At 63.0% G+C, this 57,026-nt stretch carries 52 protein-coding genes, 3 tRNA genes and 1 pseudogene (1 of these 56 running past the window's edge); 24 read left to right on the forward strand and 32 right to left on the reverse strand.

Annotated elements, in window-relative coordinates:
- Window positions 1–362 precede the first annotated feature (362 nt).
- Both EWV37_RS09810 and pta read right to left on the reverse strand, forming a co-directional pair.
- Window positions 363–1,595, reverse strand: coding sequence for an acetate/propionate family kinase (locus EWV37_RS09810; RefSeq protein ID WP_129701384.1), 1,233 nt, complete (start codon window positions 1,593–1,595; stop codon window positions 363–365).
- Window positions 1,596–1,691: 96 nt separating this feature from the next.
- Window positions 1,692–3,785: a phosphate acetyltransferase gene (gene pta, locus EWV37_RS09815; protein WP_016996468.1), complete on the reverse strand. Its 2,094-nt coding sequence runs from the start codon at window positions 3,783–3,785 to the stop codon at window positions 1,692–1,694.
- Between the two features lie 130 nt (window positions 3,786–3,915).
- Here pta and EWV37_RS09820 point away from each other — a divergent pair, with 130 nt between their 5' ends.
- From EWV37_RS09820 to EWV37_RS09840, 5 genes and pseudogenes are all read left to right on the forward strand, one after another.
- A complete protein-coding gene (locus EWV37_RS09820; protein WP_016996467.1) occupies window positions 3,916–4,278 on the forward strand; it encodes a thiamine-binding protein in 363 nt (120 codons plus the stop codon).
- Window positions 4,279–4,296: 18 nt separating this feature from the next.
- Complete coding sequence (locus EWV37_RS09825) at window positions 4,297–5,232, forward strand: spermidine synthase (RefSeq protein ID WP_129701386.1); 936 nt, start codon at window positions 4,297–4,299, stop codon at window positions 5,230–5,232.
- A gap of 175 nt (window positions 5,233–5,407) precedes the next feature.
- Complete coding sequence (locus EWV37_RS09830; protein WP_129701388.1) at window positions 5,408–5,770, forward strand: VOC family protein; 363 nt, start codon at window positions 5,408–5,410, stop codon at window positions 5,768–5,770.
- Between the two features lie 15 nt (window positions 5,771–5,785).
- A pseudogene (locus EWV37_RS15865) lies at window positions 5,786–5,953 on the forward strand (urea transporter); the annotation flags it as partial.
- Between the two features lie 189 nt (window positions 5,954–6,142).
- The gene (locus EWV37_RS09840) at window positions 6,143–6,898 is read left to right on the forward strand and encodes an urea transporter (protein WP_129701390.1); all 756 of its coding nucleotides are present in this window, start codon (window positions 6,143–6,145) and stop codon (window positions 6,896–6,898) included.
- An 81-nt stretch (window positions 6,899–6,979) separates the two neighbouring features.
- Here the strand turns inward: EWV37_RS09840 and EWV37_RS09845 are convergent, their stop codons facing one another.
- Entirely contained in the window at window positions 6,980–8,443 is a 1,464-nt protein-coding gene (locus EWV37_RS09845) for an NCS2 family permease (protein ID WP_193554314.1), read from the reverse strand.
- A gap of 226 nt (window positions 8,444–8,669) precedes the next feature.
- Between EWV37_RS09845 and EWV37_RS09850 the strand changes: the two genes are divergently transcribed.
- Window positions 8,670–10,091: an FAD-dependent oxidoreductase gene (locus EWV37_RS09850; RefSeq protein WP_129701394.1), complete on the forward strand. Its 1,422-nt coding sequence runs from the start codon at window positions 8,670–8,672 to the stop codon at window positions 10,089–10,091.
- 443 nt (window positions 10,092–10,534) lie between these two features.
- Window positions 10,535–11,365 (forward strand): hypothetical protein, encoded by an 831-nt coding sequence (locus EWV37_RS09855; RefSeq protein ID WP_129701396.1) that lies wholly within the window; start codon window positions 10,535–10,537, stop codon window positions 11,363–11,365.
- A gap of 363 nt (window positions 11,366–11,728) precedes the next feature.
- On the opposite strand, the gene EWV37_RS09860 is transcribed toward EWV37_RS09855, so the two are convergent.
- On the reverse strand, window positions 11,729–13,120 hold the full coding sequence (locus EWV37_RS09860) for a D-arabinono-1,4-lactone oxidase (RefSeq protein WP_238663205.1): 1,392 nt from the start codon (window positions 13,118–13,120) through the stop codon (window positions 11,729–11,731).
- Between the two features lie 224 nt (window positions 13,121–13,344).
- On the opposite strand from EWV37_RS09860, the gene EWV37_RS09865 reads away from it, so the two are divergent.
- The 4 genes from EWV37_RS09865 (at window position 13,345) to EWV37_RS09880 (ending at window position 14,755) form a co-directional block, all read left to right on the forward strand.
- A complete protein-coding gene (locus EWV37_RS09865) occupies window positions 13,345–14,292 on the forward strand; it encodes a universal stress protein (RefSeq protein ID WP_129701398.1) in 948 nt (315 codons plus the stop codon).
- A 91-nt stretch (window positions 14,293–14,383) separates the two neighbouring features.
- Window positions 14,384–14,456, forward strand: a tRNA-Glu gene (locus tag EWV37_RS09870).
- Between the two features lie 90 nt (window positions 14,457–14,546).
- Window positions 14,547–14,620 (forward strand) — tRNA-Asp (locus EWV37_RS09875).
- Between the two features lie 62 nt (window positions 14,621–14,682).
- Window positions 14,683–14,755 (forward strand) — tRNA-Phe (locus EWV37_RS09880).
- Between the two features lie 756 nt (window positions 14,756–15,511).
- Here the strand turns inward: EWV37_RS09880 and EWV37_RS09885 are convergent.
- From EWV37_RS09885 to EWV37_RS09910, 6 genes are all read right to left on the reverse strand, one after another.
- A complete protein-coding gene (locus tag EWV37_RS09885) occupies window positions 15,512–16,546 on the reverse strand; it encodes an Eco57I restriction-modification methylase domain-containing protein (RefSeq protein ID WP_129701400.1) in 1,035 nt (344 codons plus the stop codon).
- Between the two features lie 2 nt (window positions 16,547–16,548).
- Window positions 16,549–19,860, reverse strand: a complete 3,312-nt coding sequence (locus tag EWV37_RS09890) for a DEAD/DEAH box helicase (RefSeq protein WP_129701402.1) — start codon at window positions 19,858–19,860, stop codon at window positions 16,549–16,551.
- Window positions 19,853–20,662 carry a hypothetical protein gene (locus EWV37_RS09895; RefSeq protein ID WP_129701404.1) on the reverse strand — a complete coding sequence of 270 codons (810 nt, stop codon included), beginning with the start codon at window positions 20,660–20,662 and terminating at the stop codon, window positions 19,853–19,855. The genes EWV37_RS09890 and EWV37_RS09895 overlap by 8 nt, the downstream gene beginning before the upstream one ends.
- A 161-nt stretch (window positions 20,663–20,823) precedes the next feature.
- Window positions 20,824–21,729, reverse strand: coding sequence for a pPIWI-associating nuclease domain-containing protein (locus EWV37_RS09900; RefSeq protein WP_202976208.1), 906 nt, complete (start codon window positions 21,727–21,729; stop codon window positions 20,824–20,826).
- Between the two features lie 307 nt (window positions 21,730–22,036).
- On the reverse strand, window positions 22,037–22,819 hold the full coding sequence (locus EWV37_RS09905; protein ID WP_129701406.1) for a TVP38/TMEM64 family protein: 783 nt from the start codon (window positions 22,817–22,819) through the stop codon (window positions 22,037–22,039).
- A gap of 27 nt (window positions 22,820–22,846) precedes the next feature.
- Window positions 22,847–23,818: an NYN domain-containing protein gene (locus tag EWV37_RS09910; protein WP_129701408.1), complete on the reverse strand. Its 972-nt coding sequence runs from the start codon at window positions 23,816–23,818 to the stop codon at window positions 22,847–22,849.
- A 188-nt stretch (window positions 23,819–24,006) separates the two neighbouring features.
- Here EWV37_RS09910 and EWV37_RS09915 point away from each other — a divergent pair, with 188 nt between their 5' ends.
- The 5 genes from EWV37_RS09915 to EWV37_RS09935 all read left to right on the forward strand — a co-directional run bounded on the left by EWV37_RS09915 (window position 24,007) and on the right by EWV37_RS09935 (window position 28,641).
- Entirely contained in the window at window positions 24,007–24,549 is a 543-nt protein-coding gene (locus EWV37_RS09915) for a DUF4242 domain-containing protein (RefSeq protein WP_129701410.1), read from the forward strand.
- Complete coding sequence (locus tag EWV37_RS09920) at window positions 24,549–25,583, forward strand: acyl-CoA dehydrogenase family protein (protein ID WP_129701412.1); 1,035 nt, start codon at window positions 24,549–24,551, stop codon at window positions 25,581–25,583. Before EWV37_RS09915 ends, EWV37_RS09920 begins: the two co-directional genes overlap by 1 nt.
- Window positions 25,584–25,810: 227 nt before the next feature.
- Entirely contained in the window at window positions 25,811–27,277 is a 1,467-nt protein-coding gene (locus tag EWV37_RS09925; protein ID WP_129701414.1) for a sodium/glutamate symporter, read from the forward strand.
- 82 nt (window positions 27,278–27,359) lie between these two features.
- A complete protein-coding gene (locus tag EWV37_RS09930) occupies window positions 27,360–27,998 on the forward strand; it encodes a DUF1801 domain-containing protein (RefSeq protein ID WP_129701416.1) in 639 nt (212 codons plus the stop codon).
- A gap of 160 nt (window positions 27,999–28,158) precedes the next feature.
- Window positions 28,159–28,641 (forward strand): hypothetical protein, encoded by a 483-nt coding sequence (locus EWV37_RS09935; RefSeq protein ID WP_129701418.1) that lies wholly within the window; start codon window positions 28,159–28,161, stop codon window positions 28,639–28,641.
- A gap of 121 nt (window positions 28,642–28,762) precedes the next feature.
- Here the strand turns inward: EWV37_RS09935 and EWV37_RS09940 are convergent, their stop codons facing one another.
- From EWV37_RS09940 to EWV37_RS09960, 5 genes are read right to left on the reverse strand one after another with little or no spacing between them, the layout of a single operon-like run.
- Window positions 28,763–30,487 carry a glycoside hydrolase family 13 protein gene (locus EWV37_RS09940; protein ID WP_129701420.1) on the reverse strand — a complete coding sequence of 575 codons (1,725 nt, stop codon included), beginning with the start codon at window positions 30,485–30,487 and terminating at the stop codon, window positions 28,763–28,765.
- A 49-nt stretch (window positions 30,488–30,536) separates the two neighbouring features.
- Entirely contained in the window at window positions 30,537–31,448 is a 912-nt protein-coding gene (locus EWV37_RS09945; protein ID WP_129701422.1) for a DUF8083 family protein, read from the reverse strand.
- A gap of 3 nt (window positions 31,449–31,451) precedes the next feature.
- Entirely contained in the window at window positions 31,452–32,258 is an 807-nt protein-coding gene (locus EWV37_RS09950; protein ID WP_095798747.1) for an exodeoxyribonuclease III, read from the reverse strand.
- A 49-nt stretch (window positions 32,259–32,307) separates the two neighbouring features.
- A complete protein-coding gene (locus EWV37_RS09955; protein WP_095798748.1) occupies window positions 32,308–32,658 on the reverse strand; it encodes a GNAT family N-acetyltransferase in 351 nt (116 codons plus the stop codon).
- 29 nt (window positions 32,659–32,687) lie between these two features.
- On the reverse strand, window positions 32,688–33,155 hold the full coding sequence (locus EWV37_RS09960) for a carboxymuconolactone decarboxylase family protein (RefSeq protein ID WP_129701425.1): 468 nt from the start codon (window positions 33,153–33,155) through the stop codon (window positions 32,688–32,690).
- Between the two features lie 114 nt (window positions 33,156–33,269).
- Between EWV37_RS09960 and EWV37_RS09965 the strand changes: the two genes are divergently transcribed.
- Window positions 33,270–34,529, forward strand: coding sequence for a phospholipase D-like domain-containing protein (locus EWV37_RS09965; RefSeq protein WP_129701427.1), 1,260 nt, complete (start codon window positions 33,270–33,272; stop codon window positions 34,527–34,529).
- 49 nt (window positions 34,530–34,578) lie between these two features.
- Here EWV37_RS09965 and nadE read toward each other — a convergent pair whose 3' ends face one another.
- Window positions 34,579–35,400, reverse strand: a complete 822-nt coding sequence (gene nadE, locus EWV37_RS09970) for an ammonia-dependent NAD(+) synthetase (protein WP_095798751.1) — start codon at window positions 35,398–35,400, stop codon at window positions 34,579–34,581.
- 96 nt (window positions 35,401–35,496) lie between these two features.
- Between nadE and EWV37_RS09975 the strand changes: the two genes are divergently transcribed.
- The 5 genes from EWV37_RS09975 (at window position 35,497) to EWV37_RS09995 (ending at window position 40,190) form a co-directional block, all read left to right on the forward strand.
- The gene (locus EWV37_RS09975; RefSeq protein ID WP_095798752.1) at window positions 35,497–36,282 is read left to right on the forward strand and encodes an enoyl-CoA hydratase; all 786 of its coding nucleotides are present in this window, start codon (window positions 35,497–35,499) and stop codon (window positions 36,280–36,282) included.
- A gap of 535 nt (window positions 36,283–36,817) precedes the next feature.
- On the forward strand, window positions 36,818–37,258 hold the full coding sequence (locus EWV37_RS09980; protein WP_158222959.1) for a MarR family winged helix-turn-helix transcriptional regulator: 441 nt from the start codon (window positions 36,818–36,820) through the stop codon (window positions 37,256–37,258).
- Between the two features lie 66 nt (window positions 37,259–37,324).
- Window positions 37,325–37,726 carry a TOBE domain-containing protein gene (locus EWV37_RS09985; protein ID WP_095798754.1) on the forward strand — a complete coding sequence of 134 codons (402 nt, stop codon included), beginning with the start codon at window positions 37,325–37,327 and terminating at the stop codon, window positions 37,724–37,726.
- A complete protein-coding gene (gene modA / locus EWV37_RS09990; RefSeq protein WP_095798755.1) occupies window positions 37,723–38,520 on the forward strand; it encodes a molybdate ABC transporter substrate-binding protein in 798 nt (265 codons plus the stop codon). Before EWV37_RS09985 ends, modA begins: the two co-directional genes overlap by 4 nt.
- Window positions 38,517–40,190 (forward strand): ABC transporter permease, encoded by a 1,674-nt coding sequence (locus EWV37_RS09995; protein ID WP_202976209.1) that lies wholly within the window; start codon window positions 38,517–38,519, stop codon window positions 40,188–40,190. The genes modA and EWV37_RS09995 overlap by 4 nt, the downstream gene beginning before the upstream one ends.
- Here the strand turns inward: EWV37_RS09995 and EWV37_RS10000 are convergent.
- From EWV37_RS10000 to EWV37_RS10025, 6 genes are all read right to left on the reverse strand, one after another.
- Window positions 40,187–40,366 (reverse strand): hypothetical protein, encoded by a 180-nt coding sequence (locus EWV37_RS10000; protein WP_095798756.1) that lies wholly within the window; start codon window positions 40,364–40,366, stop codon window positions 40,187–40,189. The genes EWV37_RS09995 and EWV37_RS10000 overlap by 4 nt on opposite strands.
- A gap of 3 nt (window positions 40,367–40,369) precedes the next feature.
- Window positions 40,370–40,576 (reverse strand): helix-turn-helix domain-containing protein, encoded by a 207-nt coding sequence (locus tag EWV37_RS10005; protein ID WP_095798757.1) that lies wholly within the window; start codon window positions 40,574–40,576, stop codon window positions 40,370–40,372.
- Complete coding sequence (locus EWV37_RS10010; protein WP_095798758.1) at window positions 40,576–41,055, reverse strand: DUF2975 domain-containing protein; 480 nt, start codon at window positions 41,053–41,055, stop codon at window positions 40,576–40,578. The genes EWV37_RS10005 and EWV37_RS10010 overlap by 1 nt, the downstream gene beginning before the upstream one ends.
- Window positions 41,056–41,138: 83 nt before the next feature.
- Window positions 41,139–41,561, reverse strand: coding sequence for a hypothetical protein (locus EWV37_RS10015; protein ID WP_129701429.1), 423 nt, complete (start codon window positions 41,559–41,561; stop codon window positions 41,139–41,141).
- A gap of 93 nt (window positions 41,562–41,654) precedes the next feature.
- Window positions 41,655–43,259 carry an ABC transporter permease gene (locus EWV37_RS10020; protein WP_129701431.1) on the reverse strand — a complete coding sequence of 535 codons (1,605 nt, stop codon included), beginning with the start codon at window positions 43,257–43,259 and terminating at the stop codon, window positions 41,655–41,657.
- The gene (locus tag EWV37_RS10025; RefSeq protein WP_095798761.1) at window positions 43,256–44,374 is read right to left on the reverse strand and encodes an ABC transporter ATP-binding protein; all 1,119 of its coding nucleotides are present in this window, start codon (window positions 44,372–44,374) and stop codon (window positions 43,256–43,258) included. Before EWV37_RS10025 ends, EWV37_RS10020 begins: the two co-directional genes overlap by 4 nt.
- Before the next feature lie 113 nt (window positions 44,375–44,487).
- On the opposite strand from EWV37_RS10025, the gene EWV37_RS10030 reads away from it, so the two are divergent.
- Window positions 44,488–44,889, forward strand: coding sequence for a RidA family protein (locus EWV37_RS10030; RefSeq protein WP_016997151.1), 402 nt, complete (start codon window positions 44,488–44,490; stop codon window positions 44,887–44,889).
- Between the two features lie 154 nt (window positions 44,890–45,043).
- Here the strand turns inward: EWV37_RS10030 and EWV37_RS10035 are convergent, their stop codons facing one another.
- The 3 genes from EWV37_RS10035 to EWV37_RS10045 form a co-directional block, all read right to left on the reverse strand.
- On the reverse strand, window positions 45,044–46,909 hold the full coding sequence (locus EWV37_RS10035) for an AMP-binding protein (protein WP_129701433.1): 1,866 nt from the start codon (window positions 46,907–46,909) through the stop codon (window positions 45,044–45,046).
- A gap of 138 nt (window positions 46,910–47,047) precedes the next feature.
- On the reverse strand, window positions 47,048–47,818 hold the full coding sequence (locus EWV37_RS10040) for an SDR family NAD(P)-dependent oxidoreductase (protein WP_129701435.1): 771 nt from the start codon (window positions 47,816–47,818) through the stop codon (window positions 47,048–47,050).
- A 168-nt stretch (window positions 47,819–47,986) separates the two neighbouring features.
- Window positions 47,987–49,714, reverse strand: coding sequence for a CocE/NonD family hydrolase (locus EWV37_RS10045; protein WP_129701437.1), 1,728 nt, complete (start codon window positions 49,712–49,714; stop codon window positions 47,987–47,989).
- Between the two features lie 165 nt (window positions 49,715–49,879).
- Here EWV37_RS10045 and EWV37_RS10050 point away from each other — a divergent pair, with 165 nt between their 5' ends.
- A complete protein-coding gene (locus tag EWV37_RS10050; RefSeq protein ID WP_016997148.1) occupies window positions 49,880–50,800 on the forward strand; it encodes an MBL fold metallo-hydrolase in 921 nt (306 codons plus the stop codon).
- 35 nt (window positions 50,801–50,835) lie between these two features.
- On the opposite strand, the gene EWV37_RS10055 is transcribed toward EWV37_RS10050, so the two are convergent.
- The 7 genes from EWV37_RS10055 to EWV37_RS10085 all read right to left on the reverse strand — a co-directional run.
- Entirely contained in the window at window positions 50,836–51,063 is a 228-nt protein-coding gene (locus tag EWV37_RS10055) for a hypothetical protein (RefSeq protein ID WP_016997147.1), read from the reverse strand.
- Window positions 51,053–52,102, reverse strand: coding sequence for a DUF2332 domain-containing protein (locus tag EWV37_RS10060; RefSeq protein ID WP_165189370.1), 1,050 nt, complete (start codon window positions 52,100–52,102; stop codon window positions 51,053–51,055). Before EWV37_RS10060 ends, EWV37_RS10055 begins: the two co-directional genes overlap by 11 nt.
- A gap of 157 nt (window positions 52,103–52,259) precedes the next feature.
- A complete protein-coding gene (locus tag EWV37_RS10065; protein WP_129701439.1) occupies window positions 52,260–53,555 on the reverse strand; it encodes an MFS transporter in 1,296 nt (431 codons plus the stop codon).
- 146 nt (window positions 53,556–53,701) lie between these two features.
- Window positions 53,702–54,625 (reverse strand): alpha/beta hydrolase, encoded by a 924-nt coding sequence (locus tag EWV37_RS10070; protein WP_129701441.1) that lies wholly within the window; start codon window positions 54,623–54,625, stop codon window positions 53,702–53,704.
- A gap of 12 nt (window positions 54,626–54,637) precedes the next feature.
- On the reverse strand, window positions 54,638–55,801 hold the full coding sequence (locus tag EWV37_RS10075; protein WP_129701443.1) for an FAD-dependent oxidoreductase: 1,164 nt from the start codon (window positions 55,799–55,801) through the stop codon (window positions 54,638–54,640).
- A 68-nt stretch (window positions 55,802–55,869) separates the two neighbouring features.
- Window positions 55,870–56,832, reverse strand: coding sequence for a phosphotriesterase family protein (locus EWV37_RS10080; RefSeq protein ID WP_238663206.1), 963 nt, complete (start codon window positions 56,830–56,832; stop codon window positions 55,870–55,872).
- Between the two features lie 9 nt (window positions 56,833–56,841).
- Window positions 56,842–57,026: the 3' end of a phosphotriesterase family protein gene (locus EWV37_RS10085; RefSeq protein WP_129701447.1), read on the reverse strand. 829 nt of this gene lie beyond the right edge of the window; 185 of the gene's 1,014 nt are visible here — the last part of the coding sequence; its start codon lies off the right edge, out of view — the gene reads right to left on this strand; it ends in the stop codon at window positions 56,842–56,844.

The raw sequence follows: 57,026 nt of genomic DNA on the forward strand, positions 1-57,026 counted from the left end.
ACAACAACCGCCGCCTCCACGGCACCCTCGGGATGCTCACCCCGGTAGAGTTCGAAACGCTCCACTATCAGGCCCTCGCCCGAGAGCCCGAACCCACAAAGTAGCGGCCGAGAACCCGGGCCGGTTCAGCTCGTGCAGACGAGGGGTTTGATTCCCAAGTCAGGCATACGAATCGGCGGTGGCATACCCGGAGACTAAGAAGTTACGGGAAGGGTCGCAGCCACTCAGGAGGATTGTGGAGTGCGCACCCCGACAATGTCAGGACCGAAAACAATCGAGTCCGTAAAAGTGCACCTGGGACATGAGAAAGTGCACTTTTACGGACTCAAATGTTCAGGGCGGTTCAGCGCCGCAGCGCCGAACTACTTCTTCACCCGTTCCCGCACCAGCGAGGCAGTGGCATCCGCAATGGCTCGCTCCTCATCCGTTCCGATGACCAGCACCTCAATTGCTGACTCCGGCGTGCTGATGCGAGCGACCTCGCCCTCGGGGGAGGCATTCAGCTCGGGATCCAGCTTGATGCCCAGCGCGCCCAGCTCATTGCACACCTGCTCGCGGAATTCGGGGGAGTTCTCACCGATGCCCGCAGTGAAGATCAGCGCTTGAGCGCCGCCCACGGCCACGTGGTAGCCGCCGACGTACTTGGCCAGGCGGTATGCCGCCATGTCCAGCGCCAATTGGGCCTTCTCGTCACCCTTCTCGGCACGCTGCTCCACGGCGCGCATGTCCGAGTCTCCGGAAATACCCTGCAGCCCGGACTCCTTGTTGAGCGTCGTATCGAGTTCCTTGGCTGTCATGGCGGGGTTGCGGTCCAGCATGGCGGTGACCACGGAGGGGTCCAGATCACCGGAACGCGTACCCATGATCAGACCCGCCAGTGGGGTGTACCCCATGGACGTGTCGAAGGATTTGCCGTTGCGGATGGCCGTCACGGACGCACCGTTGCCCAGGTGCGCCACGATCCCGTTGAACTGTTCGCGCGGAATCCCCAGGAAATCGCACGCCTTGCCGGTCACGTAGTCGTGCGAGGTGCCGTGGAACCCGTAGCGACGCATGCCGTGCATGACATACATTTCCTCGGGGATCGCGTAACGCCAGGCCTTTTCGGGCATCGTGCGGTGGAAGGCTGTGTCGAACACGCACACCTGCGGCATGTGCGGCCAGGTCTTCTGAATGGCGCGCAATCCCAATGCGTGAGCGGGGTTGTGCAGCGGAGCCAGGGGAGCGAGCCGCTCGATGGCTCGAATGATCTCGTTGTTGACCAGCACGGGGGCGGAGAACCGCTCGCCACCGTGGACCACGCGGTGTCCGGCGGCGTCAATGGTGCGCCCGCCCAGTTCCTCTTCCAGTCGTGAGGCCAGGATTTCCAGTGCCTGAGTGTGGTCTTTGACCTCGGACGTACCGATGTTCTGGATCAGGCCCTTGGTGATGATCTCGTCGCTCTCCACACCCTTGGTGGCCCGATCCAGCGGCACGTTCTCGTTGATGGCCGGCATGGATGAGGTGTACGGATCGACCTGATCATCCGCAGTGGTCACCTCGCGCACCTGGTACTTGATGGACGACGATCCGCAATTGACAACGAGCACGAGCATGGTTGGTCCTTCCGTGCGCCCGGTCTGCGGGCGTCTCTGGTGAGCTGGTCGAAGGGGCGACGCCGCTCGCGAACCTCGCGAGCGGCGTCGTACGTACTAGAGGCTCTGGGCCTGAATGGCGGTAATGGCCACCGTGTTGACGATGTCATCCACGGTGCAACCGCGGGACAGGTCGTTGACCGGCTTGCGCAGGCCCTGCAGGACCGGTCCAACGGCCACGGCGCCGGCGGACTGCTGGACCGCCTTGTAGGTGTTGTTGCCGGTGTTGAGGTCCGGGAAGATGAACACGGTTGCCTGGCCGGCCACGTCGGACTCGGGCAGTTTGGATTTGGCGATGGAGGCGTCCACGGCGGCGTCGTACTGGATGGGGCCTTCGACCTGGAAGTCCGGGTCGGTGGAACGCACCAGCTCGGTGGCCGCGCGCACGCGCTCCACGTCCTCGCCCGAACCGGAACCACCGGTCGAATAGGAGAGCATGGCCACCTTGGGATCCACACCGAACTGCTCGGCGGTCTGCGCGGAGGCCAGCGCGATGTCCGCCAGCGCCTGCTCGTCAGGGTTGGGGTTCACGGCGCAGTCACCGTAGACCAGCACGCGATCGGCCAGCAGCATGAAGAACACGGAGGACACGATCTTCACGCCCTCGCGAGTCTTCACGAACTCCAGCGCGGGGCGAATGGTGTTGGCGGTGGTGTGCACGGCGCCGGACACCATACCGTCGACGTCGCCCAGCTGCACCATCATGGTGCCGAAGTATGAACCATCGGCCATACGTTCGAGCGCCTGCTCCTTGGTCACACCCTTGTGGGAGCGCAGCTTCACGTACTCGTCGGCGTAGCGATTCCGCAGTTCCTCATCGTGCTGGAAATCGATGAGGTTGAGGCCCTCGTCCTCGAAGTTCAGGTCGATGCCCTCGGACTGCGCCATGGTCCTGATCTGCTCCGGATCGCCCAGGATCGTGAGGTCGCAGAAGTTGCGGCGGTGGATCATTTCCGCGGCGCGCAGGATGCGGGGATCCTCGCCCTCCGGCAGCACCACGTGCTTGCGATCGGCGCGCGCGGATTCCACGAGCTCGTGCAGGAATCGCAACGGAGTGCGCTTCACGGGGCGCGGCAGGTTCATGCGCCCGGCCAGCTCGTCGCTGTCCACGTACTGCGACCACGCACCGCGAGCCGCGGCAACCTTTCGGGGATGGGCGCCACTGAGCGTGCCGCGCGTGGTGGCCACCGCACTGGCGGCGTTGAAGGTGTCACGATCAGTGGTCATGACCGGGAACGGCGCGGCCGCCAGCAGGGACGCAACGGCACCTTCCGGGCGGAAACCGCCGGTCAGCAGCATGCCCGAGGGCACGGGCAAGGACGCCGCGAACGACGACGCCAGGGTCGCCGACATCACGTCCGTCCGGTCACCCGGGGTGATCACCAGATCGCCGTCCGCGAGCTGATCCAAGAAATGGCCCACGGTCATGGCCGCGATCTTGATGCCCTTCATGTCGCGGTCCAGGGAGTTGTCATTAAGGTCGGTGCCGAAGCCCTGGGCATCCACGAGCTCGGCGATCGTGGGGTTGGAGATTGCGGTGACCTCGGGGATCACGTACACCGGCAAGTTGTGGGCACCGGGCTTGGCACGACGGGTCAGTTCTTCGACCTCATCGGGGTCGGCGCGGTTGACGATCACCGCGTAGATGTCGCAACCGGCCTGACGCAATTCGGTGCGGGTGACATCCACGGCGTTGACGGTGTCCTCGACGGACTCGGCATCGTGCGCGCTGATCACCGCGGCGACCGAACAGCCCATGTTGTTGGCTAAGCGGGCGTTGAGATCGAACTCTGCGGTAGCTGCGTTGTGCGCCACCAGGTCGGTACCGTCCACCAGGATCACGTCGCACTCGCGCGCCATTTCCGAGTAGATGGAGACCGCGGCCGAATCCAGTTCGTCATGATCGCCGGAGGCCAGGATCTCGCGCGTGCGAGCCAGGGAGACGCCGCCGCGGCAGCGGGAATCGGGCAGATCGAAGGTGCGCTTCATGAGCTGCAGCGCGGAATCCTGCTCCGGGGAGTCGCCGTCGTGCACGGGACGGAAGAACCCGAGCTTGTCCGTGCTGTTGAACAGCGTGTCCGCCAACCCCAATGCCACCAGAGTCTTGCCGGACTGCGGTGTCATGGCGGAAACGTAGATGCCCTGGGTCATGGAGATGGTCCCTTTCGATTGGCGGTCTGCCGTTCCAGTTTAGAGACGTCACATGGGTGCCGCGGCAACAACGGAGTGAATATCGCGGGTTTCACGGGTGCTTCGGCGAGAGAAGTGCCACACTGGAAACATGTTGGTCGCATTCTCAGTCTCTCCCAGCGGCGGGGACAACCCCGACGCCTCCGTACACGACGCCGTGGCCGCAGCCGTCCACGTGGTCCGCGAATCCGGGCTCCCCAACCGCACCGATTCCATGTTCACCACCATCGAGGGTGAATGGGACGAATGCATGGAAGTAGTCCGCCAGGCCACCGCCGCCGCAGCCGACTACGGTCCTCGCGTTTCCCTGGTGCTCAAGGCAGACATTCGCCCCGGTCACACCGGCGAACTGTCCGGCAAGGTCGAGCGCCTTGAGGCCGCCATTCACAGCCACGAGCTGAACCGTGCGCAGGAACGCCGCGGCATCACCTCCGGCTCCGCGGATCAGAAATAACCGGGCGTCCCGGCGTCAGTGAGCAAGAAACGCAACCGTAAGAATCGGCAAGACCAGGCAGAGTCGGCCGGAGCGGCGTCGTCGGACGCTGTGGGCCTGGTCGAAGGCACCTGGCACACGGACACCGGCACCGTGCAGCTCGAGCATGACCAGTACGTACCCGGCGCGTGGGTGCTGCGCGTGAACGGCGTGCCGTCATCGCACATCGTGCCCGACCGCCCGGATCAGCTCGAATTCGAGTACATGCGCTGGTTCACCGCGCTCGCCGAAGAGCACATCGACCGCCACTTGGACCCCACCACCCTGCGCATCCTGCACCTGGGTGGCGGTGCATGTTCGATGGCGCGTTATCTTGCGTGGCGCTATCCCGATGCGCGCCAGGTGGTCGTGGAACTCGATGCCGCTCTGACGCGCCTGGTACGCGAATGGCTCGATCTTCCCCGCGCACCCCTCCTCCGTATCCGTGCGGGTGAAGCCCGTGAGGTCACTGAATCACTGCACGAGTCCTCGCGCGAGGTGATCCTGCGGGATGTGTTTGCCGGCGAGCAAACGCCCGGCCATTTGCGGACTGTGGAGTTCGTACGGCACGTGGATCGGGTGTTGACCTCTGACGGGATCTACCTGATGAACGTGGGGGACACCCGCAATCTCAAGGGCACCCGTGCGGAGCTGGCGGCGCTGCTCGAGGTGTTCGAGCACGTGGGTGCGGTCGCGGATGCCGCGATGCTCAAGGGCCGCCGCTACGGCAACGTGGTGCTTGCGGCGTCGCATGCCCCGCTACCCGAACCAGGTTCCGCAGCGGGCGCCGCCCTGGCCAAGGAATTGCTGGGTGGGCCTCTACCCGCGCAGTACAAGGACACCGCGTGGTGCCGCCAGCTCGTGGCCGAAACACAGCCCTGGAACGACAAAGAGGCGGACCAGATGCCGGCCGTCGGGACCATTACGGGGGCCTAGGCTGCCCCGGAGCAACCGTCCGGATCGCCCCCTGGCAGCGGTCGGCCCGGGCCGTGGCGGCGCGGGCCATTTCATGCCGCCTTACTGCACAGTAAGCCCGGCTACCGTGCCGTAAACCGACACCCAATGGTCCTCAGCTCTCCCACTCCTCATCGTGCGGTCGTAGCGTGGAGCCATGACTAGCTACATGCATTCACTGGCCATCGACGCCCACGACCCGAAAGCACTGGCCCGGTTCTGGTGCGAGGTTCTGGACTACCAGATCGACCACGAAGACGAGGACTTCGTCAGCACCACGCCCAATGAGGGGCGGAGCCTGCGACTGGAATTCATCCGGGTCCCCGAGGGCAAAACCGTGAAGAACCGGCTCCACCTGGACATTCGCGCCCAGGATTCGAGCCAGGAGGCGGAAGTTTCTCGAGTCGAGTCACTCGGCGCCTACCGCGTGGATGTCGGCCAGACCAGCGAGGACAGCTGGGTTGTTCTGGCCGACCCGGAAGGCAATGAGTTCTGCATCCTGGCGGGCTTGGAAGAGTAATCCATACTGGCCAGTGTGTGGATAGTCCAAGCGCTGATCAGATCTCAGGGGCAGATCTTCTTTCAGCGTGCCACGCTGAGTGGTCTGCTGGTTCTGCTGGCTCTTGTCATCGCATCGCCCTGGCTGGCGGGATTCGCGCTGCTCGGTGCTGCGGTCCAGACCGGAGTGTCCGTGCTGTTGCGCCGTCCGAGGCGCACATCAGCGCGACTGTCCTCGAGCGGTGGTGACCGGAGTTCCCGCGGTCGCAGCGGACCCGGGTCCGGATCAGCGCGTGATGGAGCGGACAGAGCCCCGCGCGGCTCTGATCATTTCGCTGAGCTGACCCCAGGTTCTGTCCCGAGTAGCGGCTCACACCGCGCCTCCGCCTTGGCCATGTCCAGCCTGTCCACGGACGCCACCGCTCGGCGCGACGCCGCGGACGGCATCCACGGGTTCTGCGGCGCCCTCACCGGCTGCGCGGCGTTCCTCGCGTGCGGGACGTCAACGGCCGGCCTCATCTGGACCGTTCTGGGCGGTGCGCTGTGCGCGCTGCTCGTTCGAGCGCTCGAACGAGTGCGGATCTTCAACTGGCTGCCCATGCTCACCGGCCCGTTCTGCGCGGTCAACGCGGCCCTGAACCCGGTCTTCGCGCGGTGGCATCGAGATGCTGAGTCCCCGGGAGCACCGCCGTTCGAGCTTGTTGGACCGATCGCGGACCTCATCAGCGGCACTTTGAGAGCCTCCGCCCAAGTGCTCCTCACCGATCATCTGCTGACAGGTCTATTGGTCATCGCCATCATGTTCCTCGCCGGCGCACGCGAAGGCCTGTGGTCCCTCATCGGCGCGGTCGCCGCCACGGTCTTCGGTTTCTGGATCCTCGGTTGGCAGCCCACCATGGCTGGCCTGGCGGGTTACTGCGGCTTCCTGACGGCCCTCGCCCTGGGTGCGGTCTTCCCTCGTCACGACGCCGCTCGCGCAGTCCGCCTGCTCGTCCCCTTGGCGGCGGCGTGCGTCACCGTCCCACTGTTGTGGGTGTTGCAGCAAACCGGGATGGCCGTCTACACCTGGCCGTTCGTGCTGACCACGTGGGCGGTGCTGTTCGCGCAGCGACAGTGGGCGCGGCGAGAACTGAACGGAGCGGCGTCGTAGTCGAAACCAGGCAACACGCGACGCAACCCTTAACCGGGAGACGCGGGACGATTAAACGCCCCGCGCCCGATAACCGGTGAGTTACGCCGTCCAACCCTCGATCACGGCGATGCCGAAGAAGATCACGAACGCGCCGGCCACCACGTACATGAGCGGGTGGACGTCGCGCCAGCGGCCCTGCACCAGGCGGATGAACACGAAGGACACGAAGCCCGCGCCAATGCCGTGGGCGATGGAGTAGGTGAACGGCATGACGGCGAAGGTCAGGAACGCGGGCACGGAGACGCCCCAGTCCTCCCAGTCGATGTGCACCACGTTCTTGGCCATCAGGAACCCCACCACGACCATGGCGGGTGCCACGGCCTCGAAGGGCACCACGTTGACCAGCGGGGTCAGGAACATGGCCAGGAGGAACATGATGCCGGTGACCACGTTGGCCAGGCCGGTGCGAGCGCCGTCGGCGATACCGGTGGAGGATTCCACGAAGATCTGGTTGGACGAGACCGAACCGGCACCACCGGCCACGGCACCGAACGCGTCGACCAGCAGCACGCGATCCACGCGCTCGATCTGACCGTTCTTATCGACCAGGCCGGCCTGCTGTGAGAGGCCCACCATGGTGCCCATGGCGTCGAAGAAGATAGACAGCAAAATGGTGAAGATCAGCAGCATGCACGCGATCACGCCCAGCTCCCGGAACGCGGCGATCGGGGCGGCGGAGCCGATCAGGGAGAGGTCGGGCAGTGCGAAGAAGCCCTCGGGGTTGGCGGGAACCACCAGGGACCAGCCGTCCGGGTTCTCCACGGAGGAGCCGGACGGGGAGACTGCTTCAAGGATGTGAGCGAAGATCGTGGTGGCGACCACAGCGATCAGGATGCCGCCGCGCACGTTGCGGACCAGGAGCGCCACGGTCAGCAGCAGGCCCACCACGAACGTGAGCGTGGGCCAGCCGAAGAGCTCGCCGCCGTTGCCCATCTGCACGGGAACGGTGGTCCCGGCGGCGTCCGGGATGCGGCGCACAAAGCCCGCGTTCACGAAACCGATGAGCGCGATGAACAGGCCGATACCCACCACGATCGCGGTCTTCAGCGAGGGCGGCACGGCGTTGAACACCGCGGTGCGGAAACCGGTGAGCACCAGCACCACCATGATCAGGCCGGCCCAGATGACCAGACCCATGACCTCGGGCCAGGTGAGACCCGGATTCGTGGCAATCGTGACGGCCAGGAACGCATTCACGCCCAGACCGGTGGCCAGTGCGAACGGGGACTTGGCCCACACGCCCATGAGGATGGTCAGCACGCCGGCGACCAGGGCGGTCACGGCAGCAACGCGCTCGCCGCCCAGCATGTTGCCCGCGCCGTCGGCCCCGTAGCCGAGCACCAACGGGTTCAGCACCACGATGTAGCTCATGGCGATGAAGGTGGCCAGGCCACCGCGGATTTCACGACCCACGGTGGAACCGCGCTCGGTGATGTAGAAGAAGCGGTCCAACGCGCCGCGTGGTTCGCGGGTCTGCGGAGTGGGCTTGGTCGGTGACGACATGAAGATCCTCACGGTCAAAGGCACAGCGGTAGCGCACGGTTGGTCTACCGATATGGGGGCGTTTGTGTAGAAATACTACGCCGACGGCGCTCGGTTGCCTTACGAAATAAGCGTTCGCGACCGGCGTCCACCTTTGGTTAGGTGAGTCTGCCCAAATTTCACTACCGTAGAACCCAGTCCCCGCAAGCACGCGAGTGTGCGTGCGCGTTGAAAGGAAATACCAGCTGTGACAGCACCTACTTCAGCACGTCCGTTGCGCGTTGCCGTGATCGGAGCGGGTCCGGCGGGCATTTACGCCGCTGACATGCTCACCAAGTCCGAGGCCGTGCGGGAAGGCGAGCTGGAAGTCAGCGTTGATCTGTGCGACCGCTACCCCACCCCGTTCGGTCTGATTCGCTACGGTGTGGCTCCGGACCACCCGCGCATCAAGGGCATCATCACCGCGTTGCGCTCGATTCTGGGTCGCGGTGACATCCGCTTCTTCGGCAATGTGGAGTACGGCAAGGACCTCACGCTGGGTGAATTCATGGCCCATTATGACGCCGTGATTTTCGCCACCGGTGCCGTCAATGACGCTCCGCTCGAGATCCCCGGCGCGGATCTGGATGGCTCCTACGGCGCCGCCAAGTTCGTCGCCTGGTACGACGGCCACCCCGACTACCCACGCACCTGGCCGCTCAACGCCAAGGAAGTTGCCGTGATCGGTAACGGCAACGTGGCGCTGGACGTGGCGCGTGTGCTCTCCAAGCACGCTGACGACATGCTGGTCACCGAGATCCCGGGCAACGTCTACCAGGGGCTGCGCGATTCGCCGGTCACGGACGTGCACGTGTTCGGTCGCCGCGGTCCGGCGCAGATCAAGTTCACCCCGCTCGAGCTGCGTGAGCTGGCCAAGTCCCGCGACGTGGACATCGTGGTGTACGACGAGGACTTCCAGTTCGACGAAGCTTCGGAAAAGGCCATGGTCGAGAACAACCAGACCAAGGTCATGATGAAGACCCTCAACAAGTGGCGCGAGGATGATTCACCCAAGACCGCGTCCCGCCGCTTGCACCTGCACTTCCTGCAGACCCCCACCGAGATCCAGGGCGACGAGGACGGCAAGGTCAACGGCATCCGCATGGAGCGCACTCGCCTCAATGGCGACGCTTCTGTGACGGGCACCGGCGAGTACATCGACTACCCCGTGCAGGCCGTCTACCACGCCATCGGCTACCTGGGCTCTCCGCTTCCGGAGGTTCCGTTCAACCCCGAGCGCGGCGTGATCCTCAACGAGGAAGGCCGCGTGATCGACGCCGAGGGCACCGTGGTTCCGGGCGTGTACGCCACCGGCTGGATCAAGCGCGGTCCCGTGGGCCTGATCGGCGCCACCAAGTCCGACGCCCTCGAGACCATCAACCATCTGCTCGAGGACCGCACCGCCCTGGCCGATCCGGACTTCCCGGAGCCCTCCGCCATCGAGTCGCTGCTCGAGGAGAAGGGTGTCGAGTACACCACCTGGGACGGCTGGCTCGATCTGGACGAGTACGAGCAGAGCCTGGGCCAGTCCTCCCACGACGCCGAGGGCAACCCCCGCGAACGCGTCAAGGTGGTCGATCGCGACGAGATGCTCTCCGTCTCGCGCCGCGGGGTCCACGCCCGCAGCTAGTTCTCACGGCTTTTTACCCGCCGACGACGCCGCCCCCTTCAGTTCCCGCGTTCACTCCGGGCTGGGTGGGGCGGTGTTTTTGGTGGCGGTCACTGCAAGCTGATCGACAGTACGACCCGGGAATCGAGTTTTCCCGGTTGTGCCGTCGATCAGGATGCATGGTGGTCCGGGGTAGTGGCTCTCATGCCAACCAGAGTGCACGGTGGCTCGAACTCCACATCGGGCAAGTGTCATTTGTATCGGTCGGATGGATTTCTAGTCTCCGAGATATGAAGAAACTCGGTGAGCCTTTAGAACTTGGACCGCGCCCGCTCGTCAGGTCCACGGCACAGCTGGGTAGTCGAGCTCGAGATCTTGAGAGACGCCCGGGGACTCACACATTGGTTCGGGGAATGTGGGTTTGCTCGGAAGCTTCGCCGGAGCCGGTCCAAAGGTCCCTGCTGTTGCACGACCACTATTCGAAGAATGGCGTGGGCCTGAGTATCACCGGCATTCACGCGCTGGAGTTGTTCACGCTGCCGGTCGGATACACCAGACGCTGGGTCAACGACTTCTTGAGCGACCCATCTCCCCCGCGTGCACGCGAACTGAGGCAGGCGTTCGAAATCCCTCACCTTGCGTGGTCTGAATCCCGCCCCACGGTTCGTGAGCAGGGAATGCGATTGAGCAAGTCCCATGGGCTGAAAACTTATGCGGGTCCCTGGGGCACGCGACTGGCCCATCCAGTCGAAGCTTTGGTGGCAGCAGCACCCTATCTGTCTCAATGGCGGCTGACTGCCTGTCTGGATGCGCTGATGTCTGGAGCATTACAGATTCCAGAGTTCACCCCTCAGCCCGCAATGACAAAAGAGGAAATTTCGGCAGCCGTTTCACACCTGCCAGCGCGGAACCCAGCCGTCATCGCGGTGAAGCGGGCACTGAGTAACGCAGCAGAACCGGTGTGGTCACCCATGGAGACGTTGGTGCGCCGGATGGTTGTCACCCAAGGATTTCCGGAGCCGATATTGAACCACCCCGTGATGATCGAAGGTGAACTCGCCTACCCGGATCTTTCTTGGCCCGAACTGCGAGTGGGTCTCGAATACAACGGTGAGATCCATCTGCTGGATCGCCGCACGTACGGCACGGAGATGAATCGCATCCGCACTTTTCAAGATCACGGCTGGGATCTCAACATCTTGGTGCTGGACGACCTCGAAGATCCGGCTCTTCGCTGGAAGTGGATGCAGTGGTTAGCTGAAAAGCTCAATCGACGCTCCCAACGCGCAAGCTGATCAACGTTAGAACCACGGCAGTCGGCGGCTCGTAATCTGATCAACGTTAGAGCCAGGAACTCGGATTTCTAGGGTCCTAACGTCGACCAATTTTCAAACCCCAGGAACCAACGGTTGTACCGTCAATTAGATTGCACGAGCGACATGCTGCGCAGCGGAAACAGGGTCGAAACGTCAACCAGGATGCACCGACGGCCAGTGGGCACTCGAGTCGTGGTCGCAGTGTCGACCAGAATGCACGATCGAGATACTGCGCAGCGGAAACAGGGTCGAAACGTCAACCAGGAAGCACCGCGAGTCAGTAAGCGCTCCCGGCATGGTCGTAGTGTCGATCAGGACGCAGCCGACCGCCGAACCGCCCAACTACACCCCCAGCAGCGACCGCGTGTGGTCGTTGAGCAGCAGGCCGTTGGGGTCCAGATTGGAGCGGACCTTCAAGAAGTCATCCCAGTGCGGGTACATGGGCTTGAGGGTCTCGGCAGTCTGGGTGTGAATCGACCCCCAGTGGGGGCGCCCGCCGTGTTCCAGGAAGATCTGCTCGGCATCGCGGAAGAACTCTTCGTAGGGGCGTTTGCCGTACTGGCGCAGGCTGATCCAGCCGGTGTAACGGTCGGCGGAGGGGGAGAGGTAACCCTGTTCCGGGGGTGAGCACCGCACCAGAACCGGGAAGGACAACGTGTAACCCTTGCGGTCCACGAGCGCCTCCAGATCGCGGAATGCCGCGGCGGTGTTCTCCAGTGGCATCGCGTATTCGGTGGACACGAACCGCACGGCACGCGGGGCAGTGAACACCCGGTAGGACACGTCCGTGTAGCGCCGGGAACTCTTGGACATGGATTCCAACTTGTTCAATCCGGGCACGGTTTTGGGTGCCACGGATGCCAAGCGGCCCAGGCCGGAGGTCAGGGAGGTGCGCAGAACGGCGTCGTCGGCTCGGCGCAGGACACGCGAGAACGGCGAGGCGGGGCGGGTGTAGGTGTCCGGGAGGCGATGGAGGCGGCTGAGGATGCGCGTGTGGGCGGTGTGGCGACCGGGCATCCAGAAGAACTCGAAGTGATCCGCGCCGGACATGCGCTCGGGCAGCGAGTCGACCAGGCGGGCGAGGGGTTCGCGGAACTCGGCGCAATGCAGCCGGAACGCACTCACGCACTGGATGGTCACGGACACGATCACGCCCAGAACGCCCAGGTGCACGCGGGCAGCGCGCAGGATCTCGGGATGCGAGGTTTCGGAGCACGTGATGAGCTCCCCGGAAGGTGTGGCGATCGTGATGTCGATGATCTGCTCGGCCAAGGACGGCTGGCCCAGGCCGGTGCCGTGGGTGCCCGTGGCGATGGCGCCAGCGATGGTCTGACCCGTGAAATCCGGCATGTTTCCCAGGGCTAGGCCGTGGTCCTCGAGGATCTGAGAGATCTGCTGAATGGTGGTGCCGCCGAAGAACGTGGCCTGCTGTTTCTCGACGTCGATCGAGCTGAGGCCGGTGAGCGCGGTGGCGTCCAGAACTACGTCCGAGGTGGGGACCAGCGGCGAAAAACTCTGTCCGGAACCGGCGGGGCGCACGCGCAACCCCTGGGCGGCAGCGTCTCGAAGCACCTGTTCGACCTGGTCGGTGTTCTCCGGGCGCACGATGGCCGCGGGCGTCACGGTGAGATTCCTGCCCCACGAACGCCATGTGTCTTTGGCGACCTTGGCGACCTTGGCGGTCAGGGGTGACGACTCTGCGGGATCGTCTGGTGTTGCCGATTGCTCGTTCACGGTTCGTTTCCTTCCTCAGGACCCTTCCCTCGGACAGCGGCTCGGGTTCCTCCCCGTGACCCCGATCCAGGTGCTTTCCTTAGGACCATCCTCCGGACCCACTCCATCATCTCACCGTGGGCTGTGAGGTGGCATGTGTTCTCCACACGCACCAGCATCGCGCACCATACGTGAGGACTGAGGACTACGCTTGAAGTGACGGATCGGCGAAAGGAAGGCACGCCATGACCCTCAACGGCCGAGAAATTGTCGTTGGCGTGGACGGCACGGATCAGAGCCTGGGGGCCCTGCGCTGGGCGGCCCGCGAAGCCAAACGTCGAGGCGCTCCGCTGCACCTGGTGAGCGCCTATTCGGTGCCGGTCTACGCCGGTTCCACTTTCGACGTCGGGTACGCTGCGTTCGACCAGGGTGCCCTGGACGACGCCGTCAAGGAACTCGTGCGCGAGGCCGCTCTGCACGTGCAGAACCTCAACGTGGAGGTGCGTTCCACGGTCGAAACCGGCGATCCTTCGGGTGTGCTGCTGGAACTGAGTAAGTCCGCGCAGTTACTGGTCCTCGGATCCCGTGGCCGCGGTGGTCTGCTCGGCCGACTGTTGGGCTCAGTCTCCACCGCAGTCCCGGCACACTCGCACTGCCCCGTGGGCATCATCCCGCTTCCCTGGGCACGCGAACACCAGCTCGAGCGGGACATCAACGAGACCAAGGCATTCATCGACGGCGTCTCCGTGGGCTCGGACGGTTCCGAACATTCCAGCGTGGCCATGCTGCGCGCCGCCGACGAGGCAACGTTGCTCGGAGTTCCACTGACCGTGGTGTGCGCCGTGCCGCCCATGGCCGGTGCGGCGTCCTGGATGCCCACCCCCGTGGACTTCGAGAACATTTATCAGGAGATCGCGGACGCCCTCAATGCGTCGGTCCGATGGTTGCGCGGGCACTTCCCGGATCTGGAGATCAACGCAGAGCTGCTGGACGGCTCGCCGATCGACGTTCTCGTGGAGCAGTCCAACCGCAATCGCCTAGTCGTCATGGGCACCCGCGGCCGCGGCGGATTCGCCGGAATGCTCCTGGGTTCCACCTCTCAGGGCGTGATCCACAACAGCGCCGGACCGCTCATGATCATCCAGGGTTTCAAGGACGAACGGCTGGCCGATCGACCCGAGGTCACCCTGTGATACTCGGGTTTGTGCAACCGGGGTGTTTACCTCTAAGCTACTGAAGGTCCATCGTCCACTGATGCGCAAGCGGCAGTCGGGCGACGTTCTGGCCCCCATCGTCTAGCGGCCTAGGACACCGCCCTTTCACGGCGGCGGCACGGGTTCGAATCCCGTTGGGGGTACGTTTTCTCGCGAGAGAATCTGATGCGGTGAACGATTTGCTAAGGCAGTCAGTTCTACTGGTAAGATATCCACTCGTTGGAAACAACTAAGGCCCTGTAGCGCAGTTGGTTAGCGCGCCGCCCTGTCACGGCGGAGGTCGCGGGTTCAAGTCCCGTCAGGGTCGCTCAGGCGGCGATGAAAAGGCAACTTTTCGCGCCGTCGCGGCATATCCCAGGTGATGTGCCTGGCTCTGTAGCTCAGTTGGTAGAGCGTACGACTGAAAATCGTAAGGTCACCGGATCGACGCCGGTCGGAGCCACTGAACCCTCGCGTGGCTTCTACACGCGGGGGTTCTTCCCATTTCCGGGCCCAGTTCGTACGGTCCAGGATCCCGCGGCCGTTTTTACAGACGACGACGCAGCTCGCTCCGCTTCGGACGAGACATGACCTTACTTCTGCGCCGGGGCATGCCTAGAACTGTGCGAGTATCCCTCGGGCGCGAGAACGTATGGGTAAATTGTTTGCCAATACTGACTCAGAATGCTGTGCAGTCGGCATATGTGAGGATTCTCACCTTTTGCCGGGTACCAACGTGCGAGTTCTTCACAATTTCGATCCGCCCAGCTCTCTCAAGGCGACGAAACACTGTGCGCGTACTTGGGCGCTAATGTTCGGAGTTTGATCGTTTCTTGGAAGGGGCTGGGCCTTTTGGCTCGGTCAGCGCCATTGCGGCGGTCTTAACACCGTGTTGGATTCTCATCGTGTCTCCCCTACTGGATCTTCGGCTCAAGCTTTAAGCCGCGTGCCTACGCAACTGTCGTGATGGCCACCGTGTGATGGCGTTGTTAGCCTCAACGCGGGCGATGGCCGAACGGGATAGGCCCGATCGAAGGCCGCGGCCACTGCGGAAAACCGTGCCGAAGCTGGTTGCTCTACCTAGCCCATGAACACGTAACTTATGGCTCGGAGCCGACATGAGGTAGACAATGTACGACCGAATCTCGATCAAATTGCTATGACGTTCCTTGGGGCCGTGGTGGGGACTTGTCTACTCAGAACTTCAGGCCAGAGGGAATCAGCTCATCGGTTTCACACGAGTCTCGATGAACTCGATCTCGGTATCATTGAGGCCATACTTGACGTACAGCTGATGATCTATCTCTGGAATCGACACAGACCAGTCGATGTCGGAGTCCGGGGTAAAGTCCTGGAGCGGAACATGCTTCCAGACCTTTGCGGGGTTGTGTTGCGTGATCTTCAGGATGCCGAGCATTGCGCGTGCAAACTTCGTCCTCACGTACTTGAGGCACGACTGAGCATGAGCTTCGTATTCGAACGTGCCGATTGTGATGAACGTCTGGGTGACCGCAACCTCCGGTCCGAGGACATCCGGTGAAGACAGCGGTTCTCCAAAAGCACCAGAGCCGTTTGCGGCTGGCAATGCAACTTTGAACCTCTCAAAGCTTGCGGGACCTCGCAGATAGTCGCGGCGAATCCAGCGAGTGAACCGCCTGTTCTTGATCAGCCCCAGCATCCGGCCGTACTCATGATCGTCCTCGGGCATGCTCTCGAAGTAAAGGAATGGCAGCTGCTCGAAGGCATTGGTGCTGACGCGAAACTGAGCATCCTTCGACATGAGGGTTGAAGCCTGGGGGTTCTCGCTGTGCATGGTCTCGGTATAGGCGTACGCGCGGCCGCTCGACACCGCGGGCGCAATGGATGCATCGTGCGTGGCATTGACCTTGTGGAGAATGCCATTGAGTTCGGGATAGCTCGTGAATGTGTCGATGGGTTCGTCGTGACGTGCCTCGTCCCAGTAAGTCACAGCGATTCCCCCCTTGATGTCGGTGCCAGGAAAAAGTTCGCTGCTGTTGGGTACGTAGAGGGGGACACTTAGGTGTCGATCCGCGAGCATCTTCTCATTCCATGCTTTCGGCGTGAACCCTGCGTTGAACAGGAAGCGCGCTGGGGTGATGAGCACAGCTTTGCTCGCTACTTGGTATGCCGCGTCCATGAATAGGTGGTACACGGGAGTGTCGCGCGTACCTCCGCCTTGTGCCTCCTCCTGGTACGGAGGGTTGCCGATCACGACGTCGAACTTCTTTCCCATGGTCAGTTACCTTCCGACAGCATGTCGTCGATCATTTTCTGCCGCTTCTCCGAGGTCATTTGAGACAGGTCCTCGACTTGGAAGTGTCCCGAATCTTCGATCCATTTCCTGCGTTCGGGGACTCCACCTGAGACGGCTTCGAGAGTGATGTCGTGGAGGATCTTGTTGTGGCTCATTTCGAACAGCTGTGAGGTGAGGATGTGTTTGAGCCGATCTTCCTGGTCCGGGATCTGGTCGGCGAGCCCCGTGTCGAGGCGGCGCACCAGGTCCATGAGGAATAGGCCTGCTGTGGAGAACAGGTCGGCGAAAGTCTTCTCTGGATCGGAAAAGATACCCGGGTTCTCTTTTTCGAGGATGTCGATCATCTGCTGCACCACCGGCTTCGGTGTGAAAACAAGCGAGGTCTTCTGTCTAGGGATGTAGTCAAATATGTTCTCCGTCTGCGCCTCGTCGAAGTAGTCGGACAGTGCCTCCTTCTTGTCAAGGAATTCCTGAACTGACTGGTTGAACACCGCCTCGTCGAAGAGGCCCGGAATCGTCGTGACTGTGCCGTCAGCCTCAGTAATTTCTTGACCGTCGCGCAGGATGCGAAACTCCGCCTCGCTGATGCCGGTCACTTCCTCGAACACATCGTCGGGCGTGTAGTCATCGAAGTTAGACAGGCGGATGCCCCGATTGCCGTAAGCCATCAGGAACATAGGGATCGTGCGGGCGAAACCGCGTAGGTGCGAGCGAGCGTCGTCCATGGTTTGGTCAGCGCGTCTCTGCTCCTTTTTCTTCTCCTCGCGCTCGACGACGGTCCTAGTGATCGATTCGGTCGTCTCCATCAAGATGCCGACGACGCTTTCCTGAAAGGCCTTGTCCTGCTCGGCCTTCTTCACCGCGATCGCTTCGGCGTCTGCTTCGGTGGGGGCCTCGGTCAGCTCATCCTGGAGGTGCTTCGATGAGATTTCATGCTCGACACGGATGCGTTCGTACTTGCGCAGGACCTCAGCTTCGGTGGTCTTCACATCGTGCTCGACCTGCTTTTTATTGAGCTCGTACTCAACCTGCAGTTTCTTGCGTGTGTCATGAGCCCTGTCGGTCACAAGCTTGGCCAGCTTCTTACCCTCCTCCGCTGCGGGAGCCTCAACATTCGTTGTCGGAATGTCTTCGAGCCGCCACACTGGAGCGCCGAGCTCGGCGACCTTCGGGTTAATGACGGTTTCCGTGTCGACTTGAACATTTCCGTCCCGATCCACGTTTGGCATCGGCTCAGGAAAATCGAGGTCCTTGCTCTTGAGCTTGCCCTGATCGGCGGTCGGGAGCTTGTCGAGGATGTTCTTGACGTGCTCGGAGTACCTGAAGATCCCTGCCACGTTTGCGAACAGGAGGTTAGAGAGGAAGCCACGGCGCACAACCTCGCGGGCTTTGAACACCTTCGGGAAGGTGAGGACCTGCGATGCATCGAGCTCGACCATCTTGCCTTCAGTATCTTCTCCAATGACGGGAAAGAAGTTGAGGAGTCTCCTGATGTTCTTGCGGCGCACACTTTCGTCACCCGAAGGGTTCGGACGGAGGTTGTTCGCGAACTCATCAAAGATCGTGAGAGTACGCTCTGGTGCGAAATCGAAGATGTAGGCGTTCTTCTTCTGAAATACTTGCCCATCACGCTCGAAAGTGCACGGATTCTGCGCACGGAACGCCGCCTGCATGTACAGTGCTGGCGAGGTCACGTTCGAGAGCATAACGACGGCAGTCCACTCAGGGATCGTTATTCCGGTAGTAAGTTGGCCGACTGAAAGCGTGATGGTCTTGCCGCCGATCTTCTCGGCCTCCGCGATGGCATGGCGGACCTTGTCCAGGGAAGCCTTTGACTGGACAAGGTCGCTGTCTTCGTCAGGGCTGCGGCCGTCGCCGGCGGCCAACACGACCGTGTAGTCCTTGAATACGTCGTGCTTGTTCAGCATCCGCTGTAGCGCCTTCGCGGAAGCGACTCGGTCGAGCAACCAGAAGGAGTGTCGAGTCTCGTCACGCAACTCCGGCGTCGAGAACGGATACTTCTCGTTCACCGAGAGGCGATCTAGGAAAGCCAGAACATCGTTTTCGTGCTCGAAGTATCCGTTGTCCTTCGTCCGGAAGAACTCCCCGAGGTCAAATGCATAGTCGATGTTTGCCTCGTCCTCGGCGATGGCGACGCCCTCGGCGAGACGGTCACTGATCATCCGCGAAACTTGGTAAGTGAGCAGGTTTAGTGTGGGCAACGCCTCGTATGGGTTTTCGCTTTCGGGATCGTCCCACTCGAAGCGGGAATTCTGCTCGTCTTCGTAGGTCCAATTGAAGATCTGGTCCTGGTCGAATCTGCCTGAGGCGAGCGCTTTGAAAGGTGTGCCCGACAGGTGCAGCATCCACGAGCGCGAGATCTGGTCGAAGGCAACGTCGGTCTTTGTGGTGTCGACGCCCTCATGAGCTTCATCCACGACCAGCAGATCCCACTCAAGCTGCGCAATGTGCTTTAGCTTCTCGTGCGCCCCACCGAAGTACACGGAGCCCTTGAGGTCCTGCAGGGAGAGGAACTCCACAATCCGAGGGTCATAATCAGTCGTGTGCGCGGCATACGTCGACCACTGGTCTCGTGTCATCGTCGGCCGTCCGTTCAGGGATGCCGAGTCCGACACGAATCGATAGGTCGTCTGGTGCCCGATGAAACGCTGGAAGTCATCGAACCACGAGTTTGCGATTGCGGGGCGATTAGTCACGATGAGCACTCTGCGAGCGTCGAGCTGCCGCATGAGGTCGTATGTCGTAAGCGTCTTGCCAAAGCGCGGCTTGGCGTTCCAGAGCACTTCGGTCTTGCCGGTTCCAAACGCCTTGAGCGCCTGTTCAACGGCCGCCCTCTGCTCTGGACGAAGTTCGTAATCTCGCTCCAAGATCCCGGAAACATCGATCGCAACATCGGCTGATGCGAAGTCCAGGAAATGTTGTCGCGAAGATTTTGGCGATTCTCCGAACCGGTGCCACTCCGTGCGCTTCGGCCGCTCCGGGGTCGCAGGGACACCGTCGCGCTCAATGCCCTGCTGCTTGAGATAAGCGTGGAAGTCGTGGTCTGTGAACCGCCCGCCGTCGGGCGTCATGTACGTCGCCTTGAACACCCACTCGATCTTCTTGTTTATAGACAGCTGCGACGCCTGCTGGGCGATGCGTGCCTGCGCACCGCCCTCCTGCTCGGTGTACCCGATCTTCTCCCAACCCGCGTACTTGGGTAGATCGGTTGTAGACCACGAGTAGATTTGGGGCTTGATCTCGCGGAATGTATTGATCTTCGGGTTAGACATCTGCGTTCGCTTTCTTGTGAACGTGGTGGATCGGGCACGGCTCGTAGGAGACGTACACAGTGAAGTCGAAAGCACCCGGATCACGCAGTGAGTTGAGAGTGAACGGCTCTCGCTTGGTCATTTCCGGGTCACCTGGCTGTCGTATCCACCAGGAGAACTCGATTTCCTGACCCCCCGGTGTCCGTCCGGTGAGCGTGTTGCCACGGACTACGTTCGTCCGGACGATGAAAGCAGCAGCGCGGAATAGATCCGTGCGAGGGCCGCAGCGCGTGCCATGCGACTCGTGGAACTTTACGAATTCGCCCAGAAGCGCGTCATGTGCATCTCGGTGGTTATCCTCTAGCAACTCGATCGCGTAGACCGAAGCGATCGCGAACAGGGACTCGCGTGACCAGATCGACGGATCGAAGCGCTCTTCGATGGCGGCAAGTTTGCGCTGCAGGATTGCAACGAGGAAGTTGCCGTCTCCAGCTGCGGGCTCCAAGAACGTCTTGTCGACGAACTCTTCTCCCATCTCAAGATCGTCACTGACAAGGTCGAGCATCTGATCGACCATTGGACGCGGTGTAAAGACCTCGCCGTATGACTTGACGCGTTGCCGCGACTTCAAGAAAAGACGCTCTGCGTCAGACGCGGTCATATTGGTGATCCGTCGGTAAGAAGTCAGCGGAACACAGGCGTCGTCGTACGGTGGGAGAGCGTCTTTGTCGGATGTCACGAAAGATTCTGCGCTGCGGCAGGACTCGCGCACACCGGTCGTCGTTGGCGGAGCCGTCGTGAGTGCGGTTGGCGACTCGGTCATGTTCACCAGTTTCTGCCCGATCCGTTTCCTGTCTCAACGACTTTACATCTTCTCGTATATCGGGAACTTGCCAATTCACGTCGTGTTTAGGGCCAGCCATTCCTGCTACCAGAATCCTCCGCATAATCAGGACGGACCCCTGCTCAAATCGGAGCTGAGCCTCAGACAACGCAGAGTGCATGAATGAACCCGATCGCTGACTCTACGCGGATGCGAAGGGCGTTGAGCTGGGTGATCGTGAATCGGCCAGCGTGTCCATGCGTGCCGTTGTTGAATTCGCGGAACAGCCCCAGCACGTTGTTCAAGTCCTCCTCGACCAGCGTTTCAAGAGAGTGGTCCTCGATGCCCTTGCGTCGCAGCAGGAACCTGACCTTGGCACGTCGGGTCGGCGCTCCCTTATCCGTCCGGTCGTAGTCCGGGTCGGCCCCGGCGACGTTGGCGTCCGGCGCTGCGCTGTCAATCATTGCGATGAGCACCTCGCGGGCACTGGTACAGAAGTGTCGGGCCGCGTCAGGGTTTCGTGGGCTCAGGGAGAAAAGGGCCCCCGCCCATCGGTCGACCAGGTCCGTCCCGAAGGTCGCGAGTTCGTCCTGCATGCTGGGAACACGCAGTTCATCCTCGGTCGGATCGAGTTCGGGTGCACCGTCGTCGTCCATCGCGTTGAGCAGATATGCGCTGTTTGCGGCCTCCTCACTGCCGCGGTCGACAAGTTCGCGACTCGCGGAGGTGATCGTCTGGCCGACCAGGCTCTCCTCGGTCGCCGTGTAAGTCCGCGCTAGTGTATCGACCGAGGCCCGATAGGTGACGAAGGTCGTCGTCGCGGGACGCGACTCCAGACGGCGGATCTCCTGTTCGAGTCGGCGTCGCTGATTCTTGACCCGGGCATTGTGCGCTCGTGTTCTGGAGTTGAATGCCCGTGCCTCGCGATTGTAGTCGCTCACAGCCTTCTTGACCGCGGCGTTGTGCCGACGAGCTTCGCGGTTGTACTTGTCGATCGCCTGCTTTTGCTGGCGCTGTGCTTTGTTCACTGCGGCCTTTAACTGCGCGGGCGACATCTTCTTGACCATGAACTCAGTATGGTGTGTCGCGCAGACACGCTTCAGTGCCGCCGCAGAGGTCGGGTGAAATCCGAGAGCGTTGGCCCGGAACTCCGCATACGATCCGGAGATCTGGTTGCAAAGCCGGGCAGGGCACGAATGCAGAATGAAATCTTGACTAGGCACAACCTAAGCTCTAGACGGTCCGCAGAAAACACCGGAAATGCCGAACGCCAAATCTTTAGTTCATCGGATGGACACCGGTCAGAGCTATTGGACCCTTGTGTGGCCTCTAGAAGCGGAATTTTTTCCGTTCTAGCCCGAATCCGGGTGGTCTCTACTGCCGCGCAGCCTTCCAGCGTTTGTACGCCCACACGGTCATGACCAGCACCACGATCCACGAGAGCACCACCACGGTGCCGTGGAAGAACGTGGGGTCCGCGACGAACGCTCCCAGTGCCACCAGGGACACCTGGCCTGGAATCACCGAGATCACACTGGCCGCCAGGAAATCACGCTGCGTAATGCCAAAGGCCCCGCTGCCGTAGTTGACCGGCCAATACGGGATGCCGGGAACAAGGCGGAGAGTGCAGACGGCCTCAAAGCCCGCGCCGTCCAGGCGGCCTTCAATCTTCTCGCTGTACTTGCCGAGCACCTTACGTACGGCCTCGGTGCCCAGCGCACGGGCCAGCCAGTAGGCGCCCCACGAGCCGATCAGCACTCCGATCACGGAAAACAGGCTGCCCAGCACCACCCCGAAAATCAGCCCGCCGGCCACCGCCATGATGGTCACGGGGATCGGGGTCAGCGCGACCACTGCGTACAGGCCGATGAACACCAGCCAGCTGACCCACCCGAAGCCTTCAATGCGTTCCTGCAGCTGATCAGCAGGTGGCAGTTCCACGTTGAAAGCCAGCCACAGCATGATCACCAGCACCACGATCAGAGTGGCGTTGCGGGCGAACGAGCCCCACGAAATCCCGGAGTCGTCACCGGCGGGAGCTGCCCTGCTCGATGACCGTGAATACGGGGTCGCTGAAGCATCATCCGACTCGTTGCCGGAGGATCCCCGGAACGATGCGTCCTCGGAAGAATCTGATGCTGCTGGCTCGTGACTCACACGCTTCAGACTAGAGCACCGTGCACACTAGGCCAGATTGTCGACGGTGTCCCAAAAGCACTTGCGCAGGTGCTTCCGCACGGACTGCAGATCGGTGTCCGACTCACCGATCCGGGCGGCGCAATCCCGCAGCAGCGTCGAATCGATTTCGGCCGGGAGGATGGGACGATCTTCCAACACCGCCTGCACCTCGGACAGGGGAGTGGTCTGGTACCAGTTGCGTGCCAGACTCTCCGCGACTTCCTCGGCAACGTCGAACAAATGCGGAAGGTCGACATCCGGTTCGTTCACCGTGATGAACGTGGCCTTCTTACTGGCCAGGGTCGCCGGTGTCACCGTCGCCGGCGTCGGCCCAGGTCCCGGAACGGGGCCCGGTGACGGGGTGGAGGCAGGCTGAGAATCAGAGAGCTCGGACAAACTCTCGGAACCCGGCACCACTGCCCGCGTGGCCGGCGTGAAGGTCGAGTGAATGAGCTCCTGAGGCAGCACGATGATGCGGTCCACCTTGTAGGCCAGGTGCTCCGCCACGGACTTGATGCCCAGATAGCGGTTCTTGTCCTCCAGGGCCAGCAGCACCACCTTCATGCCGAGGTCCTGGGCGGCCTCGACGGCTTCGGCCAGATCGTCGTCGCCGCTGAGGAGGTAGGCAACCTTGGCGGAACCGTTGCGGGCCACCTCGACCAGGTCCAGGCCGAGTCGCAGGTCCACTCCCTTTTGCTGCCCGTTCACGCCGATACGCCCCAGGCGGACCTTGACGTCGTCGAGCAGGGAGATTTTCTTGTGCCAGTCGCTGAGCACGCCGTCCCGGGACGCGTCGTACCAATAGATGCGCAACGGGTCCAGGTTGCAGTTGTCGCGGGTGATGCCCACGATGCCCGAGATGAGTTGTTCGGCATCCACCCTGGTGGCAGCGCGCAGGGATGTTCCGGTCACGGTGGAACTGCCGGCGGACAGCAAAAAGCCCGCGTCGATGAAAATGACGCTCTGGTCATGAAACATGCTCAGACCCGGTCCTTTCGGGGATCAGTCGAAAGTGGTGCAGGGTGCTCCGATCATAGATCCCCGCGGTGAGCAACGTCTGAACGAGGTGTCCGCCCAATGTTGCGCAGTGTGACTTTTCCCTTGGGTCGCGGACGGGGCCACGCGTAGCGTTTAAAGGAATCCGACAACCACTAGGAGGAATCTCCATGTCACTGCAGCTTTTCGAAGTCGTTCCCAGCAACGCCACCCGCGAGGGCGCTCAGTCCGTGATCGAGGCCATCGCCGCTGCCGCTGAGCAGAACGGCGCCCAGGTCCTGGAATCCCAGGTCACCGAGGGTCAGGGTCGCGTGTTCACCGTGGTCGAGCTCGACGGCGATGACACCACCGCCCTGGATCAGGCCATCCGCAACGGCGTGGCCGACCAGTCCACCGAGGTCACCGGCCCGGACCAGGTACGCCTGGTCGGCGCGGACATCGAGGACATCCGCAAGGCCAAGCCCTCCGCCGAGTACCTGGTCGAGTGGGACATCCCCGCCGAGATCGACATGGAGACCTACCTGGGCCGCAAGAAGGCCAACGCACCCAAGTACGCCGAGGTCCCCGAGGTGAGCTTCCTGCGCACCTACGTTCGCGAGGACACCGTCAAGTGCCTGTGCTTCTACAACGCTCCCGATGAGGACGCCGTGGTGCGCGCCCGCGAGGCCGTGACCACCCCCATCGATCGTCTGCACCACCTGGCCGGCAAGTAATGTCCGTTCCTTCAACCGTTCAGCAACCGGTCGCGGATTCCGTGCTGGCCAACGTTGCCGAACGCGCCGCGAGTATCGACCGGGGTGACGTCCAGACCGACGTCGCTCTGGCCGAGCTCGGGCAGAACGGCGCCTTCGACGCCGCGGCCCAGGGCGACGTCGCCGGGGTCACCGCGCTGCTCGAAGCGCTGGCTCGCGAGTGCTTCTCGACCGCGTTCAGCAGCTGGGGCCACACCATGACCATCCTGTTCCACCGCGCGGGTGGGATGGACGTTCCGGAGGAACTGCTCGACGGTTCCGTGGCCGGTGTCTCCGCGATGGCGCCCGCGTTCAAGTGGGCGTCCGAGCTGGGCGACATCCCCGTGGAGGCCGTGACCGACGGTGATTCCGTGGTGCTCAACGGCAAGATCGTGTGGGCGTCCAACCTGTTCCCGAACGCGATCGTCATGATGCCGGTGCGTTTCGAGGACGGAACGTTGACCATCGCCCGCGTGCGCATCGGGGCCGAAGGGCTCACGGTGAAGCCGTCGGCTCCGCTCATGGCCCTCAACGGCACCGCGAGCGGTTCCCTGAGCCTGACCGACGTGCGGATTCCGGCGAGAGACGTGACCGGTGTGCCGCTCAAGGAGTTCCTGGCCGCGGTCCGCCCCGGCTTCTTGCTCGCCCAGAGTGCCTTCTGTATCGGCCTGGGCGCGCGCAGTCTGGACGAGGCGGCGTCGGCGGTGGAAAAGCCCGGACCCAACGCCCTGTTCCGTGATCGACTGAACGGCCTGCGCGAGACCGAGCAGAGCCTGCGCAACGAACACGCCTCGCTGCTCGAGAAGGTCACCTCACCGGTGCGCCTGCTCACGCTCCGGCTCGACGCCGCTCATTTCGTGAGTGACGCGACCAAGCTCGAGGCCACGCTCGCCGGCGGTCGCGGCTACCTGGCGGACACGGACACCACGCGTCGCGTGCGCGAGGCGGCGTTCCTGCCGGTGCAGTCGCCCACCGAGGGACACCTGCTGTGGGAGATCCAGCGCCAGAGCGCCTGACGACCATTGACCGAAAGCCCCGGACACGAAGGTGCCCGGGGTTTTTGGCTGCCCTGACACAGTTGACGCGGTCCGGTCGGGAGCGGTGTTGATCGGGGCGAAGGGAACAGTTGTCTCATAAACTGAGATACCTGAACATCAGCTGGGGGACACTCCACGGAGCGCTCTTGACCCTCGCTATGTGACCTGTGACCGTTTTCGATCCCCGATCACTAGAGGTGGTTCCCGTGTCCCCAGAGGCCGTTGGTTTTGCGTTTCTGATCCTGGGGGTGGCGCTGCTCCTGGGTAAATTCGTGCGCGTGAAGGTGGGGTGGGTCCAGAGCCTGTTCCTGCCGAGTTCCATCATTGGCGGCGCGATTCTCTTGATCCTGGGCCCTCAGGTCCTCGGTCGTTTCGACGGCCCGTGGGGTGAGAGCGGACTCTTCACCGAGGGCATGGTCGAGACCTGGGGAGTGCTGCCCGGCCTGCTCATCAGCGTCATTTTCGCGACCATGTTCCTGGGCCAGGACCTCCCCTCCCCCAAGCGCGCGGCCAAACTCGTGGGCCCGCAGCTGTCGCTGGGTGTGGCCTTCGGTTCGGGTCAATATGTGATCGGGCTTCTGCTCGCCGCTTTGATCCTGGTGCCCATTTTCGCAGCGGCTCCCATGACCGGGGCGCTGATCGAGATCGGCTTCGAGGGTGGGCACGGAACCGCCGCAGGCATGCGCCCCGTCATGGAAGAACTTGGTTTCGGTGAGGGCGCGGACCTCGCTGTTGGCCTGGCGACCGTGGGCATCGTGGGCGGCATCATCATCGGCATCGGCCTGATCAACTGGGGCGTGCGCACCGGTAAGACCGAAGTCCTCAAGGGCGACGTCAAGATGTCGGTTGCCGAGCAGAAGGGTCTGTTCCGCAGCGACGAGTACTACTCCGCTGGCACCATGACCAGCCGACCGTCCTCCGTGGAGCCGTTCTCCCTGCACATGGCCATCGTGGCCGTGGCGATCCTGATCGGTTGGTGCATCCTGGAAGGGCTGCGCTGGATCGAGCAGCAGACCTACGCCAGCGTGATGCTGGATGACACCACCCCGCTGGAGATCTTCGCCTACGTGCCGTTGTTCCCCATGGCGCTGTTGGGCGGTGTGATCTTCCAGCTGGCGGCCAAGAAATTTGGGTTCGACCGCTACATCGACGCCCAGGTGATGCTCCGTATCCAGGGCCTGGCTCTTGACTTCCTGATCGTCTCCGCCATCGCCACGCTGTCCCTGCAAGCGGTGGGCGACAACTTGGCGGCCTTCGCGATCCTGGCGGTGGCCGGCATCGTGTTCAACGTGGGTATCTTCATGTGGTTGGCGCCCCGCATCATCGGGCGTTACTGGTTCGAGCGCGGCATTGGTGACTTCGGCCAGTCCATGGGCGTGACCGCCACCGGTCTGATCCTCATGCGCGTGGTGGACCCGGAGGCCGAGACTCCGGCGTTCGAGGCCTTCGGCTATAAGCAGTTGGTGTTCGAACCGTTCTTCGGCGGTGGCCTGGTCACCGCACTTGCGGTGCCCATCATCTTCTTGACGGGCGTGTGGCCTCTGTTCTTCGTGATGCTCGGCGTGTTCGTGATCGCCGTGCTCACGGGTCTGTTCTACTTCCGCCCCAGGGAGATGAAGGACCGCGAGGAACACACCCAGCAGATAGAGCAGCAGAAGCAGGCGGAAGCCTGATCGCTACCGTGGCCTGATGCAGTCACCGGCGGCCCTGAACACGATCGTGTTCAGGGCCGCCGCCTGCATCTAGTCTGATCCCATGACCGCACTCACGGAGATCAAGGGCACGGGCGCCCCGCTGCACCGCGCGCTCGCTGCACAGGGAATCACCGAACTCGAGCAACTTGCCGGAGCCGACTTCCAGGAACTCCTCGCGCTGCACGGCGTGGGGCTGAAGGGCCTGAACCGTCTCAACGACGCTCTGGGTGAGAAGGGGCTGGAAACGATGAGCGGCGTCGTCGAACCCAAGCCCGCCACGCGAACCATCCAGGCGGACGTCAAGACCAAGCCCTCCGAGCAGTCCGCCGAGGAATGGATCGAATCCCTGCCGTGGCCGCGGCGCGTGGAGCAGGGCAAGGAATTGCTCAAGATCTTTCGCGAGGTCACCGGCGCCGAGCCCGTGATGTGGGGCGAATCCATCGTGGGGTTCGGCCACTATCACTACCGGTACGAAACCGGCCGCGAGGGCGATACTGCGCAGGTGGCCTTCTCGCCGCGCAAGGCCGCGATCTCGCTGTACGGGCTGCAAAGTGGCGACGGCGCCCAGGAACTTCTCGACCGCCTCGGCCCGCACAAGCGCAGCGTGAGTTGCGTGTACGTGACCAAGTTGGACCAGGTGGATCACGACGTGCTGCGCGAACTGATCGCACGAGGATGGGTCGCCGACTCGGCCTGCTGAACATCCCGATCTCCCGCGCGATTTCACCGGGTGGAGACGCGGAAAACCCACAGCCGTTACAGAGGTTGGCCGCCTAAATTGTAGGCGTATCGATCACCGTGCACGCCCCCAGTTTTCGGCCGGTTGGGCTGCACCTCACGTGCGGACGGCGGGTGAACCCATGACCTTGAAACGAGTTGCCGCGGCAGTGGCTGCATCGGGTCTTCTGATCGCCCTGACCGGCTGTTCCTCGAGCGCCGAGGAGCCGTTCACGTTCGAGGTCCCCAGCGAGATCCCCCAACCCGGCGGCGCGTCTCAAGCACCCGCGGGCACGGGACAGACCGCGAGCACCGGAACCTGCCTGGACGTGGTCGAGGTCTACACCGGATTGGTCGTGTTGCCCATGACCACCGACCGGTCCACGGACGCCACCCCTGAAGCCGGGCAGGATCCGTCCGTGATCACCGAGGCCACCGACTCACTCGAATCCCACCGCGATCGGTTGCCCGAGCCCGTGCTTCCCGCGTTCGACGACGCCGTCAGCCTCCTGCACAACGCCGGCGAGACTTTGCAGCCCCAAGAGGCCGCCCAGATTCAGCGCGCGCTTCAGCCGGTGCAGGAGTGGATTTCCACCCAGTGTTCGGCGGCGTTGCCGGAGAAGTAGCATCCGAGGCCTACGCCGGACTCTCCTTTTCAGAGACCCGTCGCGGCCTTGAGTTTCTCGCGGATCTGCAGCGCTGTTGTTCGGGGCCGCGCCATTTTGCCCGGCCCCGAACAACAGCGTCCTAGAGCTTGATCCACACCGTGTGATCCACCGCGAGCTTCCCAGCCATCACCGCGCTCTGGCCGCTGGCCAGCAAGAGTTCACCGCTGGTCAGCTCAGGGATCTCCACGGGTGCGTCACCGGCATTTGCGGCCACGAGCACCGTGTCGCCTGACTCCGTGGTGAGGCGGTAGGCCAGGATCTGCGATCCCTGCTCGCTCATGGGGTCCCACTCGAACTCAGCGCGACCCAGAGCCAGTTCGTGCCGGATACGCAAGGCGTTCTTGTACAGATTCAGCACGGACTGCGGGTTGCCCAGCTGGTGGTCCACCGTGATGTTCTCGAAGGTCTCCGGCTGCGGCAACCACGGATTGGGGCCGAAGCCCAGCCCATTGCCCACGGGGGACCAAGGGAGGGGGACACGAGCGCCGTCGCGCCCCAATTCCTGACCCTCGGTGCGGAAGAAGGTGGGGTCCTCGCGGCTCTCGGCGTCCAGAGTGGTGTGCTCAGGCAGGCCCAGTTCGTCGCCCTGGTAGACGTAGGCCGAACCCGGCAGGGACAGCTCCACGAGTGCGGCGGCGCGGGCGCGACGGAGGCCCAGAGCGGCGTCGGGCTGCTCGTCGTCCGCGCCGATCCCGTTGGGGTAGGCGGTGCGGGAGCTCAAGCCGTAGCGGGAGGCGTGGCGGACGGTGTCGTGGTTGGAGAGCACCCACGTGGACGGCGCGCCCACCGCCTGGTTCACGCGCAGGGACTCCGAGATCGCGTTGCGCATCCGGTCGCGGTGCCAACCGGCGATCAGGAAGTCGAAGTTGAACGCCTGCTGCGCCTCGTCCGGGCGAACGTACAGTGCCAGCCGCTCCGCGGGGCCGATCCATGCCTCCACCACGAGCATGCGCTCGCCGGGATACTCGGCCAAGACCTGGTTCCAGTCGCGGTAGATCTCGTGCACGCCGTCCTGGTCGAAGTACGGGCCGGTGTCCATGGTTTTCTCGGCGTGGCCCTTCTCATCCACGTCCGTGCCCTCGACCATGTGGACCTGTTCGTCCCAGTCGGGGAGCCCGTCCGCCTTGACCATGCCGTGAGCGACGTCCACGCGGAAGCCGTCCACGCCGCGGTCCAGCCAGAAGCGGAGGACGCTGCGGAACTCTTCCCAGATCTCCGGGTTCTCCCAGTTCAAGTCCGGCTGCGACGAGTCGAAGAGGTGCAGGTACCACTGACCGTCATTGATGCGGGACCACGCGGGGCCGCCGAACAGCGACTTCCAGTTGTTCGGGGGCAGCTCGCCGTTCTCGCCCTTGCCGTCACGGAACATGTAGCGGGCGCGCTCGGCGGAGCTCTTCGGGGAGGCGAGCGCCGCCTGGAACCACTCGTGGTCCTCGGAGGTGTGATTGGGCACCAGATCCACGATGAGCTTGAGTCCCAGCTCGTGGGCGTCAGTGCACATGCGGTCGAAGTCCTCGAGGGTACCGAAGCGCGGGTCGATGGTGCGGTAATCCGCCACGTCGTACCCGGCATCGTGCTGCGGGGACAGGTAGAACGGCGACAGCCACACCGCGTCCACGCCGAGCTGCTTGAGGTAGGGCAGTTTCTCGGTCACACCGCCCAGATCACCCATTCCGTCTCCGTTGGAGTCCTTGAAGGAGCGCGGATAGACCTGGTAGATCACGGCGTCCCGCCACCACTCGGTACCGGACTGCTGACGTGGGGTCACTGTTTCTTCAGACACCCTTCCAACGCTAGTCAGCATGCGGGGTGTGGGGGAAATCGTGGAGTGGGGTCGACCGGCCTAACCGCTTCTAATTCGCCGACTGCAAGTGCGCCAGCGGTGACCACCGTTGGAAGATTCGGCGGAGGGCCGCGGTAGCGGCACCTTGGTCGTCGGCGCGGAGGAGTTCCAGAGCGTCGGCCATGTCGCGGGGGCTCTCATCGGGCTGGATGCGATCCGCCAGCGAGCCGTAGTCCAGGCACACGAGGGAGGCCGGGCTGAAGGTGCCGAGCCAACGTCCCAGTCGAGTCAGATCGTCCGCGAAGGCCTTGGCCTGTTGGGCCTCCTCGGACAGCTCATCAGCGTTGGGATCGGCAGAGGCCAGGGCGGTGTCCTCGACGATCTGCGCACCCTGGATCACACGCCGGGCGGCGGTGTCGGCGGGTGCGATGAGCCGGTGCACCTCGTGACCGGCATGCGATGAGACCACACGGTCCTCCATGGCGAACGCCGCGAACCACGCCAAGGGGACCACATAGGCCGACTCGCGGGTGTACAGCGGTTCGAAGAGCTCCCCGGAAATCTCCCGCGCGGCGTCCCGGACCTTCTTTTCCGGAACCAATAGCGGAAGGAGCTGAGCGCCGTCGTTCATCGTGGCGTCGGAGAACAACCGAAGGGAACGGCGCAGCCGCTGGGGCGCGTGGAAGACCGGGAAGTCGCCCATGCCACCCACGAACCGTGATTCAGCAGCGGGGGCGGCGGAGAACGGGATGGTCCATAGTGGTTCGCGCGCGGGAGGCAGCGGGGTGTCGGAAGGATCGGCCAGGCGGGACAGCTGTTCCGTGAGTTCGTGAACCCCGCCCTCGAAGGGGTCCAGGGCACGCGGGATGGCGGGAGCGTACTCCGCGTCGAGCTCCTCCTGCGGGACGTAAATGCGCAGCGCGAAACGAATGGGAGGACCAATGATCCCCCTAAACGCCGTACCCACGTTCACCAAGGTCATGACTCAGTCGATCTCAATAACCACGGGAGCGTGGTCCGAGGCACCCTTGCCCTTGCGCTCCTCACGGTCGATCCACGCGTCCGTGACCCGTGCAGCGAGGGCGGGGGAGCAGAGCTGGAAGTCGATGCGCATGCCTTCCTTCTTGGGGAAGCGCAACTGCGTGTAGTCCCAGTACGTGTAGACGCCGGGGCCCGGATGGCGGGGGCGGACCACGTCCATGAAACCGGCGTCGCTGATGAACGCGTTGAACGCCGCGCGCTCGCCCTCGGAGACGTGGGTGAAACCGTTCTCCTTGAAAAATTCGATGTCCCAGACGTCCTCATCCTGGGGGGCCACGTTCCAGTCACCCACCAGCGCGATCTGCGCCTCTGGATCATCCTTGACCCACTGCTTGGCATGATCCTTGAGGATGCGCAGCCACTCGAGTTTGTAAGGCATGTGCGGGTCGTCCAGGCCGCGGCCGTTAGGTACATACAGAGACCACACACGCACTCCGCCGCAGGTCGCAGCCATGGCGCGGGCTTCCTGGATCGGCTCCTGTTTGCCCTTGCCGAACACGGGCTGGTCGGGGAAGGTGCGTTCCACGTCCTTGAGACCCACGCGTGAGGCAATGGCCACACCGTTCCACTGGCTCAGCCCGAAATGCGCCACCTCGTAACCGGCAAACTCGAACAACTCCCACGGGAAGTTCTCGTCCTTGGCCTTGGTCTCCTGGATGGCCAACACGTCCACGTCCGAGCGGTCCAACCACGCTTCGATGCGATCGGCGCGGGCTCGGATGGAGTTGACGTTCCACGTGGCGATTCTCATGACACCACCGTAGCGAGCCGCGGGCCCTTGCAGGAAACTTGGCGCGCGTTCACTTTCCGCCCAGCGCGGCGAGCGCTTGTAAGTGCTCGGGCTTCACGGTGACGACGTCGCTCGCGTAGTCATCGTTCTTCCGCACCCACAGCTTCACGTACGGGCACACCGGCACGATGGCCAACCCCTCGGCCACGGTTTCACCCAGTGCCTGCTTGGTCAGAACCGCTGCAAGGCCCTGGCCACCGTACGAGTCGTCCACCACGGTGTGGTAGAAAATCCGCTCCGCACGGTCAGCGTCCTGATGCGCCGTGTAGTGGGATTCACCGATCACGGTGTCCCCGTCCAGGAGTTCGAAGCGGTGGCGGTCCGGATTGTTGCGGACCGTGATGTTGTTCGGTTCGGTCATGGCTGTCTTCTATAACCGTGTGCTGACTACTACTCGCTGCGCTTGGCGCGCACCGGGTGGCCGGACAGGATGGAAATTCGATTGAAGGCGTTGATCGCGATCGCTGACCACTGCAGCGCGGAGAACTGCTTGTCCGTCAGGGTTTCCCGGGCGGTGGTCAGATCTTGGTGCAGCGTGGAATGGTCCAGTTCGGTGGTCGCTTCCGCAATGGTCAGGGCGGAGCGTTCCAGCGGGCTGAACACCTGGGTGTCTCGCCAGGCCGGCAGCACCGCCAACTGCTGATCGGTCACGCCCGCCTCACGTGCTTGGCGCACGTGCATGTTCAGGCAGTAGGCGCAGCCGTTGATCTGCGAGACCCGCACGTTGAGAAGCTCCGTGATGGAACGCGGGATGTCGGCTTCCTCGTTTGCTGCGGCCACCTTGCGGGAGAACGCGTTGATGGCTCGCCAGCTACCGGGGTCGGACTTGTCCAGGAAAAAGTGCTCGTGTGTGCTCACACCGGTACTAACGCATTCCGTGGTAAGTAAATTTCAGCGCCATTGGATACCGACCTGGCACGCGGTGGGTCCCACCCTGGGCGCTCGCGGAGCCAGGCCAAGTAGGCTGGACGCATGAAGACCAGAGCCGCCGTAGCCCACCGCAAGGGACGTTCACTCCTGTTCAAGACGGGGGTGGTTGCAGCCGGTTCCTTGGCTGCCGCACAGGCCACGGTGATCGCTTCGCTGGCCGGATTGGACTGGTGGAAGCGCCGCAATCGTAAGGTCCGCGAGGCCCCTCGCCCGGGTACGTTCACGGCGCAGGTCGAGGATTCCGAACTGAACATCTACACCTCGGGTGACAGCGTGTACGACGACATGCTCGAATCCATCAACGGAGCCCAGGAATCCATCCACATGGAGACCTTCATCTGGAAGAACGATGAAGTGGGTCAGCGGTTCCTGGATGCCCTCAACGCGGCGGCCGATCGCGGTGTCGAAGTCTTCGTCATCTATGACGGCTTTGCCAACCTGGTGATTCCCAATTCTTTCTATACGTTCTCGGACAAAGTCCATGTGTTCCGGATGCCGGCCGTGCGCCGCAAATGGTGGCGAGGGCTGCTGCGATACAGCGGGTTCAACCATTCCAAGATCCTGGTGGTGGATGACAACATCGGCTTCGTGGGTGGCTACAACATTGGTTCGATGTACGCCAACCAGTGGCGGGACACCCACGTGCGCGAAGTGGGCCCGGCCGTATGGGGGCTGCGCAATTCGATTGCCCGCGTGTGGAACGAGGGTCGTCACCCGGAGGACCAGATTGAATGGGTGCCTCCGCAGAACTGGGACCCGGAGGTCCGGGTTGCCGCCAATCTGCCGGTGCAACTGGTGTATCCAATTCGGCACCTATACCTGAGCGCCATTGAGCGCGCCAATGATCACATCTGGATCACCACGCCGTACTTCATTCCCGATCAGCAGATTCTTGAGGCCCTGATTGGGGCATCAAAACGCGGCGTGGACGTGCGCGTCATGGTTCCTAAGGATTCAAACCATATTCTCGCCGACTGGGTGTCCCGCGGGTTCTACGGTCAGCTCCTGGATGTCGGCGTGACCATCCTGTTGTACGCCGCATCCATGATCCACGCCAAGACGGCGACAATCGACGGCGAATGGTCCACCGTGGGCACCGCCAACATCGACCGTTTGTCGCTCTCGTTCAACTACGAGACGAACGTGGAAATCGTGGACCCGGACTTCGCGGCGGAGATGGAAAAGGTCTTCGAAGCCGACTCCGAGCACTGTGAGATCCTCAGCTCACCGCGCTGGCGTGACCGTCACCCGATGGCGCGGTTCGCCGAAACTGTCTTGATTCCGCTACGCCCGATCCTCTGATCTCAACACTGTCGTGCGGTCGGTGCCACCGATCATTCAGCAGTGGCAGTCAGCGCCACCAGTCATCCGCCGGGGTCACCGGCACGGTGCGCTTGTGGCGTGAGCGCAAGTAAATCGTCTCCAACCGCTCGGAGACGTCGGCGGCGATCTCCTTGCCCTCCAAGAAGTCATCGATGTCGTTGTACGTCAGCCCCAGTTCGTCCTCGTCCGTGCGGCCGGGGTTGTCGTCGAGCAAATCTGCGGTGGGCGCCTTGGAAATCAACGGTTCCGGCGCGCCCAGGTACTCGAGCAATTGCCGGTTCTGCCGTTTGTTCAGGCCACCCAGCGGCAGCAGATCCGCGCCGCCGTCGCCGAACTTGGTGAAGAACCCGGTCACCGACTCCGCGGCATGGTCCGTTCCGATCACCAACAGATTGTTGTCCCCGCCGACGGCGTACTGGGCCGTCATACGCACTCTCGCCTTGGTATTACCTCGCGTGAAATCGGTCAGTTCCGTCCCGGTGGCCGACTCGTAGGCCTCTTCGAAACCGCGCACTGCCGGAGCGATGTCGTAGGTGATGGTGCGGTCGGGCTCGATGAAAGCCAGCGCGGCCTGGGCGTCGGCTTCGTCGTGTTGCACTCCGTGCGGCAGGCGCATCGCCATGAATTGGGCGTCTCCGCCGTCGGCCCGGAGCTTCTCAACGGCCATCTGAGCCAGCTTGCCAGCCAGTGTGGAATCCACGCCCCCGCTGATTCCCAGGACGAAACCTTTGGTGTGTGTGGCCGTGACGTAGTCACACAAGAAGTCCACTCGGCGATCGACCTCGGATGCCGGATCGATCTGTGGTTTCACGCCGAGTTCGGAAATGATTTGAGCCTGCAATTCGCGCATGCCGACATGGTAGTACCGGCATGTTTCCGGGGCGTGACATGTCTTCACACTTTGCTTCACAAGGTTGGGTCAAGGACCACATGAGATGCTGGTCACATGAGCGAAAACACCGAGTACGAGACCATTTTGGTGAGCCGTGACGGGCGCGTCGGCGTGATCACCCTGAACCGGCCCAAGGCGCTCAACGCCTTGAACGAGCAAACTATGAACGATGTGGTTGCCGCCGCCACCGAGCTCGACCGCGACCCGGATATCGGCGCGATCATCCTGACCGGTTCCGAGAAGGCCTTCGCCGCGGGTGCCGACATCAAGGAAATGGCCACCAAGTCCGCCGCCGAGATGTACCGCGTGGACTTCTTCTCCCCGTGGGATGCTTTTGCCCGTCTGCGCACCCCCAAGATCGCCGCCGTTTCCGGTTATGCCTTGGGTGGCGGTTGTGAGCTCGCCATGATGTGCGACCTGATCATCGCCGCGGACACCGCGAAGTTCGGTCAGCCAGAGATCAACCTGGGCGTCATCCCGGGCATGGGTGGCACTCAGCGACTGATCCGCGCCATCGGCAAGTCCAAGGCCATGGATATGATTCTCACCGCCCGTCAGATGGACGCCGAGGAAGCCGAGCGTTCCGGCCTGGTTGCTCGCGTGGTCCCCGCCGACCGGCTATTGGACACCGCCAACGACGTCGCTCGCACCATTGCCGGGCTCTCCAAGCCTGTTGCTCAGCACGCCGTCGAGGCCGTGAATGCAGCTTACGAAACCACTCTCCAGCAGGGTGTGCAGTACGAGCGTCGAGTGTTCCACGGCTTGTTCTCCACCGCCGATCAGAAGGAAGGCATGACCGCCTTCAGTGAGAAGCGCAAGGCCAACTTCACGCACGAGTAAAACCCGAGCGGAGCGAGCGGAAGTCCTAGCCACAGCGATTGAACCGCCTTGCCGGGCCGTGAATGTTGGTGAGGATGAGTGATCCGGCTGAAGCTCCAATGATCGGCTTCACGACAACTCGGTCACCGAAACCCGTTCACTGAGAGACGTTCTTCGGGGAGGACATACTCCCGTAGAACCGTTGACCAGTGGACGGGTTTTGCGCTGTCTCGGCCCGCTTTCCCTCGAAGCAGTGCACCAGTACACGGTTTTCGGAGAGTATGTGCCCCTCGGAGACCGTGCACTGATGAACGCGAGTAAAACGAATAAAAAGCGCGTAAGCGGAGGCCGAAATCGACCAGCACACTCGGTCTCGTTGGTCTCTGTCGTCGAGTTTTAGCTGGGGCACACCTTCCCATGAGTGGCCTTTTATTACCAGCAAGGTGACGGGCACCGGGTATCGCCTTACCCGTGCTGCGTGGACTCCACAAGCCATCGCGAACGTGCCAAGGATCCGCCGAAATGCACAATGCCGTGCGCTGGAGGCGCGCGACAGGTGGCCACTTGGTTCTCTGGACTCATGCGAGTGGTGGATGTGTATCGGTTGTCGCGGCGGCTCAAAGAGTTAGCGGATGCGGCGGTGCCCGCTGAGGGAGATGGCCGACTCAAACCTGGGGAAATGGAGGTCATGAACTACCTCGCGGAGAATCCAGGTGAATCGGTCAGTGGGATCGCGCGGGGGACGCGATTGTCCAAGAGCCTGGTGTCGCGATACGTGCGAGAGCTCCACGGTGTGGGACTCGTGCAGTACCGAGTTGACTGCTTTGACGCGCGGTTCAGAATGATCGAACTCTCGGAGTCGGCGCGGAAAGAGATCCAACTTAGAGCGGAAGTCTCCGTGCAGTTTGCTCTCTATGAACACGAACCGTGGCTGTCCTATAAACAACAACGTGATGCTCTTGACCTTATGAAGTCATTGGCGGACATTCTCCGGTGACAGCATTGATCCGAATTTACGGAATCTACTCATGATTGGGGCCGCAGATGCGGATAGTCTCATGACATGACTTTGTTGCGGGTGGCGGATGCGGCGCTCTTTCTCGGTGTCAGCGATGACACGGTGCGGCGGTGGATCGATCAGGGCACGCTCACTCGTCGGCAAGACTCATCCGGTCACGCGGTTGTGGACGGGGTCGAGCTGGCGGAGCTGGCCAAACGCAATGCGGTGAACCCCAGGGATCCCAACAGCGGCAAAGGATCCGCCCGGAACCGGCTGGTCGGACTGGTGACGACCGTGACCTCGGACAAGGTGATGTCCCAGGTGGAAATGCAGTGCGGTCCCCACCGGATTGTCTCGCTGATGAGTACCGAAGCAGTGCGAGAACTCAAGCTCGAACCGGGATCGGTCGCGACGGCGGTGGTCAAGGCAACCACGGTCATTGTCGAGTCCGGAGATTTCTCGTGAGGGCTCGGGCGATACTTGCCGTGCTGAGTGCGGCGGCAGCACTATTTCTGACGGCGTGCGGAACCGGCGGTGGTATTGACGAGAGGTCGAGCGAGAGTGGGGGAGCGGCGTCGTCGGCGGAGGGAACGCTGACGGTGTATGCGGCGGCGTCGCTGACCACGAGCTTCGACCGGCTGGCCGAGGAATTCGAGGCTGAGTACCCGGGCGTAGATGTGACGGTGGATTACGGCGGCTCGACCGGCTTGGCGCAGCGGTTGCAGGAGGGGGCGCGGGCGGACGTGTTTGCGTCTGCGGACGAGCGGACCATGCAGCGCCTGACCGATTCGGACCTGCCGTCCGGTGAATCAGAGATTTTCGCGAGCAATACGCTCACACTCGTCGTGCCAGAGGGCAACCCTGCCGATATCTCCGGGCTGGACGACCTTCGGAAAGACGGTGTGAATTTTGTCCGGTGCGCGCCAGAAGTGCCGTGCGGAGCGGCCGCGGATGAACTCGAAAAGGCGAATGGCGTAGCGCTGAGTCCCGTGAGTTCGGAACTGTCTGTGACCGACGTGCTGGGCAAGGTGACGTCGGGTCAGGCGGATGCGGGACTCGTGTACGTCACGGATGCCAAGGCCGCGGGGGGTCGTGTGGAAACGATCGAGGTTCCGCATTCGCAGGACGTCGTCAATTACTACCCCGTGGTGACGTTCCCGGACTCGCCGAACGCGACGGCCGCACGGGAATTCGTCGACGCGCTCACGAGTGAGCGTGGCCAGACCATCCTGCGGGACGAGGGGTTCGGGGCGCCGTGACGCGCGCTCGCTTCCGGACGGTGCCCGGGTGGGTGCTGGTACCGGCGTTGATCGGGGCGCTGTTCGTGCTTCTGCCGTTGCTCGGGATGCTGCTGCGCGTGGATTGGCCGAACCTGTGGAGTTTGCTGACGTCAGAATCCTCACTCACCGCACTCGGTCTGAGCTTGCGCACGGCGTTGATGTCGACGGTGCTGTGCGTGGTGTTGGGCTGTCCGCTGGCGTTGGTGCTGGCCAGGGTCCAAGTGCCTGGACTACGGATACTGCGATCACTGGTGCTCCTGCCCCTGGTGCTGCCACCGGTGGTGGGCGGTATTGCGCTGCTGTACACCTTTGGTCGACTTGGACTCGTGGGCCAGCAGCTGGAGGCGCTCGGGATCTCGATCGCGTTCTCCACGACCGCGGTGGTGCTCGCGCAAACGTTCGTTGCGCTCCCGTTCCTGGTGGTCTCCCTCGAGGGTGCGCTGCGAACCATGGGGACCCGTTATGAAGAAGTTGCCGCCGGGCTGGGAGCATCGCCAACCGTTGCGATGCGGCGGATCACTATTCCCCTGGTGACCCCGGCCCTTGCATCGGGTGCGGCGCTGTCGTTCGCGCGCTGCTTGGGAGAGTTCGGTGCGACCCTAACTTTTGCCGGAAGTATGCAGGGTGTCACTCGCACGCTGCCGCTCGAGATCTACCTGCAGCGTGAAACTGACCCGGATGCCGCGATCGCGTTGTCACTTCTCTTGGTTCTGGTTGCCGTGGCGGTGGTCGGATTTTCGGCACCCGCTCGACGACGCCGCGGCGTCGGCTTTCGTGCGGGACTTTCCGGTTGGCTGCGGGGCGCGGGGCGTTCCGAGCAGGGTTCGGCTGATGCCGATGGGGTCAATGCTTCACCGGTGACCGGTCCAGGCGATGCCGTCGATCGGGGTCGTGGTGAACCCTTCAGTGCGGGATTGCAGCCGGGACCTGGCGACCTCCGGGGGCTTGAGGTCAATCCAGTAGCCGAGCAGAACTCAGTGGCCGATCAACGCAAGGAGACTTGGCTGGATGTGCACGTGGTCGTCGCTGAACGGGCAGTCATTGCTGAGTTTCGAGCTGATCGGGGACAGACCGTCGCGTTGGTCGGACCCAATGGGGTGGGTAAGTCGACGGTGTTCGCGGTGATTGCGGGTCTCCTGGCACCCGACCGGGGACGAGTGCGAGTGGCGGGGAGCGACGTCGTCGACCTGGATACGAAGGGTCACGGCACCTGGAGGCCGGCGCACCGGCGGGGCGTGGCGTTGATGGCGCAGGAACCGTTGTTGTTCCCGCATCTGAGCGTGTTGGAGAACGTGGCCTTCGGGCCGCGGTGCAAGGGCCTGGGCCGGGAGGCCTCGAGACGGGCGGCTCGTCGTTGGCTGGATGAGACGGGTGCGGGGCGGTTCGCTGACCGTTATCCGGAGCAACTTTCGGGGGGTCAGGCGCAGCGGGTCGCAATCGCGCGAGTATTGGCGGCGGAACCGGAACTGGTGCTGCTGGATGAGCCCCTGAGCGCTCTGGATGTATCGGCCCGCCCGGAAATTCGGAGTGTCCTGAAACGAGTGCTGGCGGACCGGACCGCGGTGATCATCACGCATGACCCGGATGACGTGGCCGAGTTGGCGGATCGCTCGGTGCGTTTGGTGCCGGTACGGGGCCGGGCAGGCTAAGGAGCTTGGCGGGAGCGGCGTCGAAGTGCTCTCGCTGTGAGCGTCACTGAGCCAAGGGCCAGCAGAACGCCGATCCCTTGCAGTCCCGGGGAATCATCACCTTCCCCCAGGATCATTCCGGCAACGCCCACGGCGAGGCCCAGTATGCCGAAAAGGATGATGACAAGAAGCCTCATGGTTCAGTCCTCGACCCACTCGAGGAGATCCCCGGGTTGGCACTCAAGCACGCGACACATGGCGTCCAGCGTGGTGAAACGGACAGCTTTGGCGCGGCCGTTCTTGAGCACGGCCACGTTGGCGGGAGTGAGCCCCACGCGTTCCGCGAATTCGCCAACACTCATTTTCCGTTTTGCGAGCTCAACATCGATGCGCACGACGATGGGCATCAGATCACCGCTTCCATGTCGGTGCGCAGCGTGGTGGCCTGGCGGAGGAGCGCTCGCATCACCACCATGAGCAGCCCCAGCACGGTGACGCTGGTCAAGACGAGGAACATCAAGAGGGGTAGTCCGGGATCGTCGGCGTTGAAGCCTACGGCCAAGAACACGCCCAGCAGGACGGCCCAGGCTGCGGCAATGGCCCACACAATGGCGTCCACCCATTTCAAGGAAGACTGCGTGAAGATGCGGTCACGGTTTACCAGCGTCAAGAGCTTCCACGTGCAGACGACCACGACCTGAGCGCACACCACCCAGAACACGGTGATGGCAGTCAGCGGCCACCGCAGGTGAGCCATGTCCGGTGACTCCTGGGCCATATGTGCAAATTGGCCGGGCAGGGACATCACCTGAAGCAGGACGAGGACTCCGAAGAGAACCGCCAAGAAAATTCTGAGGGGCACAACGGCCCAGCGTTCCGACAGCATGCATTGAGTATCGTTTGAAATCTATCGAAAGTCAATAGCTTCTCGCTGAAGCAAGAGCATCACGCGTGCTCAGTGCTCAGTGCTCAGTGCTCGACCGAGTACCGGGCGTTCAGCGCTTTCGCGAGTTCCTTCATGTCGACTTCTCGATCGGGGAACGACCTCTGCTGAACCTCGGACAGGTCCGCGACAAACCAGTTGGCCCCTTCCACGATGTACACAGCACCGGAGGGGTCGGCGGCACTCGCGGCTGCCGATCGGGCTTCCTGGTGTGTCTCCGAAGCTTGGAACCAGAGGATCTCTACGGATTTGGTGCACATGCGAGATTCACCGGTCGGTTGAATGGAAGTCGAAATCGAGATCGGTTGTCCTTGAGCATGGTCCGCGCATCCGACGTGACCGTCCACCGCTCGATAGACGTCATCCATGGAGTCGTAGGCGGGTAAGGCTTCGGTGGGAGTGCATGAGGCCGCCATGAACAGCATGCCTGTTGCTGAAGCGAGAAGCATTCGCTTCTTGACCAAGGGGTACATGGTCGCCCCAATTCATGGTGAGGTGTATCGCCCGTCTAGGTCACTTAATCATCTCATAAGCATGCTTACTTAATCTCTCGGAATGTCCCTGCGACGGAACGCGGCCACGGCCAAGGCGGCCGTGAGAACGGCGACGGTCGAGATCCAGGTGAGGGCGGCGGCGTCGGCGGCGGAATCACTGGCCAGGCGTGCGACGTGATGGAACGGCGAGAGGTCCGTGACCCACGAGGGCACGCTCAGGAGCGGTCCCAGGATGGCGACGATCACCACGAACAACACCGGCACCCACGCGAGCACCGTGAGGCGGGGGGAAAGGGCGTAAACCAGCACGGCAAGGGAGGCGAACAGGGTCAGCGCGGGCAGATACGTGGCCCAGATCAGCAGAAGGCCCGAGTACACGCCATCTACCGTGATCACCGCGTCCGTGGTGGCGGCCAGGACCAGAGTGCTCAAGAGCAGGACCACCGCGGACACCACGAAGGCGAGCGCCCACCAGCTCAGCAACCACCGGATCCGGGCCACGGGTAGTGACAGGACAAGTTCGGTGCGACTATCCGTTTCCTCACCGTGCAGCCGCGATGCAAGCGCCACGGCCAGGGCCGCCGCGCCGCACGCCAGGGTGGTCATCGCGAGGTCCAGGAAGCCTTGCACGGCACGGTCCGAACCGCCCATGATCGCTTGATACGAGGCCGGAAGGTCCGCGAATGAGTCCCGCATGGACGGCGCCAACGACCCGTAGGTCACGGCCAGGAGCACCAGGGCGATCAACCAGGTGAGGTTGGAAGTGCGGGTCAGCCGGACACCCAGGGAGAGTGGGCCGCGTAGGTAACTCGCGGCGTGTGACCACCCGGAGCGTTGCGGAAGCAGGCCAGCGTCCAGGTCGCGGCGGGACTGCAGGGACATTGCGGCCAGCGTCGCGAGCAGGGTGAGCCCCACGGCCAGCAGAAGCGGCCACCAGCGCAGCTCCACGAACGCGCGCGTCTGCATGGACCAGGCAATGGGCGAGAACCACGAGAGCCAACTGCCGTGCAGTTCCATGATGTCGCCCACTCCACGCACCACAACGGCCACGCCAAGCACCGCGAGCCCGAGGCCCATGGCACCGCGGGGAGTCGAAGAAAGTTGCGCGCACAGCAATCCCACCGCCCCGAACACCAGCACCTGCACCCCGATCCCCGCGCCGAAGACCCAGCTGTCTTGGGCCGGAAGGTCGAGCATGAGCATCGACCCGGCGCACACCAGCGTGATCAAGGTGGCGGTGATGAGCAGCATGACCGTGGCCGCAGCGGGTGCCGCGTGCCGCCCGACTCGTGTGGAGCGCAGCAGCTCGATCCGCCCGGCGGACTCCTCACCGCGTGTGTGGCGCACGGCCGTTTGCAGGGCCATGATCGCGACTGCCACCACGATGAACAGCGTGTATTCATTGGCCATCATGGCCCCTACGGTGTAGTCGTCCAGGCCGTAGCCGGGGCCTCCCATGAAGATGCCGCTGGGCTGTCCCATGATGGTGGCGCGCACCTGGCGTTCCTCGGCGCTCGAGAAGACCTGCGCGAGTTCCTGACCGCCCCCGGCCAGCAGCAGTCCCACGGCCACGACCCAGATGGGCAACCGGATGCGGTCGCGTTTCAGCGCCAACTTCAGCAAGGTGGCCGTGCCTTGCAGCTCGCGTGTCATGACGGGTCCGGTTTCGCAGGCTTCCCAGGCGCGCGAGTCTCCACGCCGACGACGCCGCCCGGGCCAGCTGCCTGCCCCGCCTCACCGTGCGGTTCCGCGCGGTAATGACGCATGAACAACTCTTCAAGCGAGGCCGGAGCAACGTGCAGTTGTCGTACGTGCAAGCTGTGGAGGCCGGGAAGCATGTCCTGGAGTGCGGCCGGTTCCACCTGCCCGGTGATGTGGAACCCCTCGGCCATCTCATGGATTTGCAGCTCGCCCAGATCCATCGAGTCATCGAGCAGCGCGGGGTCATGTGCGGTGATCACGTCGATCGTGACCCGGGTCAGGTGGCGCATGTCCTCCAAGCGGCCTTGCTCCACCACGGAGCCCTCGCGGATGATGGCCACGGTGTCACACAGCTGTTCCACTTCGGAAAGGATGTGGCTGGATAACAGCACGGAAACGCCCTCGGCCCGGCGCTGCCGCACGACCTCTTGGAACTCGCGCTCCATGAGCGGGTCGAGTCCGGATGTCGGTTCATCCAGGACCAGAAGCTCGGCATCCGAGGCGAGCGCGGCGATCAGCGCGACCTTCTGCCGGTTGCCCTTGGAGTACGCGCGCGACTTCTTGCGGGGGTCCAGCTGGAACCGTTCGGTCAGCTCTGCCACGGCGCCTTCTCGGGTGCCACCGCGCATCCGGCACAGCAGGTCGATGCATTCGCCACCGGTCAGCCCGGGCCACAGATTCACGTCCCCGGGCACATAGGCCAGGTGTCGGTGAGCATCGACGGCGTCCCGCCAGGCATCTCGTCCGAGCACGGTCGCGGTGCCCGAATCCGCCCGCAACAACCCCAGCAGAACTCGAATGGTCGTCGATTTACCCGACCCATTGGGCCCCAGGAAGCCCGCGATCACTCCGCGGGGAATCTGCAGGTCCACGCCGTTGAGCACATGGGCTTTTCCGAACGACTTGTGGATTCCTTGCAGGTCAACAGCCAGATCGGCGGGATCGGGTGGCTCTACAGCGCGGACCGCTGTGCCGACGTCGCGCTCACCGTGACCCTCGCGCTCACCCGGCGGGGCGGCGTCGTCAATGGAAGGTGTAGCTGCTCGGTGACGTGGATGGGACGGCATGATGCACGGCCTCTGAAGGACGAGTCACGAAAAGTGATACCTCTATGTTGCACCCGTCACGGGGGTTTGGGAAGGTTGAGCGGATTCATCTTTCGCCTTCTTGAGGAGTGCTCATGCCCCGCCGCCAGAGAATCGTTCCGTCCTGCCTGCCCGCTCACGTCGCGGACAACAACGCCTATTCCTACGGCGTGCTGGACGGTGACACGCTGCACGTGTCCGGCATGGTCGCCTTCGCCCCGGACGGTTCCTACGTGGGCGAGGGCAACATCACCGCCCAAGCCACCCAGGTTTTCGACAACCTGCAGGCCGTGGTCGTCGAGGCCGGCGGCACCCTGGAGGACGTCGTCTCCACGACCACCTACCTCGCCTCCGCGGACTACGCGGGCGCGGTGGGCGAGGTGCGCAAGAAGTACTTCACCGGCGACGTCCCGCCCACCTCTACCGTGGTGGTCGCCCCCATGGCGCGGGAGCAGTTCATGGTCGAGGTTTCCGCGATCGCGCGGACCGCAGAATAGAGCCGACGACGCCGCTCGGGCGCCGTTCCGCGCGGTTGGTTACGCGCCGCGTATTTCGGCTATCCCTTCGGATTTTGCTGCCGCGCCGTTGGGTGCGGTCCGGTGCATGCAGCGCCCAGGTACGTCACCCCGGGACTGCCCTGAGCCACTTCGGCTACTTCCCACGCAGCGACGGGAAGTCGGTGTCCGCGTACTCCACGTGTTCACCCGCCGGTTCCGCACCGGCTGCTGGGTGCAGTCGGATTTCGCGGTCACGCAGTTCCACGCGGCGGATCTTGCCGGAAATGGTCTTGGGTAGTTCGAAGAACTCCAGTCGCCGCACGCGCTTGTACGCCGCCAGGTTCACACGGCAGTGGTGGAGGATGCTCTCGGCGGTTGCCGCATCGGGTTCGTGGCCATTGCCGAGGACCACGTAGGCCTTGGGAACGGCCAATCGGATGGGGTCCGGTGAAGGAACCACGGCCACCTCGACCACGGCGGGATGTTCGATGACCACGGACTCCAGCTCGAACGGGGAGAGCCGGTAATCGGAGGCTTTGAACACGTCATCGGCGCGGCCCACGTATGTGAAGACGCCGTCCTCGTCCTGAGAGACCACGTCACCGGTGTGGTAGACGCCGTCGCAGAACGCCTCGGCGGTCTTCTCCGGATCCCCGTGATACCCCGGGGTCAGACTGATGGGGCGGGGATCCAGACGCAGGCACAGCTCGCCTTCGTCGGTGCGTTCTTCGCCGGTCGCGGTGTCGATGAGCACGGTTTCGTAACCAGGCAGGGCCCGGCCCATGGCTCCGGGCTTGACCGGCATGCCCGGGGTGTTGGCGATCTGCAGCGAGGATTCGGTCTGACCGTAACCGTCGCGGATGTCCGTGCCCCAGGCGTTCTTAACGCGGGAGATGATCTCGGGGTTCAGCGGTTCGCCGGCGGACACCGTCTTCTGTGGCGGGTTCTTGAGGTGACTCAAATCGGACTGGATGAGCATGCGCCACACGGTGGGTGGTGCGCAGAAGGACGTCACACCCTCGCGCTCCATCTGGTCCATCAGAGCTCGGGCATCGAAGCGTGAGTAGTTGTAGAGGAACACCGTGGCCCCGGCGATGAACGGTGCGAAGAAGTTCGACCACGCGTGCTTGCCCCAGCCCGGGGAGGCCACGTTCAGGTGCACGTCACCGGGTTCCAAGCCAATCCAGTACATGGTCGACAGGTGCCCCACGGGATAGGTGATGTTCGTGTGCTCCACCAACTTGGGCAGCGACGTGGTGCCGGAGGTGAAGTACAACAGCAGCGGATCATCGGCCGGTGAGGACTCGAGCACCTCGAAGGTTTCCGGGCCGGAGCAGGAGTCCGCGAAATGGATCACCGGGTGCTCACCCACGGTGGAGGAGCGCTCGGGTGGCGGAGCGGCGGCGTCGTCGGCCTGGGAAGTGGAAGGTGCGGCCGGATTGCTCGGCAGCACGGAAGGTGGAACGGGCTTGCGGAAGTCGGGCTGGTCGTCGACCTCGATGATCGTGAAGTCGCCAGCGACATCGGCGAATTTCTGCGCGTTGGTGTGGGAGGTGACCACCCACTTGGCCTTGCCGCGTTCCAAGCGATCGCGCAGGTCAGCGGGGCCGAGCATCACGGTGGTGGGGATCATGGGCGCGCCGAGCTTGGTGCACGCGAGCATGGTTTCCCAGAGCTCCACCTGGTTGCCGAGCATGAGGATCACACGGTGACCGCGCTGCACACCCTGCTCGCGCAACCACGTGGCCAACTGCGAGGACCGGACGGAGAGATCGCGGTAGGTGCGGCGGGTTTCGGTGCCGTTCTCCTCGACAATAACGAGGGCCTCCCGGTCGGCTTCCTGGCCGTGGCCGAGCGCGTCGAACCAGTCGAGGGCGAAGTTGAAGTGCGTGAACCGGGGCCACTCGAACTCGCGGTGAGCGGCGTCGAGATCCGTGCGCAACCGCAACAACTGATCCCTGGCGGCGCGAAACTGCTCCGTGACGGACCGGGTGGAATCGGATGAGGTGGGAAGAGTCATGACGTCCTCGCTTGGCTGTCCGGCGCGGACCGCAGGCCGGTTCACCGGACCCTCGCGGTCATCAGTGACCTAAACGTACTGCACAGGCAGCTCAAGTTGGGCCCATCATGTCCGTTGGTTACGAGGGCTCCGTGTGCATTATTGTTCGCGAGAATCTTTCGAGAACCGCCGGGCCTTGCGCTGCTCACCCAGGAACTTGTTGAGAACCGCGGACCGCCTGGTCTTCCGATCCCCACCGACCACGTGGTCACGGCCGGCGAAGAGGCCGTTCAGAGCGAGGCGTGCGACCAACTCGGGGTCGTTCTTGGTGGAATTGTCGCCGAAAGCGGTGTTCTGCATTCCGGCACGATCGTGGAATTCGGTGGCAGTCGCCCCCGGCAGGAGCGCGGTCACGTTGACGTCGTACTCGCGCATTTCCTCCCGCAGCCCCTGCGCGAAGCTGTACATGAACGCTCGCGTGGGGCCGTAGATCGACTCGTACGGGGTGGGCGTGGTGGCGGAGAGCGAGCTGGTGATCAGAATGTTGCCCTGCCTGCGCTCGGCCATGTGTCGGACTACGGGCTTGGCCAGCAGGATCTGCGAGGTGACGTTGAGCGAGAGCATCTGCAGTTCGTCGTCGATGTCGGTGTCGATGAAGGCGCCACCCAAGCTCTTGCCCGCGTTGAACACCGCAACGTCCAACGGGCGGTTCAAGGATTCGACCCTTGCCCAGACCTCTTTCGGCCCGTCGGGGCTAGAGAGGTCTGCACGCACCGGGTGCACGGTCACGTTCGAAAGTTTTTCGGGCAACTCATCAACGCGCGAGCTCGCGCCCACCCCCACAATGTCGTAGCCGCGGGCCGCAAGCCCCTGGGCCAGATAAAACCCAATGCCCGATGAAGCTCCCGTCACGAGTGCAAGTCCGGCCATGTCAGTTCTCCTCGTCCCAAAGGTGTCGGGTGACTTCCGCGGTCCATGGTGAACTTCTTAGTGACAAGCCGCTTCGCCCCCGTGCGTCGTGAGGGCCAACGATAACAGTGGACCTCTGGTGGGTCACGGGGTTTGCGCCTACCCGCCCCAGCCAGGTGTCGTTAGCGTCTACGCCTCAAGACCTTGCACTGTGAAGGGCAGCACCAAACGCGACTGATGCTTCGCGTCCCGATAGATCTTGTGCGTGACCGGGCGGCCCACCGGCAGGTGGAAAGCATCCGGGGGCAGCAAGGAGTTGTGCTCATCGGCCAGCGGCTCCGCATTGGATAGCTCCACCGTCAGCCGATGTCCCTGCTTGAAGGTGTTCGCGAACGGGTAGAGCCGCAGCAAGTACTCCTGGATACTCCCCGGCTCCACCGGTTCGGTGCGAGTGTGCGGGTGATACGGGTTGCCCTCGGTCGTACGCTCGTCCAGCTCGCGGTGTGAAGCCTTGAGGTATCCCGTGGTAATCAGCTGACGCTTCCCGTTGGGAGCGGTGTCCCACATGCGCAGGATGAAGTTCGTATCGTCCTGGTCGATCTCCGCGAAGATGTGCGCGGCACCGGTGCCAATCATTTCCGTAGGTTTTTCGAACGGCTCGGTGTCCCAGCGGAGGATCTCCACCTTGTCCGTGACGGTGAGCGGCGCCTGATAGAAGCCGTCCGGGGCCGCGTACTCAGCGCCCATCAGCTCAGGCTCGAACGACAGCTTTCGCCGGGGGCGCAAGTACAACGGCTGGTACTCGACCGGCAGCGGTGGCCATTGCTCACCAGACGCGATCTCTCGCGAACCTTCCACGAACACGTTGACGGCGGGACCATCCATGGCCCCGTTCTCGATGCCCTTGAGCCAGTAGTCGTACCAGCGGAACATCTTGTCGTGTTCCTCGATGAACGGGCGCGACTGCATCGGAGGGTAGGACCCGATATCCAGTTTCTTCGGTCCTTGAAGAGCATCGAACAGTTCGATGGTCCCGTCCATGGTCCAGCCGCGGCCCTGATCGATCTGCAGGTACACGGGGATGTCGATATTCGGGGCCAATGTGATGGGATTGCGTTCCTCGTACCACTCACCGTCCAGCTCATTGGTGATGATGTCGAACCAGGCCTCATGGTTCTTGGGGTAGTTCAGGACATGGACGAGATTTGGCCACGCGGCGACGTCGGGATCAGCCAAACGCTCGGCGACCCGCTCCTGGATCTCGCCCGGCGAGAACGTCTCGAGCATGCGGGACTTGACGTTGTCCGTGAAGGCCCAGCCGGAATCGCCGCCGCGCCCCTCGCGTGCGGCGCGCGGCATGAACCACATGATGCCGCCGTGGTACGTGGTCTCGTAGAAGTCGTAGTGGCCACCGGAGACGAAGATGGCTTTCAAGTGCGGCGGGCGTTCGGCCGCAGCCAGCACCTGCATGGAGCCGAAGTAGGAAATGCCAATCATGCCCACGTTGCCGTCGCACCAGGGCTGCTCGGCGACCCATTCGATGAAGTCGTAGGCGTCCTGTCCCAAGGAGACGCCACCGGCGTTGTAATTGCCAATGTGCTCACCCTCGGCATGACCGGTGCCGCGGAGGTCGCCGATGACGTGGGCGTAGTCCTCCTGGACCACGCGGGCGATATCGCCAGCTTCGATGCACCCGTCCCACATGGGGCTGGGTCGCCGCTGCGCGGGCATGGTCAGTGCCATGGCCTGCAATTCCTTGCCGTACGGGCTCAGGGCGACGAGCGCGGGACGAGGCTTATCCTCGGTGCCGTGATAGACGTCCGCAATCAGATTGACGCCGTCTCGCATCGGAACTTTGAGGTTTTTGCGAACTGCTATGGATTCCCCGCCAGCATCCAGCGTTTCGAACTCGGCCATGAGTGGGTAGCTCCTTCACTAGCGCCGGAGTGCACGCCGTCCTGGTGACGGGCATGATCCCTGGGCACTTTCTGGAAATATTATTATACTAAAGTTAGTGTGTGCAAGACCACACCGCACAATGGACTCAGCAGTCCTCGGCCGTTCGTCCCGTAGGAGATCACCATGACGCACAGCGTTCCCGTCCATCCGTTGGTTTCACCGTGGGGTCGCTTCGGTCTCTACAGCTTCTTCATCGATGCGCCGGAACCCGCCATCGTGGACACGGGCATCGCGTCCTCTCCCGCGGAGGGCATGGCCCCCGAACTCGAAAAGCTCGGCCGCAACATCGAGGACGTTCGCTGGATCCTGCTCACCCACGGCCACATCGACCACCTGGGTGGTGCGCATGCGCTCTGGGAAATGACCGGCCGCAAGGCCACGGTGGTCATCCATCACGACGACGCCGCCCTCCTCCGCTCGCGGCGAGCCCACGTCGACCAGTACATGGACACGCGAGCCCGGTACCTGAACGACCCCGAGGGTGAAGAACAACAGATGGGCATGGCCAATCAGGTCATCTCGGGTGAGATGGAACCACAGGTCCTGGTTCGAGGTGGCGAGACATTGTCCCTGGGTGGCGACGTCACCGTGTCCGTTCATCACATCCCCGGTCACACCGCTGGTTCGGTCGCCTACTGCATCGACGGTCAGAAAGACGTGTTCGTGGGCGACGCTGTTCAGATCCACGGCGCGGCCAACGGCTTCCCAGGCTATGAGGATCCGGTCGCTTACCGTTCAAGCCTTGAGTACTTGCGGGACGCCGTGCAGCCCACCCGTCTCTTCCTGGGCCACCCCTACCGCAATGCCGCGGGCGAGGCCTACGAGATCGGCGTTTCAGGAGACCAGGCACGGCACGTGATCCAGGAAAGCATCGACATCGAGTCCCGCGTGGCCGACGCCGCTCAGCGTTACCTATCCGACGGTCTCCGCGACTCTGATTCGCCGTACTCTCCGTATGCTGCGGTCGCGGAAGAATTGGGTTACACCGGGGACCCCACGTTGGAGCCCTCGCCCTTCTTCACCACGATGCACGGGTATGCATAGCAGGCGGGTGTGGTGCAGTAGCCGCGTCGCTCGCGTTACTCCCGTCCATGGACATGGTTCAGGAGCACATAGATCACCAATCCCGCAGCGATCAGGACTGCGAACACAATCGATGATGTTGTGTCGCTGATGATCCCGTTGGCCCTCATGGCGAGTGTTCCGATACCTATCAGCACTAGCAAAAAGGATGGGATGAAAGATTTGATGGTCTGGGAAATCCCGCGTTTGGAATCTGAACCGGTCGCTTGTTTATCAGTTTCCATACCCCATGGCATCAGTCCTGGGGCCATCTCGCAATAGCCCTTCGGCCAGTTTTTTGCTCGCTCCCTCAGCGATCCCGATTCGTTCGTAGCTCTGCCCGTGAGGACCAACGACTGCGCACGGCCGGCCGTTTAGTGCGAGCACGGTTCGTCCGTTGACAGGTACGGAGATCCGCGAAGCGACCGTGGGCAATACGTCTTCACCCTCATTGCTGATCCACGTCACGTCAGGCATGGATTCCATCAGCTCGACGAACTGATCACGGCGTTCAGGCGTCAGATAGACGAGGACCGCACTGTGAAACACCACCACGCCTGCGTTCTTGGGGGCCTCGGTGATTAATGCGGAAATGTTGTCGAGGAGATCACCCTTCACGAGCATCGGAGGGTCCGCAGCAACTAACTCCGCCGCTGCCCGAAAGCGATGACGGCGGTCATCGTGCTCCGGCCAGATCAGAGTCTCAAGCCACTTCACTTGATCAGAATCTCGTAGATCAACCGGATTTAGGTCGATCCCCGCACGGAATACGACAGTAGGAAGTTGGTTGGGGACACTGTCCGCTTCAATGCGGCAGGACAGCTCAACCGAACTGGGTCCAGTAGTTGGATCAAGCGGAACAACACCTTGATCGGTATCGTACCGATAGCTGTACTGATCCGGATAAAGACACAAACCCGCGGACGCCCCCACCTCGATGAGAGCGAGCGGCCCCCGCAGTCGGCTCAGGACCGGGAGGAGCACGGCGCACCGCCCGGCTTCATTGGTTTGAGTTGCCCGCTCCCGAATCACCGATTCGACCTCGAGCCAACGCGATAGTAACGAAGGACGCAGTTCCGAATACGATCCGACTGGTGCACCACAGAAACGGGCGGCCGCGAAAACCAGATTGGGTTGGCGCTTCGAGGTAGGGAGATCATCAATCAGCCCCAGCACCTCGGAATCGTCCGCAATGGAAGTGGCCCAGTCGTAGAAAATCGGGGACAGTTCTTTGACCTCGATCTCGGCCCACCGCTGGTACAGCTCCGCCACCGTTTGTTCCATAGTCGTCAACCTACGGCATGAGGATCCAGACAACGCTCATGACCCACGACTGATCGAAGCGCGCTCGAGACTGGTCCAAATAAGCGGAGTGAACCCCGCGGACCGACCAACTCGATCAGCGGGGCTCACACGGTTCGGTGGACGGCGCGGTCGCCGGTTACACCTCCACCAGCTTCCGGTCTGCTTCCCGTCGGCCCACCACGCGGGGCGCGGTTTCCTTGAGGAACAATGCAAAGATCGTGGCGACAATGGCACCGCCGCAGCTCACGAGCAGCGCCACGGGAAGACCGAACTGATCGGCCGCGATGCCGGTCAGTAGGGGATTCAAGAACCCGCCGATGAGTTCGCCGATTCCTGTGGGTAGTCCCACGGCCAGGCCAGCGTAGATCGCGGGAACGGACTCGGCGGGAATCACCGACATGGCCATGCCGCCCACGCCCATACCGGCGGCGAAGATGAACACCGCCAGGGCCATTAACAACGGGCTGGAGAAAAACAACAGGCTCAATGGGGCCATCACGGACAACAGTCCGAAGATCACCGAAGTGGGCTTGCGGCCAATGCGATCCGAGATCAGCGGAACCACGAAACCCCACACCGCGGTGCCCAGGCCGAATGCAGCCATGACCATACTCATGGTGCCCGGCGAGAAGCCCTTCATGCTGGTCAGGTATACGGGACCGAACACCATCAGTGCCATCAGGTAGACCATGAAACCACTGAAAATCAGGATCGACAGGATGATGTTCCGGTTCTTGAGCACCTCTTTGAGCTGACCCTTGGGGCGCACGCGGGCTGCGGAAGCCGCCGCGTCGGCACCGTGAGAATCCGAGGCGGAAGGTGCGAGAGCGGCGTCGTCGACCTTGGGCTCACGCATGACCTTCCAAATGATCGCGGCCATCACGAGGCCGGGTACCAAGGTGAGGAAGAAGGCAGTGCGCCAATCGAAAATGGTTGCGAGGGCCACGATCACCAGCGGCGCCAGGATGGATCCGAACAAGCCGTTTGCGGTGTTCATGGTGAAGCCAAGGTTGAAGCCGCGTCGGCGTGGCGAGGATTCCATGGCGAGCACGGACTGGGTGACTGGGATGATCGGGCCCTCGAGCAGCCCCATGAGCAAACGCAGGATCACCAGGTGCGCGAAGGTGACCACGAAGCCCTGGAAGAACGAGGTCAACGAGAACGCGACCATCAGGATGACCAGGTAGAGACGCTTGCTCTTGACCTTGTCGGAAATGCGCCCGCCGATGATTGAGGCGAGCGCCCAGGTCACGGACAACGCGGCCGCGAGCAGGCCGATGGATTTGTTGTCCAGATGGATGTCTTCCTGAATGAACGGGATCAGAAAGTTGAGGATCAGTCGGTCGAAGAACACGAAGCCGACGGTGAAGAAGAAGATCGCGACGATCTTGTTCTCATAGGTCCAGAATTTCGTACGAGTTGAAGTGGACATGGTGGCCTCTCGGGTCACTCAGTGCTGTCGCATAGTGAAACTGATGGATCACAGGCTTTCTATGCTGGGCAGGTTGAAAGCGGCGGCGAGGACACGTGGGTCCGCGCCGCCGTCGTTATTTAGGGGTGGTGGCTGAGTCCGGTGTCTTAGCTCCGGCGCAGGAACTCAGCCGTCTCCGTGAACACCCGTTGGAATTCGGGGATCCAGGAGAAGTGCTGGACAAAGCCGTGGTTGGCTCCGTCGTAGCGGGACACGGTGGCGTTCACGCCGGCTTCCTGCAGGCGCTTGCCGTAGAGCTCGCCCTCATCGCGCAGTGGATCGTGCTCCGCGGTGACGATGAGGGCTGTGGGCAACCCGGAGAGATCCTCGCGCTTGATCGGAGAGACCAGTGGGTCGGATCGATCCGCGCCACTCTCGAAATAAAACGCGTTGAACGGTTCCAGGATGCCGGTTTCCAGGCCGTAACCCTCTGCGTTCTCGCGCAGGGAGGGGTAGCGGTCCACATCGAAATCCAAGTCCAGGGACGGGTAGTACAGGATCTGGTGTGTGATGCGGTCGAAGCCGTCGTCGCGGGCTTTTGCGACGACCGCGGCGACGAAGTTGCCGCCGGAGCTGTCACCGGCGATCGCCAGCGTGCGCCCGTCCCACTTCAGCTCCCCACTGTTCTCCGCAACCCAGCGGACCACGCGGTAGCAGTCCTCCAGGCCGGCCGGGAACTCGTGCTCGGGGGCGAGTCGGAAGTCAACGGCCACGACCTCGAGGCCCGTCTCCTTGGCCAACGAACGCGCAATGTGGTCGTGAGTCTCGAGGCTCCCGGAGAAGAACGCTCCGCCGTGGAAGTACACGAGCACGCCGTAGCTTTCGGCCTCGGCGGGCGTGTAGATCCGCACGGGTACGTCTCCGGACGACGTCGCTGAGGTCGCCTCCCGCACGTCATGGATCGGCAGGCGATCCGCCACCGGTGGCACCTGTGCGTTCTCCCCGGCACGCATGGCCACGGGGTCCAGGGGTGAACCGTCCGGCTCGGGAAGGGACTTGAGGAACTCGGCAATCTTCGGGTGAATGGTCATGGAGTGCGCCTCCTACTTGGTGCTGGAGTCGAGGTCGGCGGTGTCGTGATCCGCGGCCTGCTGCTCGGCGGGGTTCTGGTTCTCGGGCTTCTGGCCGGGGAACACGGAGTTGACCTCGTCCTCGGTCCAGCCGGAACGGGAGATCCGCTGCAGCTCGTCGGTCACGGGTTTGCGGTCGGCCTGGTACTGGGCCAACGCCTCTGCCACGGTATCCGCCGCCTTGAGGGCGTCGGCAAGTCCACCGGCGTCCAGGATCGCGGAGTTCGCACCCTGGCCCTGGTGGTGGAGCATGGAGTGGGCGGCATCGCCCAGCAACGCCACACAGTCCGAGTGCCAGTTGTCCACGGGGTCGATGTCGTACACGGCCCGCAGGTTCACGGTGTCCATGTTCAGGCCGCGGGAGATGTCCACGATGCGCTCGTCAAAGCCCTCAACGGTCTTGAGGATGTCTTCCTTGGTGACGTCCGGTGACCAGGTGCTGTCCGGAATCAGTGCGGTGATGTCGAAGGACACCTGGTTCCGGTGGCGCAGCGGCAACAAGTACACCTTGGTGCCGTGGCCGATGTACATGCGCAGGTTGTCGTCGTTGATCATCCCGTGAGCGTCGTCGATGGAGATCACGGAGCGGTAAGCATGCTCACCGGAGAACACCGGCTGGTTGTCGCTGAACAGCTGCTTGCGCACCACGGACTTGATGCCGTCCGCGCCCACCACGAGGTCGGCGGTGACGACCTCGTGGTTGGTGAACGTGAGAGTGGCGTTGCTGCCGTTGTCCTCGATCTTCTCCAGCTTGTGGCCGAGCTTGACCATGCCCTGCGGCAGGGCACCCACCAGGGCCTCGATGAAGTCACCGCGGTGGATCAGGTAGGTGTGCTTTTCGTCGCCGTCCTCGGGCCAGTCGTCCTTCATGATGGGATCGCCGGTGGCCGTGAGGATCTCGAAGTAGTCACTGGGAGAACTCACCGCGGCGATGTTGTCGAAGATGCCCCACTCGCGGAAACGGTTCATGGACGAGGGGCGCAAACCGATGCCCGCGCCCACCTCGTGCATTCCGGAGGCCTGTTCGTACACGGTCACGTTCGCGCCCAGGGCACTCAGCGCGGCCGCCGCGGATGCGCCGCCGTAGCCGCCACCCACAATTGCGATGGTCAGGTTCTGAAGGTCCGAAGTCTTCATGGTGTGTCACTTTCTGGTGAGATCTGCGGTGGGCGGAGCGCCGTCGTTCCGCCCCGCGAGAGGAGTGCTTATTTCTGGATCGAGAGGAAATCGGCGGGGTTGTGGATGAAGAGCGCGTCGATGGTGGCCTGGTCCACGCCCGCTTCGCGCAGGTCCGGGATGAGGTCCTCGAACAGGTAGTTCACGGTGTGACCCTTAACTCCTGGCCAGCCCAGCGGGCTGCAGTTCGCGTCCACACCGGCAAGAGCCTTGTCGAGGTGGCCAGCGCCCAGGAAGCGCAGGAAGTGGTCCAGCCGCTCCTTGCGCGGACGGGCCCAGAACGGCGGATCAGGCAGTTCGGTCTCGTAACCGAACGTGTCGAAACCGACGCGGCCGCCCTGCTCGGCAATCCAGGTGTCGCGTGTGTTCTGGGCGTTGACGCCGTCATCCGCGTGACCGAAGAGCACGCGGTCCAGCGGCAGGCCCTCCTCGTTGAAGATGTTGATGGCGTTTTCCGCGTCGATCGCCAGGTGGGTGAGGATCGGAACACCCGTGGCGAGCGCAGCGCGGGCGGCCGCGCGATAGATGCGCTTGTCCAGATCGGTCATCTTGCCACCGCGGGAGACGCCCACCTTGATCACGCCGGCCTTGGATCCGGTGTTTCCGATACCCATGGTGATCTCGTGAATGAACACCTCCGCCAGGTATTCCACGGAGGCCTGGGCGAAGTGCGGCAGCGCGGTATCGCCGCCCACGAATCCGGTGCAGGCAATGATGTTCACGCCGGTTTTCGCGGATAAGGACTTGTAGTAGTCCACGTCGCGGCCGTTGCAGATACCGGTCACATCCACGAATGAGCCGCCGCCGTACTCGTGGAACGCACGCAGCTTGGGCACGGTTTCCTCGTAACGCTGCTCCGGGGTCTTCCACCACTGGGTGTCCAGTTCGGAGCCCGGCATGCCGTAGCCGATGTGTTCGTGAATGGCCACGATGCCCAGTTCTTCGGCCGGGATGGTTCCCAGCACGGTGTTTACTTTCGACAACTTCTTCACCTCAAGAATTCAGGATTGGTCGGCGCGATGCGCCGGGGCCACGGTCAGCAGGTCACGCGGGTTCGTCTCCAGGATTCGCCGCGCGTGCTCCTGGCTAAGTCCCTTGGCCACGAGCTGCGGGACGAGTGTGGTCGCGACATAGCTGAAGGGCAGGTCGTAGTCGGGTTGGCCTTTGGCCACGCCAATCGCGTTCG

Source organism: Kocuria carniphila (genome assembly GCF_004136555.1).
GTDB classification, from domain to species: Bacteria; Actinomycetota; Actinomycetes; order Actinomycetales; family Micrococcaceae; genus Kocuria; species Kocuria carniphila.

Coding starts and splice junctions, on each gene's coding strand:
- EWV37_RS09810 (WP_129701384.1), bottom strand. CDS start 1,595: ATGCTCGTGCTCGTTGTCAATTGCGGATCGTCGTCCATCAAGTACCAG.
- pta (WP_016996468.1), bottom strand. CDS start 3,785: ATGACCCAGGGCATCTACGTTTCCGCCATGACACCGCAGTCCGGCAAG.
- EWV37_RS09820 (WP_016996467.1), top strand. CDS start 3,916: ATGTTGGTCGCATTCTCAGTCTCTCCCAGCGGCGGGGACAACCCCGAC.
- EWV37_RS09830 (WP_129701388.1), top strand. CDS start 5,408: ATGACTAGCTACATGCATTCACTGGCCATCGACGCCCACGACCCGAAA.
- EWV37_RS09840 (WP_129701390.1), top strand. CDS start 6,143: ATGTCCAGCCTGTCCACGGACGCCACCGCTCGGCGCGACGCCGCGGAC.
- EWV37_RS09845 (WP_193554314.1), bottom strand. CDS start 8,443: ATGTCGTCACCGACCAAGCCCACTCCGCAGACCCGCGAACCACGCGGC.
- EWV37_RS09865 (WP_129701398.1), top strand. CDS start 13,345: ATGACCCTCAACGGCCGAGAAATTGTCGTTGGCGTGGACGGCACGGAT.
- EWV37_RS09885 (WP_129701400.1), bottom strand. CDS start 16,546: ATGGGAAAGAAGTTCGACGTCGTGATCGGCAACCCTCCGTACCAGGAG.
- EWV37_RS09890 (WP_129701402.1), bottom strand. CDS start 19,860: ATGTCTAACCCGAAGATCAATACATTCCGCGAGATCAAGCCCCAAATC.
- EWV37_RS09895 (WP_129701404.1), bottom strand. CDS start 20,662: ATGACCGAGTCGCCAACCGCACTCACGACGGCTCCGCCAACGACGACC.
- EWV37_RS09900 (WP_202976208.1), bottom strand. CDS start 21,729: ATGGTCAAGAAGATGTCGCCCGCGCAGTTAAAGGCCGCAGTGAACAAA.
- EWV37_RS09910 (WP_129701408.1), bottom strand. CDS start 23,818: ATGTTTCATGACCAGAGCGTCATTTTCATCGACGCGGGCTTTTTGCTG.
- EWV37_RS09915 (WP_129701410.1), top strand. CDS start 24,007: ATGTCACTGCAGCTTTTCGAAGTCGTTCCCAGCAACGCCACCCGCGAG.
- EWV37_RS09920 (WP_129701412.1), top strand. CDS start 24,549: ATGTCCGTTCCTTCAACCGTTCAGCAACCGGTCGCGGATTCCGTGCTG.
- EWV37_RS09930 (WP_129701416.1), top strand. CDS start 27,360: ATGACCGCACTCACGGAGATCAAGGGCACGGGCGCCCCGCTGCACCGC.
- EWV37_RS09935 (WP_129701418.1), top strand. CDS start 28,159: ATGACCTTGAAACGAGTTGCCGCGGCAGTGGCTGCATCGGGTCTTCTG.
- EWV37_RS09940 (WP_129701420.1), bottom strand. CDS start 30,487: ATGCTGACTAGCGTTGGAAGGGTGTCTGAAGAAACAGTGACCCCACGT.
- EWV37_RS09945 (WP_129701422.1), bottom strand. CDS start 31,448: ATGACCTTGGTGAACGTGGGTACGGCGTTTAGGGGGATCATTGGTCCT.
- EWV37_RS09950 (WP_095798747.1), bottom strand. CDS start 32,258: ATGAGAATCGCCACGTGGAACGTCAACTCCATCCGAGCCCGCGCCGAT.
- EWV37_RS09955 (WP_095798748.1), bottom strand. CDS start 32,658: ATGACCGAACCGAACAACATCACGGTCCGCAACAATCCGGACCGCCAC.
- EWV37_RS09965 (WP_129701427.1), top strand. CDS start 33,270: ATGAAGACCAGAGCCGCCGTAGCCCACCGCAAGGGACGTTCACTCCTG.
- nadE (WP_095798751.1), bottom strand. CDS start 35,400: ATGCGCGAATTGCAGGCTCAAATCATTTCCGAACTCGGCGTGAAACCA.
- EWV37_RS09975 (WP_095798752.1), top strand. CDS start 35,497: ATGAGCGAAAACACCGAGTACGAGACCATTTTGGTGAGCCGTGACGGG.
- EWV37_RS09985 (WP_095798754.1), top strand. CDS start 37,325: ATGACTTTGTTGCGGGTGGCGGATGCGGCGCTCTTTCTCGGTGTCAGC.
- EWV37_RS10000 (WP_095798756.1), bottom strand. CDS start 40,366: ATGAGGCTTCTTGTCATCATCCTTTTCGGCATACTGGGCCTCGCCGTG.
- EWV37_RS10005 (WP_095798757.1), bottom strand. CDS start 40,576: ATGCCCATCGTCGTGCGCATCGATGTTGAGCTCGCAAAACGGAAAATG.
- EWV37_RS10010 (WP_095798758.1), bottom strand. CDS start 41,055: ATGCTGTCGGAACGCTGGGCCGTTGTGCCCCTCAGAATTTTCTTGGCG.
- EWV37_RS10015 (WP_129701429.1), bottom strand. CDS start 41,561: ATGCTTCTCGCTTCAGCAACAGGCATGCTGTTCATGGCGGCCTCATGC.
- EWV37_RS10020 (WP_129701431.1), bottom strand. CDS start 43,259: ATGACACGCGAGCTGCAAGGCACGGCCACCTTGCTGAAGTTGGCGCTG.
- EWV37_RS10025 (WP_095798761.1), bottom strand. CDS start 44,374: ATGCCGTCCCATCCACGTCACCGAGCAGCTACACCTTCCATTGACGAC.
- EWV37_RS10030 (WP_016997151.1), top strand. CDS start 44,488: ATGCCCCGCCGCCAGAGAATCGTTCCGTCCTGCCTGCCCGCTCACGTC.
- EWV37_RS10035 (WP_129701433.1), bottom strand. CDS start 46,909: ATGACTCTTCCCACCTCATCCGATTCCACCCGGTCCGTCACGGAGCAG.
- EWV37_RS10040 (WP_129701435.1), bottom strand. CDS start 47,818: ATGGCCGGACTTGCACTCGTGACGGGAGCTTCATCGGGCATTGGGTTT.
- EWV37_RS10045 (WP_129701437.1), bottom strand. CDS start 49,714: ATGGCCGAGTTCGAAACGCTGGATGCTGGCGGGGAATCCATAGCAGTT.
- EWV37_RS10050 (WP_016997148.1), top strand. CDS start 49,880: ATGACGCACAGCGTTCCCGTCCATCCGTTGGTTTCACCGTGGGGTCGC.
- EWV37_RS10055 (WP_016997147.1), bottom strand. CDS start 51,063: ATGGAAACTGATAAACAAGCGACCGGTTCAGATTCCAAACGCGGGATT.
- EWV37_RS10060 (WP_165189370.1), bottom strand. CDS start 52,102: ATGGAACAAACGGTGGCGGAGCTGTACCAGCGGTGGGCCGAGATCGAG.
- EWV37_RS10065 (WP_129701439.1), bottom strand. CDS start 53,555: ATGTCCACTTCAACTCGTACGAAATTCTGGACCTATGAGAACAAGATC.
- EWV37_RS10070 (WP_129701441.1), bottom strand. CDS start 54,625: ATGACCATTCACCCGAAGATTGCCGAGTTCCTCAAGTCCCTTCCCGAG.
- EWV37_RS10075 (WP_129701443.1), bottom strand. CDS start 55,801: ATGAAGACTTCGGACCTTCAGAACCTGACCATCGCAATTGTGGGTGGC.